The following is a 57671-nucleotide window of genomic DNA, read 5'->3' as shown; positions in this document are numbered from 1 at the left end:
GAGGGCTTAGCCTATCCCGTTCGTTTAGAGGCAGAACATGTGACGAATTTCAGTCTTCATCCAGACGAATCAAAAATGCTGATCAGCCGTCTTTCGCCTGTCTCGCCTAGTGAGCTGTATGAGCTGACTTTAGGGGAATCCTCACTCAAGCAAATCACGTTTGAGCATGATGACTTTCTAAAGGAACATGTCATATCCGAACCTGAACCAATTTCTTTCCAGTCAAAAGAAGGAGACGTTGTACATGGCTGGTTTATGAAGCCTGCTCATATGGAAGAGGGGAAGACATATCCACTAATCTTAGAAATTCATGGTGGGCCGCATGCGATGTACGGTCATACGTATTTTCATGAATTTCAAATGCTCGCCGCTGAAGGGTATGCGATTGTGTACATCAATCCTCATGGCAGTCATGGATACGGACAGATGTTTACAGACCGGGTAAGAGGCAGCTATGGTGACGTTGATTATGAGGATGTCATGCTGGCTGTTGATCATGTGCTCAAAGCCTATGACTTTCTTGATGAAACAAGGCTTGGCGTAACAGGCGGCAGCTATGGCGGTTTTATGACCAACTGGATCGTCGGACAGACAGACCGTTTCCGTGCAGCTGTTACACAGCGTTCTATTTCGAACTGGATTAGCTTTTATGGCATCAGTGATATCGGCTATTTCTTTACAAAATGGCAGATTGATGGGGATATTTATGACTCTGTTGATAAGCTATGGGATCGTTCGCCGCTAAAGTATGTAAAACAGGTGAATACACCACTTCTCATCCTGCACAGTGATGAAGACTACCGCTGCCCAGTCGATCAAGGAGAACAGCTTTTTGTGGCATTGAAGGAACTTGGAAAAGACACGAGATTAGTCAAGTTTCCCAAGGCTTCTCATGATTTATCGAGAAGCGGCCACCCTGGGCAGCGTATTCAAAGACTGACCTTTATTCAAGAATGGTTTAGAGAGAAGTTATCCTAATTAAAAAACGACCCTGATTGGGTCGTTTCAGCGTGTAGACAAACCCTCGCATTCGGTGTCAGTCCTGCGTTCCGGTGCTCACGAATGTCAAATTCGCTCTGCGCCAGTACTCGTCCTTCCTAGACTGCAAAGGTTTTCTATCACACTGAAAAGAAGACAAAGGGCTAAAATTAGCCCTTTGTCAACAATTAAAAAACGACCCAGTAAGGGTCGTTTTCATGTCATATATGAATTAGAAAACCTGTTCAACTTCTACAACGCCAGGTACTTCTTCTAATAATGCGCGCTCAATACCGGCTTTCAATGTAATGGTTGAACTTGGGCAGCTGCCGCATGCACCAAGAAGGCGTAATTTCACAATGCCATCTTCAATGTCTACAAGCTCACAGTCTCCACCATCACGTAATAGAAATGGACGAAGTTTGTCCAGTACTTCCTGTACTTGGTCTTTCATTTCGACTTCAGTCATTAGATATAATCGCTCCTTTCACAACATATCACCATTATATTCATCTGGACGATAAAAATCTATTGATTGGTTTCAAAGTTTCCTTCTCATTATAGCACAATCTCATCTTGAAACAAAAAGTGATTTTGACTTTTTTCATACAGAAAATTCAGCTAAAATAAAGAAAGAATAGGGGGCTTGTCAAATGAACAAAACCGTTGACCTTTATGTATATGGAAGAGATGTCCTGTGCGCTAGTTGCGTGAATCTGCCTTCTTCAAAAGATACATTTGAGTGGCTAGATGCAGCATTAAAACGAAAATATCCAAATCAGCCGTTTCGCATCACATATATCGATATTGAGCACCCGCCTGAAAACGAACGCCAAAAAGAATTGTCTGAACGAATTCTTGATGATGAATTCTTTTATCCGCTTGTCCTTGTTGAGGATCAAATTGTTGGAGAGGGCAATCCGAAATTAAAAGATATTTATCAAGAAATGGAGAAATACGGGTACGAAGAGAGCAGTGAATGAGCTGTTCTTTTTTTAGAAAAATAAATCGAACAAACGTTCCTTTTAGGTTGATTTAGAACGTTTGTTCGTATATAATGAGATGAAAGGAGCGTGAGCATCATGAATTATTTACTAAAACAATCTCTTCATCAACAAATACCGATTGATATGATTTATATGAAGAAAAATGGAGAGTGCTCGAAACGAAAAATCATTGTACATCGTCAAACTGAACAGTTCATACAAGCGTATTGTTTATCGAAGAAGACGATCAGAACGTTTCGTAAAGACTGCATCCTTGCGCTTGCTCCTATCAAAGTGAACCATCCATCGGCACATGCCGTTTCATAATAAAAGCTCCTTCATTAGAAGGAGCTTTGAGAAGAAATTCACATCATTTTATCCATTGTGGTGCTTGTACATCCAAAGAAGTCCAGATTTTAAGAGTCTTGGAACACGACCAACAAGCGGACGATCCGCCACTAAACCAAAGCCGGCTTTTTTCCCTAAAGAGCCAAGTACGCCTTTTAACTTAAACTGCGGGTAAGTCTCAGGAAGCGGCTCGTTCTTCCAGCGTTTCTGTAGAGATTGCACAATTTGCTCTGCCTGTGCCTCGGCAAGCTGTGCACTTGGTGCGTGCGGCAAGCTTGCGCAGTCACCTACGACATAGACATGCTCATCTCCAGGGAGATTGTGATGAGGAGTTAAGACGACACGGCCTTGGGCGTCTTTTTCAACATCCATATCTCGCACGACTTTACTTGGCTGAATTCCTGCTGTCCACACGATGACATCTGCTTCAATGGCATCGTCATGGTTGTACACAACTCCTTCTTCAACCTTCGTAATATTGGCGCAGTTAATGATCTTCACATCATTTTCTTCAAACCATTTTTGTACATATAAACTTAATCTTTTTGGGAAACTGGAAAGAATCAGTTCTCCGCGGTCAAAAAGAATGATGTTTAAATCAGAACGGCTTTCACGCAGTTCACTGGCCAGCTCTACCCCGCTAAGTCCAGCACCGACGATACCAACCGTTGCACCTGCACTCAAATTGTTTAATTTGTTATACGTATGTCTTGACTGATCAATGGTTTGAATGCTGTATGTATGTTCTTTCGCACCAGGGACATTGTGATACTTGTCCTCACAGCCGAGTCCGATTACCGTATCATCATATGGAAGCGGTTCACGGTCGCTAAATAAGATCTGTTTGTTTTCAATATCAATTTTTTCTACTTCCCCGTATTGAATATCCAGCTTCGGATGCTCTGGAAAAGATACTCGAATGTGATGATCAGAGATCGTTCCAGCAGCAAGTGCATAATATTCTGTTTTTAAACAGTGGTAAGGATTTCGATCAATTAATGTGATAGTAACATCATCAGGTAATTGATTTGGCAATAAGCGGTGGAGAACCCGCATATTCCCGTAACCTCCGCCGATCAAGACTAAATTTTTCATGACGATTCTCCTTTTCCCCCTAGACATTGAAAAACACTTATACTAAAAAACTTTAAGTTAAAATACCAAATAAAATTATATCGAATTTACTGTGAAACCACAATAATTGTTTCAAAATAACCTACATATTCATTACTTAGTCCTAAATAGTAAAACATTTTACGGGGAATAGGCGTAACGATTTATTGAAGCTCATGTTTTGACTAATAGAAGGAATTTCGGTAGGATAGTAAGGCAAATGTGAGGTGAAGCACAGTGTTTCCACTGATCGAATTTTGTGTAAGTAATCTTGCACAAGGGTCTCAAGAAGCAAAAGAGAAACTTGAAAAAGACCCAAACTTAGATGTAATGGAATACGGTTGTTTAAGCTACTGCGGCAAATGTATGGACTCCCCATTTGCCCTTGTGAATGGAGAATTTGTTTCTGGAGAAAATGCAGAGCAGCTAGTTGAGCGTATTTATGCTTTTATAGAGGAAAACGACATGTTTTAAATGCACCACATGGGTCATGAGGTGCATTTTTTCATATATTCAGTTTCCATTTTTCAGGAGAAAATGTAGAAAGCGCATCCAATATGTTATGCTAATAAAATATCATCAAAATGAAGCATCACACGAGAGAAAAAGAGGCATATGCATAATAAAAGCCCTTTGCCATGGCAGCAAAGAGCTTCTATGTATGAAAAACGGGGGATGATAAGATTGTCTCCTGAATCGACTCCTTTTATACTATAAAGAAACAACATTTTTGGAGGACGCTCATGACATCATTTCAATTCACAAAAATGCACGGACTAGGAAACAATTATATATATGTCAATCAGATGAAGGAACAGCTTCCAGAAGAGCAGCTGTCAGAGATAGCGATCCGCGTTTCTTCTGTTTATACAGGTATCGGTTCAGACGGAATGATCCTCATTTGCCCATCAGATGTTGCGCCTGTGAAGATGCGCATTTTCAACAATGATGGATCAGAGGGGAAAAACTGCGGTAACGGTCTGCGTTGTGTTGCAAAATATGTGTATGAGCATCAAATCGTAACGGACACAACGTTCCAGATTGAGACATTGTCAGGACTCGTTGAAGCGACCGTTCATGTGCAGGATGGTCACGTTCATTTAGTAACAGTAGATATGGGGAAACCTCGTTTTGAAAAAGAAGCGATGCCAATGCTTGGTGAACCGGCCAGTACAACGATTAATGAACCGCTTGATTTTGGCACGACGACCTTAAATGGAACAGCCGTTTCAATGGGGAATCCCCATATCGTTTTCTATTTAGAAGACATTGAACAGGCGCCGCTCGATTCGCTTGGGCCAATCATTGAAAAGCATGACATGTTTCCAGAAGGCGTCAATGTAGAATTTGTGGAACGTGTCAGTGAAACGGAACTGCATTTTCGCGTGTGGGAAAGAGGATCAGGGATTACGCAAGCGTGCGGAACAGGAGCATGTGCTGCGGCTGTATCAACGATTGTGAATGGACATGCGAAAAAAGAAACGGATATGACCGTTCATCTAGCTGGCGGAGACCTCATCATTCGCTGGAAAGACAATGACCATGTGCTGATGACAGGACCTGCTGAAACGATTTGTGACGGCACATTCTATCTCTAAACCATTTATTTGAGAAAAGGCAACATCACGTTTATAATTGAAAAGAAACATCCAGTCAAAAGGAGGGATGATCGTGAGTACACCAGTAACGATTACAGAAGCTGCTGCATTGCAGATTAAAGATATGATGAAAGAACATGAAGAAGAAAATGCGTTCCTGCGAGTGGGCGTAAAAGGCGGCGGCTGCAGCGGTCTTTCATACGGGATGGGCTTTGACCATGAAGTCTCAGAGAAAGACACGCAGTTCGAACAGCACGGCATCAAGGTTCTTGTCGACTCCGAAAGCCTTGACATCATGAACGGAACCATCATTGATTTCAAACAATCACTAATGGGCGGCGGTTTCACGATTGACAATCCGAACGCCATCGCGTCATGCGGATGCGGTTCTTCGTTCAGAACAGCCACGAATACCGGTACGCCGGAAGAGTGTTAGAATTTCAGTATCAATGAATTCTGTAAATCCATTTTGAATAAAAACCTCCTCAATTAGATTATAAATTTGAGGAGGTTTTTTTATGTTCTTTTTTAAAGGTGCTTAAAATTCTAACAAGGTTTTCAACAAGTCTATTTGAAATGATTAGATATAGCATGAGCATACAGTATGTTTCGTACGATAATTAGAATTCATTATTACACCGATTTGCTTTGAAATTCATTAAAATGTTTAGGTGAAAAATAATCCGCAATTTTTTAAAATTTCATTTGTATCAAGTACGGTTGCTTCTTCAATTCCTACATTATTCATTTTCATAAAAGATTGTACAGCTTGATAACCTACTGCATAGCCTGCAAAGGGTGATAATCCGACAGGTTGATATCCTTGTTCTTTTGCAATGTTATCACCAAACATATAACTACTGACCTCAGCAAACCCTTTCGTATATAAAGCGTCTTTAATCACTTCTTTTGAATATTCTAAGTCCTGTTGATCAAAAGAAGTGACCCAAGGTCCTAGCATCTTTTCACCATAAAGTTCTTTTGCAAATGATTCAGCTAAACCTTCTATAATTAAGTAATCTCCAACCGTTACATTTCCGTAATCCCATTCAAAATAGGAAAAACGAATATTATGATGGAATTCATGCGCAATTAGAGCGGGGATCCGTGGGATGTTATAAGAGTTCGGATATATTGAGCATTGGATAAATCCCGGAATTCCTCCAAAGCCACAATACCCTTTTTGTTGTTCTAGCTTTTTCGGATCAGCTATATATAGACCAAATCTCAATTCATCAGAATTTATATGAAGGTTGTGTTTTTTGATAAAATTCATACAATAGTTCAAGGTGGTATTTGCCATTTGAAGAGCTTGAATTTCTTGTAGTTTTTTTAACGCTTGTTTACCAGTTTGTGTTTGTGATACATCAAGATAGCCAAGCATATTGGTTGCCATGATGACATCATAGCCATTTTTTTGTGTAGCTTTTAACGGAACGTTTATCATATTCCACATCTTTTCAAAAGGTCTCATCATGTTGTATCGAAAAAAGTGTTCTTTATTTTCTTTCAGCGAAAACAATTTTTCGTATTGAGCGATTGTATCTTCAATGATGATGTTCATCGCTGGGACCTCTTTTCTGTTGATCAGCAAATACTTTCATGGCTTCACTCATGAATGAAGCCAAGCCCTCACCATATTGATCTATATTTTTTGTAAATCGTTCATCTTGAATATAAAGTTGACCTAATCCATAAAATGCCTCGAGGGAGTATTGAGTAAAGTGATGATTTAAAAATTCATACCATTCTCTGATGGCGGCTTGTACTTCTTTGGATTGAGGAGTGAGGTTGCGGAGGGATGCTAAGTTTTGAAAAACTCTATCCCATCTCAAAGATAAATCATGTTGTTCATCTTTCGACAATCGACTTAATTTGAAGTTCACGTTATCAATGGACTGATTCCCCCAGCGACAGCGAGCTTCTTCTTCATATTGGTTGAATTTCATGTTCATTCCCTTGAACCTCTCTTTATTTGTTAGGTGAATTTCTCCCGTTATATGTTTTAGCGTCTTGTCAATATTTTCAATCATTCTATCGAGTGTATTTCGTTTTTCCATCAACATTTTTCGTTGTAATATAAATGCTTCATGTTTATCAAATGACGGATTGTTTATGATTTCTTTTATTTCCTTTAAGTTAAATCCCAGTTCTCTGAAAAATAATATTTGCTGTAGTGTTTCAAGGTTTTCTTCTGAATAAAGCCGGTAACCAGCATCCGTGACTTCTTTTGGGGTCAACAAACCAATTTGATCATAATGATGAAGTGTACGAATACTAATATCAAACAATTTAGCGACTTCTTTTACTTTCATATTCAACACATCTCCTTATGATATTCACTATAAAGTATGACGTTACGTGAGGGTCAATAGAAAGGGATCAATGAAGGTGTAAAAATGAAAAAAAGACACTCATTCAGCGTCTCTTTCTCAAATTGGTTCTTCTATTTTCAAAAGTTCTTTATCCAAGACATCCACCAACTCTTGGGTGCTAAACATATAGATCACCACTTCTTTATTGCCATCTTCCACATGGACTTCAACCTCAATTTTTATCTTGGCTCGTTCTCCAAGATACACCACTTCAAAAGTGCCCATTCTTTTTGTTTCATTGTTTTTATTCATTTTTTGAACGTTGGTGAGTATCTGTTTGATTTCTCGATCACTTAAACCAGCATCTAAAATCGCAGTAGACACATGTGTTAAAAAAGGTTCTAGCTGATCAACATCCATATTCAATCCGGCAGCGAATTGAGCATAGTGTTTGTTATAGTCTTTTGCGAACACTTCTACTGAGCCGCCAATTATCAGTAACAAGCTCAAACTAATCATGAAACGCTTTATCATCTTTCCACCTATCCTTCATGACGATCTTCTCCTTCTTATATCGGTTGAACCAATCAAACCTTCATTGATTCCATTCCTTCTTAAACAATTTGTAAATCGCTCAATTTTGTTACAGCTTCTCCTCACAACTGGCTATTTCCCCTCGAAAAGAGTATCATGAGAACCAAACATAAACTGTCATCAGAAAAGAGGTTGCTGAGGTTTGAGTGAACAAATCAATTGCAGGAACTGTCATGAACTGATTCCGTATCGTTCAAAAACATGTCCATCTTGCGGGATAGACAAGCCGCTTCCGAAAAAGGAACGCGTGAAGGATCGGGTGATTTTGGTTGTGGCAGGAATTGTTGTGGTGTTACTTGCTGCAATGGTACTTGGAATGGCGAATGCCTATATTGGGATTTTTAAATAAACAAAAAAGGAGTTCCGCAGATGGAACTCCTTTTTTTGATCCGTTCTTATTTATTTTCAAATAAGCTTGTGGAATGAAGAGGCTGTACACGAGCTTTCGGGTCCATGTAAGCTTTCGCGTTGTTCACAGCAGTTGGTGCTTCACCAAATCCGCTTGCGATTAATTTGACTTTTCCTTCATACGTACAGATGTCTCCTGCCGCATAGAAGCCTTCGATGTTTGTTTCCATCGTGGATTTGACCACGATAGAGTTCTTTTCGATTTCAAGGCCCCATTGTTTGATTGGTCCAAGGGAGGAAACAAAACCGAAGTTGACGATCACGTCGTCCACATCTAGTACTTGTTTTTTATCGCCTTTCACTTCTTCAAGCACAATTTGTTCAATGCGGTCTTCCCCAATGAGCTCAGTTGGCACAAATGGTGTCAGCACATTGACTTTCGAGTTGTGCAAGTTTTCTACACTGTGCTCATGTGCACGGAATTTATCACGACGGTGAATAATCGATACTTCTTTTGCGATTGGCTCAAGCATCAGTGCCCAGTCAACCGCAGAGTCTCCGCCGCCAAGAACAGCAACACGTCTGCCAGCGAATTGGTTCAAGTCATTGATGAAGTAATGCAGGTTGCTTCCTTCAAATGATTCTGCTGTATCTAGCTCAAGCTTTCTCGGTTGGAATGCACCGTTACCAGCTGTAATGATGATCGTTTTTGAATAATGAACCTCTTGATTCGTAACGAGTTTGAAGATACCGTCTGCTTGTTTTTCAACCGTTTCCACAGCTTGCTCTAAGCAAATGGTTTGATCAAATTTATCCATTTGTTCCTTTAAATTATCAACTAATTCTTGTGCGCGGATTTTTGGGAAACCAGCCACATCATAAATGTATTTTTCAGGGTAAAGAGCGGATAGTTGACCGCCGAGCTGAGGAAGGCTTTCAATAATTTTCACACTTGCCTGTCTCATGCCTCCGTAAAACGCAGTAAACAATCCGACTGGGCCGCCCCCGATAACGGTAATGTCATATACCTTAGAATCTTCTTGCATTCCTTAATCCTCCCAAATGAAAATTGTTATCACTATATCATATCATACCACATATCGTCGTTTGACTTGTTTTGAAAAACTTGTCGTTTTTTGATGCCGATGCGGTGAAAAGGGGAAAAAAGAGAGAAAGACCGTTTATCCTAAGGATTTTCAGTTTAAAGCCTTGAAAAAAGGAGCAGAACTCGCTATTATTGTTAAGGGAACTAAATATTAATTTTTTATGAATTTTTGTCGGATACGGTCAAATGCTTTCGTTTTTTGTAGGTGAAAGTTCAGATTTTCACATACTTATTTTTTTGTTTAAATTTCATAAAATGCCGCAAAGCGGTTGAGAATAACGATATGTAATTCTTTATCCGTTTTACAGCAAATTTAAAAAAGGTGGATGTGATTCCAGTGAATAAACCGAAAATCGTTGTATTAGGTGCAGGTTATGGCGGATTAATGACTGTAACAAGATTAACAAAACAGCTTGGCACAAATGATGCGGACATTACTCTTGTGAACAAGCACAATTATCATTACGAAACAACATGGTTACATGAAGCAAGTGCAGGTACTCTTCATCATGACCGTTGTCGTTATCAAATCAAAGATGTGATTAACAGTTCCCGTGTCAACTTTGTACAAGCAACAGTTGAAAGCATTAATAAGGAAGAGAAGAAAGTTGTGACATCAGATGGCGAACTTTCTTATGACTACCTTGTTGTTGCGCTTGGTGCTGTTCCTGAAACATTTGGTATTGCAGGACTGAAAGAATATGCATTCTCAATCTCTAACATCAACTCTGCTCGTCAGCTTCGTGAGCATATTGAGCTTCAATTTGCGACTTATAATACAGATGCTGAAAAGCGTCCAGAGCGTCTGACAATCGTTGTCGGCGGTGCAGGCTTCACAGGTATTGAGTTCCTTGGTGAGCTTGGAAACCGTGTACCTGAGCTTTGCAAAGAGTATGATATTGATCAAAAAGACGTGCGTATTATCTGTGTAGAAGCTGCACCAACAGCTCTTCCAGGATTTGATCCTGAATTGATCGACTATGCGATGAACTACCTTCAAGGTAAAGGTGTTGAGTTCAAAATCGGTACAGCGATCAAAGAATGTACGCCTGAAGGCATCATTGTTGGAAAAGACGATGATACAGAAGAAATCAAAGCTGAAACTGTTGTATGGGCTGCTGGTGTACGTGGTAACCCAATCGTTGAAGAAGCTGGATTTGAAAACATGCGCGGCCGCGTAAAAGTGTCTCCAGATCTTCGTGTACCAGAAAATGAAGATGTATTCATCATCGGTGACTGCTCATTAATCATCAATGAAGAAATTAATCGTCCATATCCACCTACTGCACAAATTGCGATGCAGCAAGGTGAAACAGTAGCGAAAAACCTTGCAGCACTAGTAAAAGGTGGCACGCTTGAAAGCTTTAAGCCAGACATCAAAGGAACAGTTGCTTCTCTTGGTGAACACGACGCTGTAGGTGTTGCGTTTGGTAAAAAACTTCAAGGAACAAAAGCTTCTGCAATGAAAAAAATCATCGACAACCGTTCATTATTCATGGTTGGCGGACCAGGACTTGTTCTGAAAAAAGGAAAATTCAAGTTCTTCTAAACCGATATAGACAAAAACGTGTATCCCTGTGGTACACGTTTTTTCATGTTTGACGGAATATTTTCTCACTTGGTACTGGACAGAAAAATATGTTATGATGAATTATCAGAAAATTTAGATTAAGGAGTGAGCAATATGAATGCACAAACGAAAGAAAAAAAGTCAACTTGTCAGTATTGTTCAGGAAAAGGATACTTTCAGTTATTGCTCGGCGGATCAGAAACATGTGAGGAATGTAAAGGGACAGGAAAGAAGCATTAATCTTACGGCTTTTTCCATTGATTGACTTCATCTCTATTTCCAAGTTAAACTAATGATGGGATATTTGGGGGTGGAGATGAAGTGATCAGTTTACCAGTCGTTATCATTTCAGTTATTTTATTTTTCGTGTTATTCTTCGGCATTGGCTTTTTGCTGAATATGCTGCTGAGAATGTCATGGATTATGGCAATTTTATATCCAATTGTATGCCTTTTCATTATCAATAATCAAAAGATGATCGCTTATGTAAGAGAACCAGGCATTGCTTTTTCCGGGATAGGAGACCGCATCGTTTCTCTTGCTGCGGCAGATATCATCATTTTATTAAGCGGTCTGATTGGTGCCATTGCCTCTGGTTTTGTCATCAATGCCCTTCGTAAAAGAGGCTATCAAATGTTTTAACTCACTTGTCTACACGCAAGTGGGTTTTTTTGTTTCTCCTTTGCATAGTTTCCATTTTGTTTGGAAACAAATAGATGGGTAGAGGAGTGACAAATAGAAATGAAAACATGGATGAAACGATTGTTCATGACAGTTCTGTTTATGCTTGCCTTGATGACAAGCTTTACGGGCATATCTGGCGTAGAACCAAGTGATTTAGCTGCATGGGTGAAAGAGAACGATGCCGGTAAGCACGTATCTTCTTTTTTAAAGCATCCAAAAAGGCAGACGATGGCGGTGAAAAGTGACGATTTGCGTGCTGTTTCTCTCGAAGAAGCATTTAATTGGAACGATTATCCGAAGCAAAAGGTTGTCGCCACAGGTTATACAGCAGGAGTAGAATCAACAGGCAAGACGAAAGAACATCGTGCATATGGCATTACATATTCAGGCGTCAAAGTAAAACGTGACTTATATTCAACCGTGGCAGCGGACCCATCTGTCTTTCCGATTGGAACTGTCCTGTTTATCCCCAATTATGGCTATGGTGTAGTCGCAGATACTGGGAAAGCGATTAAAGGTCATAAGCTTGATTTATATTATGAAACGGTTGATGATGTGTATAGAGAATGGGGTAAAAAAGTGCTGGACGTTTATGTGATTAAAAAGGGTGAAGGAACGCTGACAGAAAAAGACTTAAATCAGTTGAATGAAGCAGAATCGATGCAAGTGTTCAGGCAGCAGTTTCAAGCCAATAAAGAATAAAAAAGCTTTGGATCTCAAAAGGTCCAAAGCTTTTTCGTTTCTACATGAAGTAATAATCTAAGATGAGTGTGAGCAAGATTCCTGTTAAGCCGCCGAAGAAGACTTCAATCGGCTTATGCCCAAGAAGCTCTTTCAATTTCTTTTGCTTCTCTTTTTCTTCCGCATTTGGGAAGTTCTTTGCCTCGGCAACAAACCGGTTAAAATCTGTGACCAGTTTGTTCAGGACAGTTGCCTGTTCTCCTGCCTGTCTGCGAACACCTGTCGCATCAAACATCGTAATAATGGCAAAGATGGCGGAAATGGCAAAAATAGATGTTCCTAGCCCGTGCTCTAAAGCAACTGCTGTTGAGAGTGCTGTTACTGCTGCGGAGTGTGAACTTGGCATTCCGCCTGTGCTTGTAATGAGCGACCAATCTAGTCGTCTAGAAATGATAAATTGAATCGGTACTTTTACAAATTGTGCAAAAAAGATGGCTGCAAGGCTGGCAAGCAGCGGAAAATTCGTCAGTACGCTCATGAACAAGAAACATCCTCTCTTTAAGAAAAAATAACGTGCGAAATGATAAAGTATTTACCCTAGTAAGATAAAAAAATGATGGCAGTAAGAACTGTTGCCAAGTCCATGTTCATTATAACATTAAAGAAAGTAGATGTGGAACGAGGAGACCATGGACAGGCTGCTATGGATCGCTGCCGCTTTTTCATGATGCCCTTCCGCATGCCAAAATATAAATGTTCTTCAAGGGAAGACAGGCTGGCAATGATCGTATCAGCACATAAATTTTGATATAATAGAAGTTCCAATGTGAAATATGGAGTTCATTGAAGGAGCGTGTGATAAATATGTTTTTCTCGACAAATGAGTTGCAACATAAAGATACACTGGCCATCGGACTTTTTCAAAAGAGCCAACTATCAGGAAAAGCAAAAGAAATGGATGAATTACATGGAGGAAGAATCACTGAATTACTAAAAGAAGGCGATATTTCATCTAAACGAAATCAGCTTTCGAAATTTTTCCCATCCCCTGAAACCGGCATTAAACGCATTTATTTTGTCGGGCTTGGGAAGGAGTCAGATTACACGTTTGAAGAGGCAAAGGAAGTGTTTGCGCATTTATTTAAAAAGCTTCATCAAGATAAAAAGCAAGCAGTTTCGGTTTTGCTTGATACATTTACAGGAAAGGATCTGCCTGTTCAAGATGCAGCCCATGCCCTTTCTGAAAGCTGCCTTTTAGCTACATATGAATTACAAGATTTTAAACATAAAACGAATGAACCGGATCGCTTTATCGAATTTGTTTATGCAACAACGGATCATGATGCTGCCGAAATTCAGGCAAGTCTGAAAGTGGGCGAAGTCTACGGACAATCGGTCAATTCGGCTCGTACACTTGTGAATATGCCGCCGAACATGCTCACGTCCTCTGATCTTGCATCCTATGCGGCAGAGCTTGCTTATAAATATGAATTCGAGATTGAAATTTTAGATAAAGAACAAATGGAAGAGCTCGGAATGGGCGGTATTCTAGCCGTTAATAGAGGCTCAACAGAACCACCGAAGCTGATTGTATTGAAATATCAAGGCAAGGAAGAATGGACAGACGTCATCGGCCTTGTCGGTAAAGGCATTACGTATGATACAGGTGGGTATTCCTTAAAGCCAAGAGCAAGTATGGTGGGGATGAAAACAGATATGGGCGGTTCAGCCTCTGTTTTAGGCGCAATGGAAATCATCGGTGAACTTCGTCCAGAGCAGAATGTCATTGCGGTCATCGCCTCAACAGATAATATGGTCTCAGCAGATGCGATGAAGCCAGATGACGTCATTGTCTCACTAAGCGGCAAAACAATCGAAGTGCTTAACACGGATGCAGAAGGTCGTCTTGTTTTAGCAGATGGTGTGACCTATGCGAAGCAGCATGGCGCCTCTGTGCTTGTGGATGTTGCGACATTAACAGGCGGTGTCATTGTGGCACTTGGGAATGAAACAACAGGCGTGATGACCAATAACGATGAACTGTATGCCCAGTTTAAAGAGGCATCAGAAGAATGCGGGGAAATGATTTGGCAGCTGCCAATCACCGAAAAAGATAAAAAACGAGTAAGAAACAGCAAAATGGCTGATCTGAATAACTCACCAGGTCGTGATGGTCATGCGATCATGGCAGGTGCATTCATTGGGGAATTCGCTGAAGACACCCCTTGGGTTCACTTAGATATTGCAGGAACAGCCACGACAGAAAAGCCTTCATGCTTTGGTCCAACAGGAGCAACAGGTGTGATGGTCAGATCATTAGCAACATTTGTGGAACGATTTGAATCGAAGAAATAACGACGGAAGCTCTGCCAACTGGCAGAGCTCAGCGTGTAGACAAACCCTCGCATTCGGTGTCAGTCCTGCGCTTCGGTGCTCACGAATGTCAAATTCGCTCCGCGCCGATGCTCGTCCTTCCTAGACTGCAAAGGTTTTCTATCACGCTGAAAAGAAGACAAAGGGCTAAAATAAAATTCATTTTAGCTTTTTGTCAACAATCTGAGCTCTGCCAACTGGCAGAGCTTTTTATGTAGGACATACGCCATTTGACGAAGTAAATTTTCTATGGTAACATACGTTGGTACTTTAATTATCTACTACATTAGTAAACTAAAGGATTTCGGAGGTTTCACCATGAATGCAGTTGTTTTAGCGGTTGTTTTAATGTTGATGTTAAGCTTGCTGCGGGTCAATGTCGTGATTGCGCTGGCACTTGGCGCTTTAGCGGGCGGACTTGCAGGTGGATTAGGTCTAGGGGGAACAGTTCAAGCGTTCACTGACGGTCTTGGCGGAAATGCGACAGTGGCGATTAGTTACGCACTATTAGGTGCATTCGCAGCCGCACTGACGAAAACGGGTCTTCCTGATGCCATGGTCGAAGGAGCTGTGAAGCTTCTTGGAAAAGAAGGCGATTCAAGAAGAAAAACATTATCAAAAGTGCTCATTATTCTGGTCATTTTGATCGTATCTTGTTTTTCTCAAAACGTTGTTCCTGTTCATATTGCCTTTATTCCGGTCTTAATCCCGCCATTATTAAAGGTGTTTAACGAGCTTCAAATTGACCGCAGACTACTAGCATGTGTGATGACTTTCGGACTTACTGCACCATATATTTTGCTTCCGGTCGGTTTTGGACAGATTTTTCACGGAATGCTTCGTGACAACATGAAAGATGCAGGTTTAACAGTGAATTTAGCAGACATTCCGTATGCGATGCTGATTCCTGTAGGCGGCATGGTTCTTGGCTTGATCGTTTCACTCTTTGTCTATCGTAAGCCAAAAACATATGAGAATCGTGACATTACGGATGTAGAAAAATCAGCATATACAAAAAAGAGCTTATTCTTTGCTGGACTTGCGATCCTTGTATCACTTATTGTTCAGTTATATCTCTCTCAAAGCCTTGGAGTCGAAGGGATGATCTTCGGTGCGCTTGCAGGCCTGCTTGTCTTGTTTGTAACGGGAATGATGAAACGCGATGAAGCAGATGCGCTGATTACATCTGGCATGAACATGATGGCATTTATCGGATTTGTCATGCTTGTTGCAGCTGGATTTGCCAATGTTTTAACGAAAACAGGAGATATTGAATCTCTCGTCAAGGCGTCTTCTCAATTTATCGGAAACAGCCAAAGCTTAGCGGCCATTTTAATGCTACTGGTGGGTCTGCTAGTGACAATGGGCATTGGCTCATCATTTGCAACGATTCCGATTATTACGACGATCTTTGTCCCGCTTTGTTTACACTTAGGATTCAGCCCGATGGCGACTATTGCGATTATTGGTTCAGCTGCGGCGGTAGGAGATGCAGGTTCACCTGCAAGCGACAGTACACTCGGACCAACATCTGGACTGAATATGGATGGACAGCATCACCACATTTGGGGTACATGTGTCCCAACATTCGCCTTTTATAATATCCCGCTCGTCTTGTTCGGCTGGCTTGCGGCAATTATTTTATAAAATGAAAAAAGGGTTCCTTACTCGTAGAGTAGAGGAACCTTTTCTGATATTAGGAAGCTGTTTGTTCTTTTCGAAAGGATGTAGCTTTTGAAACAGATCGATAAATTTTAGGTGCCAGCATCGCAAGGAGGATGGTCAGCGCATAGTCTTTTACCATAAACCAAATCATGAAGAACCATGTAGTTTGATAAGAGATTGGTGCGTTCAGCCATACATTTAATGCGATGTATGTATAAGTTGTCCCGATCACATACATCACGGTCGTTCCTGCAATGGCTGCAAATAAAAAGCGGCCAAAACCAGGGTTTTGTCTTTTTTCAAGAATGAATCCGGCAAGCCAAGCAGCAGGAATGTATGATAACACAAAGCCACCGCTTTTTCCTAAAATAACGCCGAGACCCGCCGAGAACTGTGCGAATACAGGTGCACCAGCGATCCCAACAAGAGCATAGACAATCATGGCCAATGCGCCAAGTCGTCTGCCCAACAAAAGACCAGCAAGCACACAAAAAAACGGCTGCATCGTAAGTGGGATTCCGCCGACCTGTAAAAATGGCACAATGGATGTGATATTGGCTCCGATAGCCATGAGTGCAGCAAACATCCCGACGAGCACAAAGTCAGCTGTTCTTGTCTTCTTTTGCATGATATTTCCCCCTGTCTTATCTGTACAAATAGATTAAGGGGAAGAGGTTTTTTTGTCAACTCATTTTTATTTTAGGTTAACAATAAAACCCGCCCCTGAAAAGGGCGGGCTAGATATTAAGCTTCGGTCATGGAAGAGGTTTCAAGGGCTTTACTAACAGGCACATAATCATAGCCGAGATCACGAGCGACAGCTTCATAGGTGATATGTCCGTTCATCACATTGACGCCTTCAGCAATCGCCTTGTTTTCTTTGATCGCTTTTGCAGCGCCTTTATTTGCAATCTGCAGTGCGTATGGGACCGTGACGTTTGTTAAAGCAACTGTCGATGTTCTCGGAACCGCTCCTGGCATATTGGCAACAGCATAATGTAAAATGCCGTGCTTTTCATAAGTAGGCTGATCATGTGTTGTGATATGATCGATTGTTTCCACAATCCCGCCTTGGTCAATGGCTACATCGACAATGACAGAACCAGGCTTCATTTGTTTCACCATTTCTTCTGTGACAAGGGTTGGAGCTTTGGCACCTGGGATGAGAACCGCACAAATGAGCAGGTCTGCCTCGCTCACTGAATCTGCAATGTTAACAGGATTAGACATTAACGTTTTCATTTGATGACCAAACTGATCGTCCAGCTGACGTAATCGTTCCGCATTTACATCAATAAGAGTGACATCTGCGCCAAGTCCGATCGCCATTTTCGCTGCATTTGTTCCAACGACACCGCCGCCAATAATGGTGACTTTCCCTCTCGATACTCCTGGCACGCCTGCGAGCAGAATGCCTTTTCCGCCTTTTGGCTTTTCTAAAAATTGAGCACCAATTTGAGCAGCCATTCTACCTGCAACTTCAGACATTGGCGTTAATAGAGGGAGTGATTTTCCGTCCGTTACCGTTTCATAAGCAATGGCTGTTACACCTTTTTGTTTTAATGCTTCAGCCAAGGAGGGCTCTGCTGCAAGGTGCAAGTACGTAAATAAGATCAGACCTTCTCTGAAATAAGCATATTCTTCTGGTAATGGTTCTTTTACCTTCATAATCATATCAGAAGATGCCCACACATCTTTCGCTTGATCAAGAATCTCTGCACCAACAGATACATAATCGTCATCAGTGAATCCGCTTCCAAAACCAGCGTTCGTTTCAATTAAAATCTGGTGTCCAGCTGAAAGCAATTGAGATGCTGCTCCTGGTGTTAATGCGACCCGGTTTTCATTGTTCTTAATCTCTTTCGGAATGCCGATGATCATATCAATTCCTCCTATGCTTATCTATTGATATTGTATGTCTAGTGTATCCTGAAAGTTTAGAAAATTCTTCGGTTGAATGAAAAAATTAAAAAACGCCTCTTTGTGAAATTTCACAAAGGGACGTTTTTTAGCTTCATATCAAGATAAATAGTCATTTTCTCATTCATGTTTTTTAAATCAATTTCTGCAATGTCCGTAATCCGCTTCAGTCTATAATTCAATGTGTTGATATGAATATTTAACTGCTTTGCGGCGATATTGGCGTTGCTGTCACAATCAATAAATCGTTCAAGGGTCTCGACAAGGTTGGAATGATGCCTGAGATCGTAATCCTCAAGCTTTGATAAAGAGTAACTGGAATAAGACGATCCCTTTCGTTTTTCAGCCAGCACATCTAAGTATTGATAAATTCCCAGTTCAGAAAAGCTGTTTAATCGTTCTGTTTCCACAGGAAAGCGTTCTTTTGTTTTTAAGACGGCCAGTGCTTCTTTATAGGATGGCTGAATATGAGTAATGTGATCGTAAATTCCACCAATGGCCGCTTGAACGTCATGGAGCTGATACCGATCAGACAACTGCTTTAGCATGCCGCTTGTGAATTGTTTAATATCTTGAAGCGGATGTTCTGTTTTTGGCGAGACAAGAATAATGAATTCGTTAAAATCAACAGTCGTTAACAGCACCTGCACTTGCTGCGTTGTTTCAAGCAGATAGGAGAGCTTCTTTTCCGTATCTTCTGTCAGTTCATCACGAAGGCGAAAAATAATAATCGCATACGTGTCTGGACACCTCATCCCAAGCCTCAAGAAGAGATCAAGCATCTCATCCTTTTCATGAATATGTCCTGTGAGCATCTTCCAAAATAGCTCCTGATTGCGTTCTTCTGTTTTCGTTTTTCGAATTTGTAAATTGAGTAATTTGTTTTTCACGGCATGTGCTGCCATCTTGAGAAGGTCCATTTCTTCATCTGAAAAAGGCTGCGTGGATTCAATTGCCCAGATAAAACCGAGCACCTCTTTGTCTTTCCATATGGAAATGGCAACCCTGCTGGATAGACCGACTTCTGCAATTTGAGGTACGCGAAGCGGTTCATCTGTTTTAAGGAGTGTAGGAATGATACCGTCTTTCCAAAGCCGATTAATGACTTTTTCCGGTACACGGCGGGAGATAATGGTTGAAGTTCTGGCGGGATCAGTGAAATCATTATGTGTGCTATAGGCTAATAATCGATGATGAGTATCTTCTATAGTAATAGGGCAATTGAGCACATCACTAATTTGGTCTGCCACATCCTCTAAACGATCAAGGCTATACTTAAATGGATCTGTCTTTTTTGTCATAAAAAACCCCTGCTTTTTCGAATATTTCACGTACTTACATTATGAAGAGAATCAGGTACGTAAATCAACAAGAAAATGCCATAATTATTAAAAAAACAAAAAGCTTGAGAAATGAGCACATTGGTCATGCGTTGATCACAAAAAGAAATAGTACAATAATAATGTAGTAAAAAATCAATAGGCGGAAAGATTCATCGAAGTGCACGCTCTTTTATTAAGAATATATGACCAAAAAATTGTTAAATACTAGATAAAGAGCGAAAAAACAGTAATTCTATAGACTCATTTTGTAAAATAAAAACAGATTTGTTTGACTGTGTATCATTTCTGTTTTTATAATAATAACGTCAAAAAATAAGTGGATTAGCCCATTATATGGCGGCTATGCACGGGAGGTAATGAGGAATATGTCAGGAATTATTCGCGTAACCCCAGAAGAACTAAGAGCGACCGCTAAGCAATATGGTGTTGAAAGTCAAGAAGTGTTAAACCAAGTTGATCGTCTAAATAGAATGATCTCTGACCTAAAAGGAATGTGGGAAGGTGCTTCTAGTGAAGCATTTGCTGATCAATACGAACAGCTTAAACCTTCATTCATCAAAATGTCTGATCTATTAACAGATGTCAGCAATCAGCTTGATCAAACTGCAAATACACTTGAAAGCACTGACCAAGACATCGCTAGCCAAATCCGCGGCTAATCAAAGGGATTTCCTTTCTAAGTGTGAAAAGCAGAAAAAGCGCCGAGTCTGTCAGTTGATGCCGGCGCTCTTTCTATTTTGTGAGGTGGAAATTTGTGTATATCGATATTACCATCGACTTAAAAAACTATGATGGCAGTGTGTTTGATTTGAGACTATCAAATTATTTACATATTAAACAAGTCATCCATATCGCCTGGCAGGCAAAACAAATCTCACTACCTAAACGAGATGGCGGATGGGTGCGTGTAGTCAATAAGAAAGCTGTGTTTTCAGGCGAATATAAGCTGTCAGACTGTGGAATCACCACAGGAGACAGGCTGGAAATACTATGAAAGGACTTTTGTAAATGGCAGATAAAAAGAGTTCCTATTTAGAAGAACAATTAGAAGCAGTCATGAAAAAAGAGGAAGGCACTTACACCTTCATTTTTCAAAGAGAGACAATTAAACTCTTAGACGGTTTAGAAGCGGCACCGATTAAAGACATCAATCCTTCATTTAAAAAAGAGATCCAATTAACCGAAGGTGAGGTCATCATTTCGATTCAACCGCCTCCTGCCTATCAGGAATTTCGTTTCATCCATGCAAAGGATGAAAAAAGCAAATGGATTTTTTCATACCAGCTTGTCGATGCAGTGTGCAAACACGACGTGAAGCGGCTGCATCCTATTGTTTCTCCTGAAAACATTGTTTTTCATCAAGGCTTAGCGCCTGCATTTTTGCATTACGGGGTCAAAGAAAGCATCCCGCCATATGAAACCGACCAACAACGTTTGTTAAAAGAGGTCAAAGCCGTCATTCTTCGAGTGGTGGACCATGAATATCAGTTTCAAGAATATTTGGCTTATCATGATACGTTGAAATTATCTGAGCAGGCAAAGGAAATAAGTGATACACAGTCGCTGGAAGAATTGTCTGCTTTGATTCAACAAAAAATAGAAGCCATCGAAGCAAAAGAAAAGACGCTCTTAACCATTCCAAAAAAGAAATGGAAGATCGAACGATACATTGGACTTGGTCTCCTTGTTCTTTTGATTCCTGCATTGGTGTATACCATTTACACGTTCTTTTTCGCCATGCCGAAACAAGAAGCGTATGTGGAAGCGAATAAATATTATCTCAACAAACAGTACAGCCAAGTGGTGGATACGCTCGAAAAATACAAAGCCGATCAAATGCCAGTCTCTCTTCAATATGAACTGGCCATTTCGTATGTGCAAACGAATCAAGGGAATCTATTGCTTGACCAGCACAAAAAAGAAATCACGGATACGTACACATTGCAGACAGACCCGCAATACTTCCTGTTCTGGATTCATATTGGACAAGGCAATAGCAAGGAAGCCCTGGATATTGCAAGGGTGCTCGGGGACGACCGATACATATTCACAGCGCTCGTCGCCTACCGCAATGAAATTCAAAATGACGACAGCCTATCTGCTGAAGAAAAACAAAAACAGCTAGATCCAATCATTAAGGAAATGGCGAAGTATGAAGAAAAAGAAACAACGGAGACGAGCACCAATGACTCCTCAGATGCAAGCCAAACAGATGAAACAGCTGAACAAAAAGAGCAGTCAAAAGCCGATCAGGAGAAAAAAGAGAAAGAATCTGATGCAAAAAAGAAAACCTCTCAGACGAAAAAAGATGAGAAAAAATAATTCTTTCGATACAACTGACAGTTGGTGCTGTCCGATGAGGAGGTGGAGCGTTTGAGTCTTCTATGGGTTTTTTATGAGGAAGATTATCAAACCGTCCGTTTAGATGAGCAGTTCAACCGGGAAGCTGTGATTGGACCTGAAATAGAGCATACAGTAACGATTCCTTCCCTTTCGTTTGATGAAGGATTGATTCGTTTATCTCCAGATGAAACGAATGACGGCTTTTCTCTTTATCAGGGCGAAAAAAAGAAAGGTCACTTACTTCCACATGAACCATATCAGGTTGGTTCACTCACACTCATGTTGATGGATTCACATCATGATCAAACCATTTATTACCTAGGAAATAGAGTCGAAGTGACTATTTCAAGTGAAGAAATAGATGAAGCGGATGTGTGGAAAGAAGAAGCCCATTCAATGTTTCAAGATGCCAAATCCTTCACGTTGGAAAAAATAGAAGGCACTTGGTATGTGATTCCCCAAGATGAAACGATCTATGTGAACGGGAAACAGCTGCACGGTCCACAGCAGCTTCTTGCTGGAGATGAGCTGTTTTGGAACTTTTTGACGCTGTCATTGAAAGATGATGATTTATTGCAAGTAACAGCATTTGAACCATTTCAAACACGTTTAGAAAAAACAAGGCCGCCGAGTACCGAAACGAAACAAAAATATCCTTTATACAGACGAACACCGCGTTTGATTTACGATCTGCCAGATGACCGGGTGTCTTTCAGCTTTCCTTCACAGGAGAGTGAAAATAACGGCAGAGGACTTTGGCTTGTAGTTCTCCCGCCGCTTGTCATGCTGATTGTCATGGGGATCGTGGCCCTTGTACAGCCGCGAGGCATCTTTATTGTCGTGTCGATGGCAATGTTTATTATGACGTTAATTACATCGTCCGTTCAATATTTTAAAGAGAAATCACAGCGCAAAAGACGAGAAGAGAAGCGGCAACGCGTTTACTCTCTTTACTTAGAAAATAAGCGGAAAGAGCTGCAAGAGCTGTATGACCGTCAACAATTTATTTTAACGTATCATTATCCATCATTTGAACAAATGAAATATTTGACGTCAGAAATTAGCGGGCGTATTTGGGAAAAGACACTTGTCAGTGATGATTTTTTACAGCTGCGTCTAGGGACAGGTGCAGTTCCTTCAAGTTATGAATTATCGACGAGCGGCGGCGATATGGCCAATCGTGACATCGATGATTTAATGGAACAAACCCAGCATATGCAAAACGTCTATCGCGAGGTAAAAGATGTACCGATTACGTTCGGTCTTGCGGACGGTCCAACCGGATTAATAGGAAAACCGGCAATTGTCAAAAATGAACTTCACCAGCTTGTCGGTCAGCTTGCTTTCTCGCACAGCTATCATGATTTGAGATTTGTTTTTATCTTTAATGAACAGGAGTATGAGAACTGGGAATGGATGAAATGGCTGCCGCACTTCCAACTTCCTCATACATACGGGAAAGGGTTTATATACAACGAACAAACACGTGATCAGCTTTTGTCTTCTATTTATGAAATTTTGCGAGAGCGTGATCTGGAAGAGGAAAAAGAGAAAAAAATCTTTACGCCTCACTTTGTGTTTATCGTGACAAACCATGAACTCATTGCGGAACATGTGATTTTAGAATACCTAGAAGGCAGCCGGACGGATTTAGGCATCTCAATTATCTTTGCGGCAGAAACAAAGGAAAGCTTGGCTGAAAATATTTCAACGCTTGTTCGTTACATTAACGAAGAAGAAGGAGATATTCTCATTCAGCATAAGAAGGCCGTACGAATTCCATTTCAGCTGGATGCACATGAGCGAGCGGACAATGAGCTGTTTGCCAGAACCTTAAGAACATTAGATCATCAAGTCGGGATGACCAACTCGATTCCAGAAACGGTCTCCTTCCTTGACCTGTTTCATGCCAAACAGGTAGATGACATTGGCATTCGTGAAAAATGGCTGACATCTGAAACAGCAAAGTCATTATCTGTGCCTATCGGCTATAAAGGAAAAAACGATATTGTCGATCTGAATCTGCATGAAAAAGCACATGGACCGCATGGTCTGTTAGCAGGAACAACGGGATCAGGAAAAAGTGAGTTTTTACAGACGTATATTTTATCCTTGGCTGTTCACTTTCACCCGCATGAAGTGGCGTTCCTGCTTATTGATTACAAAGGAGGCGGAATGGCGCAGCCGTTCCGAAATATTCCGCACTTACTTGGTACGATCACAAACATTGAAGGTAGCAAAAACTTTAGTGAAAGAGCGCTTGCCTCTATTAAAAGTGAACTGAAGAAAAGACAGCGCTTGTTTGATCAGTATCATGTGAATCATATCAATGACTATACGAAACTCTATAAAGAGAAAAAGGCGGAACAGGCGATGCCTCATTTGTTCTTAATCTCTGATGAGTTTGCTGAATTAAAAAGTGAAGAGCCAGATTTTATTAGAGAGCTTGTCAGTGCCGCACGGATTGGACGAAGTCTCGGTGTCCATCTCATTTTGGCGACACAAAAGCCCGGCGGGGTCATTGATGATCAAATTTGGAGTAACTCCCGCTTTAAAGTCGCATTAAAGGTACAAGATGCATCAGACAGTAAGGAAATTTTGAAAAATAGTGATGCAGCGTCGATTACCGTGACAGGTCGTGGATATTTACAAGTGGGGAACAATGAAATCTATGAATTATTCCAGTCGGCTTGGAGTGGTGCACCGTATATGGAAGATGGCTACGGATCAGAAGATGACATCGCCATTGTAACGGACACTGGACTGATCCCATTATCAGGGGTAAGTACAGAGCCAGCTGTGAAAAAAGAGACAGTGACGGAAATTTCCGCTGTTGTGGATGAAATTGAACGTATGCAGCAGGAGCTTGGAATTGAAAAGCTTCCGAGTCCATGGCTTCCACCGCTTGAAGAGCGGATTCCAAAAACACGTTATGCATCAAGTGAAGAGCACGTTTTCCATTTTGCTCTTGTCGATGAGCCAGATCAGCAAAGCCAGCATCCACTATCGTATCAAATGATGGAGGATGGAAATATTGGCATCTTCGGTTCATCCGGCTACGGCAAATCACTTGCTGCAACAACACTGCTCATGAGCTTCGCAGAAAGATATTCACCTGAAGAATGGCATGCGTATATTTATGACTTCGGTAACGGCACCTTGCTACCGCTTGCCAAACTTCCGCATACGGCTGATTATTTCTTAATGGATCAAATGAGGAAGATTCAAAAGTCGATGAAGCGTCTGCGTGAAGAGGTTGAATATCGCAAGCGTTTATTTAGACAGCAGGAAATGAGTCATATCAAAATGTATAATGCGTTGAATGAGAAAAAGCTTCCATTCATATTTATCGTGATTGACAACTTTGACATTGTGAAAGACGAAATGCATGAACTCGAATCTGAATTTATTCAGTTAAGCCGTGATGGACAATCATTGGGCATTTATTTCTTAATCACAGCGACTCGTGTCAACGCAGTACGCCAATCGCTTATGAACAACTTGAAAACAAAGATTGTCCATTATTTAATGGATCAAGGAGAGGCATACTCCATTATTGGCAGACCGAAATTCAGCTTAGAGCCAGTTCCAGGCAGAGTCATTATCAACAAAGAAGAGCTTTACTTTGCCCAAATGTTCCTGCCAGTTGAAGGAGAGAATGATCTCGAATTGTTTGAGCATTTAAAACAAGAGATCCAGCTTCTAGATGCTCGCTTTGAATCAGCTGAAAAACCAAAACCTGTACCAATGCTTCCTGATAAGCTGACCATTTGGGAGCTAGAGAGTCGCTTAGAAGAACAAAAACAGCCGTATGACATTCCAGTCGGACTAGATGAGGAATCTGTTGCACCTGTTTACTTTGACTTGAAGAAGAATAAACACTGCCTCATCATCGGTCAAACGCAGCGAGGGAAAACAAATGTGACCAAACTGATGCTTGATCAGCTATTAGTAGCAAAACCTGAGAAGCTGGCCGTCTTTGATTCGATTGATCGGGGGCTCTCTCATTATGCAAAAGAAGAGAACATTGATTACCTTGAAACAAAGGATGATATCACAGAATGGGCAGAGGAAATAGATCGTTTATTCAAGGTGCGTGAAGAGATGTACGTCGAAGCTGTGCGCCGTGGAGAGACTGATCAGTTGTCGTTCTCTCAAATTGTGCTTGTGATAGATGGCATTACGCGTTTTCAGCAGACAATCGACCCACGTCTTCAAGATCAATTGGCTGATTTCATGAAGTCATATGCACACTTAGGCTTTAGCCTGATCGCGTCAGGAAATCATACCGAATTCAGTAAAGGCTATGATGCACTCACAAACGAAATCAAACAAGTTCGTCATGCCATGTTACTGATGAAAAAATCAGAGCAAAACATCATACCGCTTCCGTATGCAAGACAAGAACCAGAGATTCAGCCAGGCTTCGGATATTTGGTTGAAAACGGGAAAGAGAAGAAAATCCAGGTTCCTTTATGTGCGGTAGAAAGGAAGAGTGTTCAATGACAGAGCAGCAAAAAAGCTCCATCAAAATCGTGTCTACCATGATACTGATTCTCGTCTTGCCGGTTCTATTTTTCCATCTCATTGGGGATGATCCGGCAAAACAGAAAAAGAATGCCACACGTAACATAGCCGTGGTCAATGAAGATATGGGGGCGAGCGAAAGTGAAAATACCGCTCGTTTTGGACAGGATGTGGTGGCGGCATTATCAGAGCGTCCAGATTACACATGGACAGTCGTCAATCGAAGTGCGGCAGAAAATGGCCTGAAAAATAGAAAGTACGATGCAGTTCTCTATATTCCATCTGACTTCTCTAAAAATGTGCTGAGCTATGATAAGGATCATCCAGAGAAGGCATCTATCCAATTCTCAATCCAAGATCAGCTCAATGCAGTGAATAAAGAAAAAGTACAAAGAGAGCTAGAAAATGCTCAAAAGAAAATGAATGAACAAATGTCGACTTTATATTGGAGTTTTGTATCACAGGAAATCGGCAATGTCAGAGAAGAGTTTGAGCATATTGTTGGCAAAGAGGTCGAATTCCAAAACACGATGTACAACTTCTATAAGCCAAATTCAAACAAACTATCTGATGCCGTCCAGCAGCAGAAGAAACAAATAGAAGAACTAAAAAATGCGATGGCCGATTCACAAAAACAGTATAAAGACGGTTTAAGTACAACAGAAGAAGCGAAAAGCCAGCTAAAGGATTTCGTAAAAGTAGTCGATCAATATCAGCAGTATCAAGACAAACAAAAGGATCTCTTGATCAAAGCGCAATCGACAAGTAAAAAACAAATCCAGCAAGGACTCAAACAGCTTGCGGAGATCCAAAACCAAAATGCCCGCAGCTTTAGCGATCAAATGGGCGGACTCAAAACCGACATCAATGGGGTCCAAAGTCAGCTCAAAACAACGGACAGCGCAATTCAATCTGTTCAAAAGGCAAGAGAAGACGCAATCCCTAAGCAATCGTCGGGATTAACGGACCTTGTGAAGGCGTCTCAAGAAGAACTGTTGAAGAATTATGAAGGTCAATACTTAGAGGCCTATAAAAGTAAGATCATCGCCTTGCAGAATAAGCTAGAAGCAAAAAGGCAAGAGCTAATCAACGCACCCGAGCAGCCAGCTGATCCTGATGATGACGGGCAATCAGATCAAGATAACGAGAACCCAGAAGAGATTGGCATTAACTTAGATGATGAAACAAATGAACTCTCGCAAATTTCATCGGAAATGAACGATCTAGCCGATCAATTAGAAGATCAGACTGCACCTCCTACTAATGAAGATGAGAAAGAGAGTGAAAATGGTCAGGATGCTGTTCAGCCAGATAACAGCGGCACGAATCAATCAAAAGATGACCTAAAAGCACTGTCTAATCGTTTAGAAGAAGTGAAAAAGAAGATTCAAGAAAAATCGGCCGCTCATAACGACCAATTGAAAGACAAAGTAAGTCAAATGAGTAAGGAGCTTGAAAGCCTCACGAAAAAAGTAGAGAAGCTTGAAAAGATGATTCTAAGGTTACAAGATCGATATAACGTCATTCCGAATGAAATCAAAAATCAGGAATCCTCTATTTTAAACAAAGTGCAAGAGCTGAAACGAGTAAACTCGCCGATTGGCAACACTGTGAATACGAAAATATTTGATCAAGAGTTTAAAACAAATTCAACAAGCACCAAAAAGTTAATGGAATACTCCAATCAACTGTCTCAGCTAGAGATGATGCTTGGGAATCTATATCAACCAACAAACAACTCATCTCTACTAGACACAAAAGGAGATGAAATCCAGTCCATCCTTTCCATCAAAAAAGAAGAAACGGAAAACTGGGATACACTCAAAAATCAAATGCTGACGTCAAATGATGATGTGTCTACCTTTATTGATGAGATGCAAAAATTCTCAGATGGCTACGCAGAATACATTTCGACTCAGCAGGCAAGCATGGAACAGGAGTTAAATGCCATTTCTGAAAGTGCGGACACAGTAGCTGAACAAATGGCTGATCAAGGAGATGCTGTGTATACGGCAGACCTTGCGGGCAGTTCGATTGTTGTGAGTGCACAGGATTCAATTGGTCAGGAAGTGCTTCGTCTTTCTGAAAATATGAGTTCGTTAACTGACCGCCAAAAAGGGGTGGCGGATTATACGAATAATATTGAAGAAAGTGTCACAACCGTTCAAGAAAAAGCAGATACGTTGAACGAAAACTGGAGTAAGAATGTCAATTCTACGAAGCTTGTTCAACAAGATTTAAAGGGTATTTTAGGCAACACTTTAGACGATCAAGGCAACAGCAACTATGTGTATAACCATTTAGCCAATCCGCTGAAAATTAGCGGCGATGTGCCAGAAGAAAAAACGCAGACTGTACCGCCAGTAGTCATTTTGGTTATTGTGATGATCAGCAGTTTGTTGATTGGCTTTTTTAGCTCGTACTATGCGTCAGCGCCAATGCTGGTCAAAGGTGCACTGTTTGGTATTTTAAATCTGCTAGTCGGGCTCATGATCAGTCTGTTTGGACTCAACATTTACAAACTAGCTGATGACCAAGCCATTCAATGGTCGATCTTTACGATTTTGCTGCTAGTGGCATGCTCTGCCTTTATTCGCACAGCTTTCCTTTTCGGTTCAATTGCCGGATGGATGGCAGCAACGGCGCTTATTTTCTTCTTTGTTGCACCGTTAATTGATTTGGTCATGCCAAACTTCCATTTTACAAATCCAGTGACAGACGTGTATCTGTCCATCCAATATGGAAATGGAGACAACTTCGGTATGGGCATCACAGGGCTACTGATTTTAACGATATTGTTCATGGTCATTCCACTAGTGAAGAAGCTATGGAAAGACAAAACAGAGGAACGTGATGTCACTCATGAGGCTTAATCTATTCGTCAAAGGGATGGCACTTGGTGTCATATCCCTTTTTCTCCTCAGTCCTGCTGCTTTTGCTGCTACAGGTGAAGATACGGATACGAATGTCAAGCCGAATGAATATCAAGAAAAGAACCTCAATATTAATTCGAGTATATTGAGGGATCAAACGAAATACGAACAAAGCAAAACAACATCTAAAGTCAAAACGGACATTCACTTTGCTGACCCGCCTAAGACCTCTGGTGGTCAACTTTCGCCGCAAATTTTTAGTGATCTGAAAGACAATCCGCCTAAAACGCCAGCTCGTATGATGAAAGAGATGAATATCTCTTTCAGCGATTCGGCTGTATCAACTCCTTCTGGCGATGATCATGAAAAGCAGAGATCGGCGCTTCTGCCAATCATTTTTGGCATCTTGATCGCCTTTGGCATCATTGTCATGATCATTCTGATTCCAAAGGTGAATGTGAAGACGGAAAAGAAATAGCCTGCCTTTTGAAAAGGGCAGGCTTTTCTTTATGCAGATTGCTTGATGTGATACCGATTCACTATTTAAAATAGTATTATTAAGGGAGGAGATTGTCATTCGAATTTCAATCGTCACAGGCGGATCAAAAGGATTTGGTTTAGCACTTGTCAAACAGCTACTTTCACGCGGGGATAACGTGTACACCGCTGCAAGAAGTGAGTCGCCAATATCCCATCCACACCTCACGCATTCACAGGTCGATCTCACTGATGAGGAATCGGCTGCAAAATGGCTTCAGAGCATCTTGTCCTCGCAAACTCTCGCAGACGCTGATGACGTCTTGCTTGTCAATAATGCAGGAATGGTCACTCCTATCAAACGTACAGGGCAAGGCGGAGAGGATACGCTTCATCAGCATTATACGCTGAACCTTATCATCCCTGTTTTGCTCAGTCATGTGTTTGTGAGGGAGACACAATCCTTTGAGGGGAAGAAAACCATCGTGCATCTTTCTTCTGGAGCAGCTAAAAATCCGTACAAAGGATGGAGTGCCTATTGCAGCTCAAAAGCAGGGCTTGATATGTTTATGAGGACTTTACATGAGGAACAGCAGGACGAAGCATATCCTGTCACCACGTTTTCCTTTTCACCCGGTACGATTGATACGGATATGCAGGGAGAGATTCGGAAATCCTCCAAACAGGACTTTGAACAAATTGAACGGTTTCAGCAATTACATGAAACAGGTACGCTAAAGAGCCCAGATGAAGTGGCCGGTATTTTACTCGACCTTCTAGCAGATGACCCAGCTGGCGGTTGTGTATACGATGCCCGTGAGTATGGAAAAAAGCAGTCATAACGGCTGCTTTTTTCGTATTGTACAAGCAAAGACAGCTTATCGAGCATAAGCTAAACTTGAGACTCATCGGAAATATGACAGAACATTTGAGTTTCTTTTCAGAATATGTTAGGATGCTAAAAATATAGATAAGGAGGGGTTTCCATGAGAAAGGTTACATTAATGGATGTTTACACCCATCCAGTCGCTCAAAAATATTTAAATCGTTCAGGAAAAGCCCACGCCATTGCTTGTGCTTATCACGCATTCAAACTGGCGATGCAGGCGGGGATTAACCCGGATCTTGCTGTGAAAGCAGCACTCTTGCATGACATCGGCCACTATGAATGGTATACAGCAGGCGGAGAATGGGATTACGAGACATATAGACGAAATGATATTCATGCCATTAAAGGGGCAGAGCGGGCACATAAACTGCTCATACGGCTCGGCGAGGAACCAAAAGCAGCCAAAGAGATTGCCCTTGCGATTCTGCTTCACACAGATTCATATTTGCCAGAGGGCGACCTGCATAAGGACACACTCCAGCAAATTGTGAAGAAAGCAGATGAAATGGACGAAGAGCCTGGTGGACACCATCATTACAGACAAATAGATGAATCACTTGCGCTCCAAAAAATTGCTGATTTGGATGAGAAGGTGCAGCAGGCGCTTCAGCCCATGAAACGCTCTGTTTAATATGGAATATCTCCATGAATCGTTCCGTGCTGATCCACATACAATGTGCGGATCACAGTACGGTTAAATGCCGACGTCCCTGACGCAGTGAGACCTGTGTAATGAACCGTGACGGAATAAGCACCTTCTTTTTTCAATTGAACGGCTGATGAAGAGCTCGTTTTCAGTGGATGATCCTTCTCGGCATCTTTAAAATAAGTGGTCTCTACAGTTTTGCTTAATCGTTTAATCAGCTTGCTCGAATGTGTCGATGCATCTCCTGATTTCGCTGCAGCGATTTTGATTTCTTCATTCAATGGTGAATCAAAGGATACAAGTAGCAAATAAGGATCCTTTTTTCCTGAATTTGATCGAATCGTCCATTTTCCTGGAACGGGTTTATTGATTTGCACATGGTGTGAATAGGCGCCTTCATATGGGAATGATGCTTCGGATGTCGTCAAATTGGTTAAAACATCTCCATTTGGCGCAACGATTTCCGGATTGGCTTCCTGTCTTTCATTTAACCACTGAATCGATAGGCCATTCGTTCCTTCCTCTACATAGAACGCTTCTGTTTTATCCTTTTCACTTTCTCCACCTTTCACATAAACGTTTGTATTTAGCTCCGAAGCGACTGGTTCTTGCTCTTGTTCGTCTTCGCTTTCAGCGCTTGCGGTACTTGCACGCAGCTGTGCCTGAAATACGGGGAACATGCTTGTGCCGTTTTTGATCGAAAAGTGATCCCACTTTCCTGTTAAAATATTGTTTGCATATGCTAGCTTTGTGCTGCTGACCGTCACAGCGCCATCGTTTGCACCAAAGCTTTTTAAATACATGCCGCCTAAATAAAGCACTCCGCCAAAGGTTCCCCAATCTGAACCAGAATAGGTTACATACTTATGAGGGAACGTCTCCAGCTGGTCGGTTTCACTTCGAAAAGCTGCCATCATCCCGGTTTGCAGAGAATAGAGCGCGTCGCTCTTTTGTCCAAGGATTTGCGCAAGCCAGCTTCCGCCTTTGCTATAGGCTAAATCCGCAAGCGGCGTCCCATAGTGTGGAGAGCCAAGTGTGATGACTTTCTCTACATATGGATGAGCGTTGTAATACACGAGGGCAGCCTGCGTATCCACTCCGCCTTTACTATGACCGATTACGATCAGTTTTCTGCCGAAAAATTCATAGATTTCTTTTAACTTTTCTGCTAATAGTTTCCCATTCTTTTTCATGTCCTGATCTGGATACAAATCTATGAACGCGCTTTCGTATCCGTTCAGAACAGCTTGTTTTGCCATATCGTTTCGATCAGACCATGTGGAGGAAGAACTGTTTATGCCATGAACAAAAACAAGTGGGGGTTTTGACAGGTCTTTTTGTACCGGTTCTTCTCCTTTAAACCACTTCCCTGGTGTACCAGGTGCATCTCCAATTGTGCCTGCGTGCGCATAACTTGCAGAGGATAGTAAGAGCATGACAGCAACGATACAGATTAATTTTTTCAAGATCATTCACCTCTTCAAATAATTTAAGATGTTGGCAGCACCAATCTATTATACTTCTAAAAATTGTAAAAAAATACGAAATGTAAAAATACGGTAATAATGTTGTGGGTTTGCTGAGTGACACTCACATGGGTCATTGCATACGCTGTGGGTAAATACACAAGTAAAGGGGCAGGTAGCATGGCACAACAAGGAAGTCCACAGCTTGTTTCATTAGTTGATCCATATGTTTATCAAACATTGCAGAAAGTAGTCGGTATGAGATTGATTGTTCAAACAGTGAAAGATACAGTACGTGGAAAGTTGAAGGAAGTGATGCCGGATCATATTGTGATTGAGGCGGGGGCAAAATCAGTGTTTTATGTGCGGATCCAGCAAATCGTGTCGGTGATGCCTGATCACAGTGAAAGAGTGTAGCAAGCAGACGCACAGGTGTCTGCTTTTTCAATGCTTACAGAATGTATATCTGGAAAAAGTGCATGATATACCAATTGTTCTTTTTTTTTCAAAAAATATGGTTCTAAAACAAGAAGCAGTTGACAGAAGGTGGGTTGAATAGTAGTTTTTTAATAAGGTCAATACGTAACAGGAGGAGCATCTTTGTTAAAATCTAAAGTTCATTTTTGGACATTCCAAATATTACTGGTTTTACTGATTGTGTACGTATCAACAAAAGTTTCGTTTTTATTTCAGCCGATCATTTTATTTGCTTCAACGTTGTTTGTTCCTATTTTACTGGCAGGTATTCTCTTTTTCATCTTTAATCCGATTGTACGATTTTTGTCGAAGAAGATACCTAGGACGCTCGCCATTCTGATTATTTATCTCCTATTCATCGGGCTTATCACGTTTGTTGTCAATGCTGCTGGACCTGTCATTGTCACGCAGGTGGGTGGACTTGTCAAAAGCTTCCCGGGGTATGTCACGGACATGCAGAAATTTATCAACGACTTCTCGCATTCTAAAACATTTACGTGGATGATGAACCAAGATTATGTGTCTGTTTCAAAGTTTGAACAGTCGATCGTTTCGACATTAAAAGATTTACCGGAAAATATTGCTTCCAGTATGTCGGCGGTGTTTGGCGTGATTGCGAATATTGCTCTCGCTGTCATTACCGTTCCATTCATTTTATTTTACATGCTAAAAGACGGGCATAAGTTTCCGGACAAGCTCGTTCAATTTTTGCCAATGCCTTACCGTAAGGAAGGATTGAAGATTTTTAAAGAATTAAACGATACGCTTGCTGCTTACATACAAGGGCAAATCGTTGTTTGTTTATTTGTCGGAGTTGCTTGTTTTATCGGATACTTATTAATTGGTGTGAAATATGCGCTCATTCTCGGCATCATTATTGCGGTGACAAACGTCATTCCATATCTTGGGCCATATCTTGGTGCGGCACCAGCTGTACTCATTGCTTTTCTTGATTCGCCTGGAAAAGCGGTTGTGACTGTTATTGTCATTCTTGTTGTTCAGCAGATCGATGGAAACGTCATTTCTCCATTGATCATTGGAAAACGTCTCAACACACATCCGTTAACAATTATCTTGTTATTAATTGGGGCAGGAAGTTTTGGCGGAATCCTTGGCATGATTTTTGCCGTCCCTGTCTATGCGCTGCTGAAAGCCATCACACTCAATATTGTCAGATTGGTTCAGCTGCGTCAGCGCTCTCGAAAAGAACAACATCTAAACGTTTAGGGCAGATGCACAACTTTTCCCTTTTTGCATAACATAACTCACATAAGCGAATAGGGAGGAGAAGGAAGATGCCTGCGATTGTTGGACCCATCCATATTGAGTCTTTAGGCGGAAACGGCTCGGCTACTTTTGGTGACGTTCTCGCCATTGCCCCTTTGGCTGTAGATCACTCGACCGGTGGAGCGGGAGCTTTTAATTCAGGTGATTATATGTCCCTGACAAGCGATCCGAATGCCACTATGCTTTGGGACTTTACACTGTTTGGCCAGCCTCAATCATTTAATGCATAAAAGACAGCTGATCATATGACATATCAGCTGTCTTTTTTATGTTGGATAGACACGTATTGTTCCGCTAGGCATATGATGAGGGTAGTAAAGGTGGTGGAAAGATGCCAGCAATTGTTGGACCCATTCATATTGACCGTGTCATAGGAAACGGTTCTGCACATTTCGGCGATGTGTTTGCTATTTCGCCAAAAAGTGTGGATCATTCCGCTGGTGGTTCAGGCACCTATAATGCAGGAGACTTTGTTCAATTCTTCAACAATCCGAACGTCACATTTGTTTGGGATTCAAACCTGATCAGCCAGCAAAAGAGCTTTAACGCATAGCCAGCTTTGAAAGGGTCTCCTTTTCAGAAGCTGTCTTTTTTTATGGTACAATGGATAGAAGAAGGAAGAAGAAAAAGGGGGGTAAAACACATCAAATGAAAATAAGAAAAGCGCATCTGACAAGCGGGCAACCAACAACCTACAATGTATATTTACATGAAAATAAAAAAGAATATAAAACGCTTGTCGCTGTACCTGACATAGAATGGAGTATTTCTATTGCGTATGAAGACGAAAAAACGCAGCTTGAGCAAGCACTAGAACAATCTTTAAACAAAAGAGTAGAAATAGACGAAGCCCGTGAACTTGCACAAAAAATTGTGCACTGGGTCACAGAAATGTAAATTCAGAAACCAGGAGTGAACACAGCAATGAAAGAAGAATCCGTAGACTTTTATTTGCAGCAAGGGATATTTGGACATGCTGAAACAAAACCCGATGAACGAAGAATGTTTCTCGGCTCATTAAGAGAACGTGCTCTTCTCGCTCTGACAAAAGGGCAAGTATCGAGACATAAATCGTATCAAGAGGTAGAGCAAGTATTGAAGGCAAACCGAGAGGCCACTGTTCTTTTAAATGGTGAATTGTCATATGCTTCTTATTCTCCATATGTCAAAATGGCAAATGCCGCTGGTTGTTCTTTTAAAGTGGTCAACCATCACGAGTCACATTCACCTTTTGGGCTTGTGATAGAAGTGCCGCATGCGATCAATCAAGAGCACATCTATGTAGAAGATGAGCTTTTTCAAAAAGCTTTTTCTCGTGAATCTGTTGAATAGGTTTCCCTAGTGAAATGAATAAGCTATAATGATTCAAAAGAGCATATGGGAGAGATGCGGATGGGCAAAGCATTGATTTGTATTGATTATACAGTTGATTTTGTTGCAGACGATGGAAAACTGACGTGCGGAAAGCCTGGACAGGCGATTGAGTCGAAGATCACAGAGATCACTTCCTCATTTATTGATGAAGGACACTTTGTTGTTTTTGCCGTCGATCATCATGAAGAGCAAGATCCATATCATCCAGAGACAAAGTTATTTCCGCCCCATAATATTCGCGGGACAGAAGGAATTGAACTTTACGGAAAACTAAGTTCACTATTTCACACGTCAACACATTTAAATCATGTCTATTATATGGAAAAAACAAGATACTCTGCTTTTGCAGGCACTCAATTAGAAATGAAACTGCGCGAGCGTGGCATCACTGAACTTCACCTAGCCGGAGTGTGTACCGATATTTGTGTACTTCATACAGCTGTTGATGCATACAATAAAGGCTTTGAACTTGTGATTCATGCGAATGCCGTAGCGAGTTTTAATGAAGCGGGGCACGAGTGGGCACTTTCTCACTTTGAGCATACGCTTGGTGCGAAAGTGGTTAAGTAAGGGAAGGAGAATGGAAGTTGGAGCATCGGTTTATTGACGACAGTTTATCACTACATACAGATCTTTATCAAATTAACATGGCAGAAACGTATTGGAGAGACGGCATTCATGAGAAGAAGGCAGTCTTCGAACTCTTCTTTAGAAAGCTTCCATTTGACAACGGCTTCGCTGTATTTGCTGGTTTAGAGAAAGCGATTGAATATTTATCGGACTTCTCCTTCACCGAGAGCGACCTTGCATATTTAAAAGATGAACTCGGTTATAAAAGCGATTTCATTGAATACTTAAGCGGATTGTCTTTTACAGGGACGCTTCATTCAATGCGAGAAGGAGAAATTGTCTTTGCGAATGAACCTATTATGCGCATCGAGGCAACACTTGTTGAAGCGCAGCTAATTGAAACGGCACTGCTCAACATCGTGAACTTCCAGACGCTAATTGCAACAAAGGCGGCTCGTATTAAAGGAATCATTGAAGATGAGACAGCATTAGAATTCGGAACAAGACGTGCGCATGAAATGGATGCAGCCATGTGGGGAGCAAGAGCAGCACTGATCGGCGGATTTCAGGCAACAAGTAATGTCCGTGCAGGGAAACGCTTCAATATTCCCGTATCAGGCACACATGCCCATGCCCTTGTACAAGCATATCGCGACGAATATACTGCATTTAGAAAATATGCCGAAACACATACAGACTGTGTCTTTTTAGTGGATACATATGATACGGTCAGATCAGGCATTCCAAATGCGATTAAGGTAGCGAAAGAATTCGGTGATAAAATCAACTTTATTGGGGTCAGACTTGATAGTGGAGACCTTGCCTACTTGTCTAAAAAGGCGAGAACGATGCTGGATGAAGCTGGATTCCATGACGCCAAAGTCATTGCATCAAGCGATCTTGATGAACACACCATTATGAACTTAAAAGCACAAGGTGCAAAAATTGATGTATGGGGTGTTGGAACGAAACTGATTACCGCATTCGATCAGCCAGCTCTTGGTGCTGTATATAAGCTTGTATCGATTGAAGAAAACGGTCAGATGAATGACACGATCAAAATTTCTTCTAACCCAGAGAAAGTGACAACACCAGGCCGTAAACGAGTGTATCGCATTATCAATCAATTGAATCATCACTCTGAGGGAGACTACATTGCCCTTGAAGAAGAAGATGTTCAAAGTGAAGATAAGCTGAAAATGTTCCATCCAGTTCATACATTTATCAGCAAATTTGTGACAAATTTTGTGGCAAAGGACCTTCATGTCCCAATTTTTGAACAAGGGAAGCTGGTGTATGATAATCCAGATATCCAAACGATTCAAGCATATGTGCAGGATAGTCTCGGACTCTTCTGGGAGGAATACAAACGAATCAGCAAACCAGAAGAATACCCAGTCGATTTGAGTCAAAAATGCTGGGATAATAAGATGCAGTTTATCCATGATGTGAAAAATAAAATCAAAAAAGAGCTTTATGAAAGCTGATTACCCCGGGAAAGGAGATCATCAAGCCAGATGGTCTCTTTTTTTTCATGTTGGACGATTCAAAATGAACCTTATGGGCAATCATTTGGTATACTGAAAGCACATCTTGTTTGTCATTGCATAAAGGAGGAATGGAGCAGTTGAGGGTGTTTGTTGCAAGGCAGCCTATTTTTAACAGAAAAGAACAAGTCGTATCATACGAGCTGCTTTATCGAGATAGTGAAACCAATACATATAGCGCTGAAGATGGTGATCAAGCGACAACGGACCTCATTATCAATAGTTTTTTAAACATTGGCATCGAAACACTGACAGAAGGAAAACGATGCTACATCAATTTCACCGAAAGCTTGCTTTCGTCTGATCTGCTCACTTATTTTGATCCACATCAGCTTGTGATCGAAATATTAGAAAATGTACCGATTACCCCGGCACTTATTATGAGATGTAAGCAATTAAAAAAGTGGGGATACACGATTGCGCTCGATGATTTCTTTCTGAGCGGAACACATTTTCATGACAAGTTACTCGATGAACTCCTCTATTGCATTGATATTTTAAAAATTGATTTTCTGAAAACAACATGTGAAGAACGAAGAGACATTTTACATACATATAAAAAGTATCGACTTCGATTCCTTGCTGAAAAGGTAGAAACGCGAAAAGAATATGAAGAAGCGTTAGAAGCTGGCTTCCATTTGTTTCAAGGATATTTCTTTAGTGAGCCGCACGTCATTTCGGGACGAGCCTTATCGACTAGCTTCCACGCATACCATCAGCTATTGAATGAGCTGAGCAAGGAGCAGCCGAATATTCAGACCGTGACGCACTTTATAGAAAGTGATCTTTCCCTTTCATATCAATTATTAAAAATGCTGAATTCTGGCGGCATGAGACGTCTTTATCAAATCAAGAGTATTCGTCAGGCGATTATCCTGCTTGGGTTTAATGAAATACGGCGATGGATCTTTATCCTCTCATTTAAAGAACTGAATGTCCAAGCCAACTCAAGCCAAAAGGAAATCATCAAAATGTCGTTCATTCGTGCCAAAACGTGTGAACTCATTGCTAGTCGGACTGAACGAGAGCATCCCGCTTCTTATATGCTAACAGGTATGTTTTCACTCATTGATACGCTTGTCAGGGCGGACATTACTGAACTTGTGAAAGAACTGCCTCTTTCGGATGAAGTAGGTGAGGCACTGCTTGGCTATGAAAATGACTATTTCCTTGTGTTAGACGTTGCCAAACGTATTGAACGAAATGAATGGGATGATGAAATGTTAGGTGGAAGTCTCCCTAAGCAGGAAGCCTACGGCTGTTATATAGAAGCCATTGAATGGTGTCATAAAATGTTTGAATCTTAAGAAAAGCCGCTCACACTAGAGCGGCTTCTTTCTTTGTTATCCCCACTGTAAAAGTAGAAAAAGCCTGCTTGAAGAGAGGGATAAGTAGATGCGAATGCCTTCTGGACTAAAGCGGATATCGATATTGCTTTTCACCCCAATCTGTTTCAGCATTCGAATTACACTTGCGGTGTCAGCTCGTTCAGCAGCTTCCATGATTCGCTGTCCAAACGAAAGCGAACCGGAAATCTGCTGTGTAATGAGGGATGCATCAGCAACGAGACGGGTTGATTCCTTTGCAGCCTTTTGAAACGCATGAGCATCTACTGGAGGAAAAGTCATAGGTGTTCGCAGGTATGCGTTCCCCATTGCGGGAACCTGCAAAGGAGGATAAGGAACATAGTAAAACACATGGTCACCTCTTCTCTCATTGAAGTGAATTTGGACGGATATCTGTTCTAAATGTATGAAGAAAATCCGAATAAAGAATCAAAATGATCTTTCTATCTTTGCATATTCATCATAAAAATAGGTACTTTTGCGGTCAATTTCGGTGAATGTCGCCAAAAAATTGCGGTGTCTACAGTAGAGCCTGTCGTCTGACCTATAACATGAAAAACCGAGGAAACAGAAGGGATCATACGTTCTGTTACACAAGAATTGTGACGAATGATGCCTGTTCATGTCGCAAAAATGACGTATTTCCTTTGAAATTGAGATAAAAGTATCATTTGAAAAGTCTGAAAATGATGAAAAAAGACCTATTGAATTTTGCGGTATCACGCACACATTTTGTGCATACTTTTCGGTGAAAAAATACTCAATAGCATTTACACTGTTAGTAACAGATCAAATACTTATGACCCAATCAACATACACAAATACATTGATCTTCCAAAAAAGGAGAGTGGAATCGATGGAAAAGTATGAAATCGAAGAACTTAAACAACTATTATGGAAACTTGAAAACGAAATTAGAGAAACAACGGCTTCTCTTCATAACATTAACAAAAGCATTGATCAATACGACAAATATGAATATGTGAAAATTTCTTAAAGACTTGATAACCATCAAGTCTTTTTTTTATCCAAATACATACAAAAAAAGGATATATTATTATATAATTGTTAAATAGTGATGTCAGTGGACATTTGCTTATTTCTTTTTAGTAAAATAAGAGGCGAGAGGGTGAGGATCAAGATCGAGTATGCTAAACTATCTAGAGAATACAAAAATCAAGCAGAAAATGTCTGATTTTATTCAACATGCAGTCAGGCAAAATGATTTACAAAAGCTGCTTCTCGAATTTACAGATATAAAGAATGAATTTCCTTTTGGGCAATTGGCTTACCAACATTATGAGGCATTTGGCGGACAAGACAAGCAAGCGATTACAAAACTGGCAGCAGGGATTGAACTTCTCATCTTATCTGCCGATATATTAGATGATATTGAAGATCAGGATAATGATTCGTATCCTTGGATGAACGTCAACCAAGGGGTGGCCGTGAATGCTTCTACGTATTTGTACACATCAAGCATTCAGTTCATTACATCTTTATATGAAAATAATTCTCAACTGATAGAGAAATTATTCCATCTTATCAAGATGTCAATGGAAGGACAGCATGAAGATTTACGTCATATGCATGGAACAGAAGATGAGTGTTTAGAGGTTTTAAGAAAGAAATCAGGATCATTAACAGCTCTTTCTAGTGTGCTGGGGGTTTATTTAGCGACAAGGGAAATCAACGAAATCGTCGAATCTTATTCAATATATTATGGTGTTGCTGAACAGATCAGTAACGATTTTTTTGCGTTATTTTCAAAAACAAACGGAGATTTGCAAAAAAAACAAACACTGGCGTTTAGTTATTTGCATAGAGAGTTTAATGATGCCAGTCAAGAGCTGCTTGCGTTCTTTTCTGGCCGTCTAGATGAGTCGGAGCTAAAGTCATTTCAGCTGAAGCAGAAATTACTTGAAGCTGGTTTGACTCAGTACATGGTATCTATGAGAGAGATTATGCTGTTAAAAATGAGGCAGGGAATGGAACAACTTGACTTACCTACAACAAAGAAGGAACAACTATATGTATTTATGACGAAGGAGGGCAATGATTGAACATTCAAAATATCATTGCATATTTAATGAAAAATCCAGGTGTGATTGATGAGTTGAAATCTGGAAATGCAAGCTTAATTCATGCTGATGCCCAAACCACTGCAGTTATTATAAAAAGTGTGAAAAAGGGATACATGAGTACGAGATACATCTGGGAATATTAATTTTAAGTTCAATATTGCATTATCATTTTACGATCTTTTCTTAAGGATGTTTTAAAAATGAAGCTTACCTATACAAAATGGTCCACAATTTTTGTGTTTTTGTCTTTTTTATTTGTGATCTATATTTCTTATATATATGTTTTTGATATTTTTAATGGAGCACGCGTAGAAAAGAATGGACACGGTCAAACGGAAGTAGTTAATGTTGAATATCTTTCTTTAGCTTATTCTTCAGGCTTAAAAGAGGGAGATATAATATTAAAGATAAACGGACAGTCTAATTTAATTCAAGACCATATGATCAATGGTAAGCTTAGAAATGTACAAAGGATTGATATTCAAAGAGGCAACCAAATCATTTCGCTTAAAAATAAGACGTTGATTGGCAGAGAAAGTTTGTTTGTCTATTTAATTCCTCTTCTTCTCTATTCAATATGCTTATTCTGTATCTTTTTTATTATTAAAATCAATAAGGAACCACAACGAAAATCTGCTTTTCTATTAATTTTGTTCCTATTATCAATTTGTGTCGGGTATTTGAGCGCAGGTACTTCAGGAATTGGAGATAAATTTAGCCATTATGTTCTTTTTTTGTGTTTATCTAGTGTGTCCATCTTATATATTCACTTTATCTATCAATATTTCAAGGAATTTGATGTTCACATAACGAATCTCAAATTAATTAAGTGCTTATACCTTATACCAATTTTTAATCTTCTCGTACATAGTGGGGTTTCTGTGTCATCTGAATGGAGAAAGTTTGTTCCAAGTATAAGTTTGTTGTTTTTTTTCGGAACGGTATTAACAGCACTTTTTTTAATAGTCAGAGGCATGAAGAGATATAAAGAAACAGAACATGGTTCCGTATTAAAGTTTTTTGCCATTATGAATATTCTATCGTTCTGTCCATTTATTTTCTTTTTTGTCATTCCCTATGTGTTTTTTGATAAGTATTTGATAGATCCTTTTATTCTGACATCTGTTGTTTTGTTAATTCCTTTTTCACTTGTTTATCAATTCGTGACAAACAAAATTTATAATATGAACTTCTTGATCAGCAGACTGAGGTACTATGGATTTCTCGCCATTACTCCGACTATTTTTGTCGTTGTGATATTTTATATTTTACAGAAACCAGAAGACCTGAAGTACACACTTAAGCTCGCAATAATCACCTACACTTTAATGCTAGGAGTCTTTTACTTCAAAGAAATCATCGATTTCCGTTTTCGCCTGAAGCGTTTTTCGGAAAAGCATAACTATCAGGACAGTGTGTTTAAATTTACACAGCTTATTCGTGAGGCGTCGTCACTTCATCAAGTGCTGTTTCATTTGAAGTACACCATTTTGGAAGTGCTTGTGGTGAATAAAGCCTTTGTGCTTGAAGTGAAGGCAGATGGACAAATAGAAGAGATTGATGAATCGACAGATGACAGCAGCCTGTGGAAAGAGTATGTCGATCAATTTCAAGACATTTTAGGCGAAGTAGGGAAAATTATCGAGCTTAATAAAGGGTTTATGATGAAAATTGGTGAGCGGGGCGGTCACTCGTTTGTGATTTGCTGTTTATCTAATTTACGGACACCTAAGCTGACCCGCGATGAAATTTCATGGCTGAAAACATTGGCATTTTACACAAGTGTCAGTTTAGAAAATGTCGTCAAGATTGAAGAATTGATGGAGCATCTTGAGGATTTGAAACAGCGGGAAGCCAATCCCGCCTGGCTGAAGAAAGTCATGTTCGCCATGGAAGAAAAGCAGCGCTCAGATTTAGCGAGGGATCTTCATGATTCTGTGCTGCAGGATTTGATTTCACTGAAGAGACAGTCCGAGATGTTCTTAACCAATTTCCAAAACAACCAATGCCCAACATCTATTGAAAATTCGCTGATCTCTTGGAATGAACAAATGTCTAAGGTGATTCAAACCACGAGAGAAACATGTCATGAACTTCGGCCGCAGCTCCTCTATGATTTGGGGTTAGTGAAGGCAATTTCGAAGCTGACTTCGCAAATTCAAGAGGAAGCGCCATTTCATATTAGGCTGAATACAACCCGCTTTGATAAAGAACTGGACATTGATATTGACTCACAGCTGAATATTTACCGGATTGTGCAGGAGCTGTTATCCAATGCGTTGAAGCATTCTAAGGCCAGCCAAGTCTTAGTGATGCTCATTTGTATTAAAGATCAAGTTGTTCTCCATTATGAGGACGATGGAGTCGGATTTGATGCAAGCCAGCTTGATCAGCACACGATGAGCATGGGTCTTTCTGGCATAAGGGAACGAGTCAAAGCTCTAAATGGAAAGCTTCAAATTCACACGGCACCTGAAAAAGGGCTCAAGGTGAAAATTGAAATGGAATTGTAACGATTTCTTAAGGAATAAGACTTGGCATCTGCCAAGTCTTTTATATAAAATGGAAGTGAGTGATTTAAAGGGAGGAAGACATGAAGAAGATATTGGTCATTGATGATCATCCGGCTGTCATGGAAGGGACAAAAAGCATATTAGAATCAGATCAGCAGCTATCAGTCGATTGTTTAAGTCCTGATGCAGAAGGCGCCTTTTTAAAGACGCATGACTTTTCCATCTATGATGTGATCTTGATGGATTTAAATCTCGGGGATATCAATGGAATGGACATTGCCAAACAAATTCTAGAAACGAATCAACAAGTGAAAATTATCATTTATACAGGATATGAAGTAGATGATTATTTCGAAGAGGCCATTCGAGCTGGATTGCATGGTGCAATAAGTAAAACAGAGACAAAAGACAAAATTATTGAATACATACACCGCACATTGCAAGGAGAAGTTGTCATTCAGCTATCCTATTTAAAGAAATTAATTTCACAGCAGCAAGAGAAGCCAGAACAGGCGCAGCAGACGGATCATGAGCTGTTAACAGAGCGTGAATGTTTAATCTTAAGAGAAGTGGAAAAAGGGTACACAAACCAAGAGATCGCCGATGTGCTTCATTTGAGCAAACGCTCGATTGAATACAGTTTGACCTCCATCTTTAATAAGCTGAATGTTGGATCTCGAACGGAAGCGGTGTTAATTGCAAAATCGGAAAGTGTCCTGTAAACGTGTGAAGGGAGAGGGCCTTGATGGATGTGAGTGGTTCAAATACACTGCTTGAGACACTGGGGATTGAGATTGTGGAATGCAATACGTCACGATGCGTGGCGACAATGCCAGTCGATCACCGAACAAAACAGCCATTTGGATTACTGCACGGAGGAGCATCAGCTGCTCTAGCAGAAACAGTGGCAAGCATGGGTGCTGCTGCTCATTTGGATTTAACGAAGCAGGTTTGTTCAGGTATTGAAATCAATGCCAATCATTTAAAATCTGTACGTGATGGAGTGGTGACAGCTACAGCTGTTCCTGTACATGTAGGACGGCGTACAATGGTATTCCAAATCGATATAAAAGATGATCGAGACCGTCATATCTGTACGTCAAGATGTACACTCGCTGTCATTGATCGCATATAAAAAAGCTCCCGGTGCAGCGGAAGCTTTTTTTAATACCTTTTATGAACATGCATGTAAAGTGAACAAGACCTGAATGTCAGGTTCTTCATTTATAAATAAGAGTCTTCTTTTCGTTTAATGACAAAGTTACGGAAACCGCCATAATCATCTTGGACACTTCGTTTGTCCATTTTCACACCAGTGTTGTAAGCGGCTCTTCCGATCAAATGAGCGCCGACTGGTGCGGTCAGAAAGATAAAGACAATCCCAAGCAGGATTTTCGCAGAGATGATCCCTGCAAGAAACCATTCATGAAAGAACACACCAACTAAAATGAGAACAACACCAAGTGTCGATGCTTTTGATGCAGCATGCATACGTGTGTAAACATCCGGCAGGCGAAGGACACCAATGGCTGAAATTAAACAGAGGATGGCGCCAAGCAGAATAAAGAAAATTACGATCGCTTTAGCGATGACGATCATTTTCAATCACTTCCCCTTTCTCAAGGAATTTGGAAAAAGCGACAGTGCCGATAAAGGCAAGAATACCGAGCAGTAAAATAATTTCAAAGAACGTCGTGGTTTTCAGTAAGATAGACACGATGGCTGTCATCCCAATTAAATTGATTCCTATCGCATCAAGCGCACTAACGCGATCAGGAATAGAAGGTCCTTTGATAACCCGTATGACAAAAAGCAAAGTAGACAGCGCAAGAATTCCAAGTGACATTTGCAAGATCAGTTCCATTACTTACCGCTCACCTCCTGAATCGCTTTTTCAAATGATACCCGAATATCGTGGATGGCTTTTTCAGCATCTTCAATATCCATCGCATGAATATATAAAATCGAACGATCATCCGAAATATCGATGACCAGTGTACCAGGTGTTAATGTAATCATATTGGCCAGTATGGTGATTTCCCAATCTGTTTTTAAATCTGTACGAAAGGCGAAAATACCAGGCTTGATCTTAAGCTTTGGAGATAACACCGTCTTGAGTACACTCAAATTGGCAAGAAGCAGCTCTCTGATAAAAATAATGACGAGCTTGATAATCGCATAAAGGGCATAGCCGTAAAAACGTTGCGGGAAGAATCGCCGTAGCATAAAAATGGCGATCATCCCTAGTGCAAAACCTGATACAAAGTCTGCAGCTCTGTATGTATCATTCATAAACATCCATGTAAAGGCGAGGAGAGCGTTTAATAATATTTGAAAGGCCATGTTCATCTACTCCTTCAGCACAGCTTGAATATATTTTTCTGGTGTTGAAAGCATTTCCGCAGCTTGATTGATATAAGGTGCAATGAATTCTGTGCCTAATCCAATCGCAAGCGATAAGACAACAAGCAGTACCCCAGGATACACCATTCCTCTAATGGATGGCTTTCTTCTTCGCATATCCTGTTCCTCTCCCCAAAACGCGAGCATGAAAATCCTCAAAACAGAATAAAGGACAAGAAGACTGGACAGTAAAACAAGGATAGAGAACGTCATGTACCCAGCAGAAAACCCACCTTCAACAATTTTCAGCTTGCCAACAAATCCACTTAGCGGAGGAATACCCGCAAGTGATAAAGCCGATATGAAGAACATCCAGCCGAGTAGAGGCTGGGATTGAATCAGCCCACCCATTTTTTTCAGATGGTTGGTTCCAGCATACACAAACAGTGCCCCTGCGAGCATAAATAGAGCTCCTTTGATCACCATATCGTGAATGAGGTAATAAATGGCGCCTTGAAGTGATGCCGGTGTATTGGCCGCAATCCCGAACAAAATGACACCAACAGCTGTGACAATGTTATAAATCACAATTTTTTGCACATCAGAATAGGCGATAGAGCCAATGACACCGAATATAACCGTTAGAGCGGCCAGCCAAGCCATAAGTGTATGTGTAAAACCTGTATCATGTATAAAGATAAGTGTGAAGACCCTGGCAATTGCATATAGGCCGACCTTTGTCAGCAGTGCACCAAACAAAGCTGAAATCGCTGCTGGCGGAGCATGATAAGACCCTGGCAACCAGAAATAAAGCGGGAAGACCCCAGCTTTTAAGCCAAATACAATCAGGAACAGAATGGCAATCACGGTGATTAACCCTGTTTGCCCAGATTCAGCTATTTTCACACTTAAATCAGCCATGTTCAGTGTGCCTGTGACTGCATATAAACACGCTACGCCAACAATAAATAATGCCGATGAGATAATATTAAACACAATATATTTCAGTGATTCACGAAGCTGAGGCTTTGAACCACCCAGAACAATGAGCATATAAGATGCCATCAGCAACAATTCAAAGAAGACAAACAGGTTGAAAATATCTCCCGTTAAAAAGGCACCACTGACGCCAGCTAACAAGAATTGGACACCAGAATAATAGAACAGCCGCTCTCTTTCTTTCCCAATCGTTTGAAAGGAAAAAAGAACTGTGACAAGTCCAACAATGGAAGCGGTCAGCACAAGAAGCGCAGCAAACTGATCGGCCACAAGGGCAATGCCAAACGGTGCTTTCCAGCCGCCCAAATAAAGGGTTTGTATGCCGTTTGTGAAAATCGTTTGGACCAAATAGACATTACAGATAATGGCTAAAAGAGATGCAAACACACTAAAGCCTCTCGACAGCATGGTGTTTTTATTCATAAAGATCAATAATGTAGCAGCTAGTAATGGAATTAATATAGGCAGGATCACGAGATTATTCATGCTGATCATTTCCTCTCATTTGATCCATGTCATCTGTTCTCAGCTCTTGGAAGGCACGGAAGGCCATCACGAGCAAAAAGGATGTTACACCAAAAGCAATGACAATGGCTGTTAAAATTAATGCTTGTGGCAATGGATCTACATAGGATGTGAGCCCCTCTTTCAAAATAGGAGGTGCTCCCTTTTTTAAGCCGCCCATTGTTAATAGAAGCAAATGGACGCCGTGACTTAAAACGGCAGTACCGACGATGACCCGTAGAAGGCTTTTTGAAAGCATTAAATAGGTCGCTGCCATAAAAATGATTCCGACGATAATAGACATTAGAAATTCCATTATTCCTTCTCTCCAATCGTTTGAATAATGGTCATGGTGACACCAACAACAACTAAATACACACCGATATCAAACAGGACCGCTGTCGCCAGTTCTGTTTTCCCTAGAAACGGCAGTTGGAAATAATCGAATGCATGGGATAGGAAAGGTGCTCCGAACAGAAAAGATCCCATACCTGTTAGGATGGCAACGAGCAAACCGACACCAGCCACATAAATAAAGTCAAATGGTAAAATGCGTCTGACTGTTTTAAGGTCGTAGGCTAAAAGCAGAAGAACGACAGCACCAGCGCTCATCAAACCGCCAATGAATCCTCCGCCAGGATTGTTATGTCCTGCAAGAAATAGGTGAAGTGAGAAAAGCAAGATGATGAATGCTGTAATTTTAGTTGTGACTTGTAAGAGCATATCATTCGTATCAATCTTTCTCATCGCCGTACGCCTCTCTTCCGTTTACCTTGTGCTTTTACCTTCAATAATCCATAAATACCGAGTGCCGCAATGGCCAGCACTGTAATCTCAAAGAGTGTATCAAAGCCCCTGAAATCGACAAGAATGACATTGACAATATTGTCTCCGCCAGCCAGTTTGTAGCTGTTTTCAATGAAGTACGTTGAAATTGTGTCAAGAGATTGCTGGCTTGTTGAAGCGAAAGCAAGACAGGTGACAACGACTCCAACACCTAATGAGATGATCAAATTTGTTAATTTAAATCTTCGTGTTTTTTGCTTCAGGCTCAGCTTTGGCAAATGATAGAAGCAAAGTAAAAACAGCGCGACAGAAATGGTTTCAATAATGAGCTGTGTCAGCGCAAGGTCAGGTGCTCTGAAAATCACGAAGAACAATGACAGCGTGTAGCCCATAACACCTAGCGCAATAATAGCTGTTAAGCGTGAACGAGCAAATACAGTCGTGACTGTCGCTGCGACCATCACAAGTGAAAGGATGACTTCGTACGTGCCGATTGAAGCAGCATGCTCAGTTTGAAATGAGAAGGCTTGCTTGTAGAACATCACGCTGCCAAGCACGATAATCATAAACCCAAATACATAGACAAGATAGTCACGAAGGAATCCTGTCATATAGCTGTTTGTTAGGCGGTAAGCCCCTTTTTCTACACCTATAAGCGAGCGATCATACAAAGCGTTAAATGACCATTTTTCCTTAAATATGTTGTACATTGGGCGCCATTTTGACAGCGTTAAATAGCCAATGGTACCGAGCGCAACTACACCAATTGTCATGTAAAGCTCTGGCTGGAATCCATGCCACGCTTCAATTTTTACGGCAAAGCGGCTTCCTGTTTGAATGGCTTCTGGAATGATCGCTTGAATGGCAGGTTCAATGACAGAATAGGCAAGAATATTAGGGAAAAAGAAGAACGTGACCACAAGTGCAGCTAAAATAATTGGCGGGATCAGCATACCAATCGGTGCTTCATGCGGTTTTTTCTCCAATTGATCGACTTTCAGACGGCCTCTAAATGTTTTGAAGACGATCATCATACTGTAGATGAACGTGAACACACTAGCGAGCCAAGCGATAGCAGGGAAGACAGCCCCCCATGTTGAAACATCCGTAAAGCTGATGTCAGAAATCCGGATCATACTTGTGAAAAATAGCTCTTTACTTAAAAATCCATTAAATGGTGGGAGTCCAGCCATCGAGAATGTACCAATTAACGTAATTGTAAAGGTAATTGGCATGATGGTCATTAATCCACCTAATTTGCGAATATCACGTGTACCTGTTTCGTGATCGATAATCCCTGCTGCCATAAAGAGACTACCTTTAAAGGTCGCGTGGTTAATGAGATGAAAAATAGCAGCAAGAACGGCTGCGCCAAAAAAGGCAGGGTTGTTTTCATGAATGGCAGCTGCGCCTACTCCTAGCATGAGCATAATCATACCGAGTTGACTCACTGTCGAGAAGGCCAGAATGGCTTTCAAATCATTTTGCCGAACGGCGTGGAAAGATCCCCAGAATAGTGTGATAAGTCCGACAATCGAAATGGTCCAAAACCACACCTCTGATATAGCAAAAATCGGACTAAAGCGGGCAACCAGATAAATACCGGCTTTGACCATAGTAGCAGAATGCAGATAACTGCTTACAGGGGTTGGTGCTTCCATGGCATCAGGCAGCCAAATATAAAATGGGAACTGCGCTGATTTCGTGAAGGCCCCTAGTAAAATGAGAACCATCGCAGGGATGAAATAAGGTGATGCCATAATGAGCTGAAGCTGATTGACTGCTTCGCGAATACTGAATGAATCAGTGATCAGGTAAATGAGGATGAAGCCGCCAAGCATAGCTAATCCGCCAAACACAGTAATAAGAAGTGATTTGGTTGCTCCGTAACGAGAACGCTCACGCTTATACCAATACCCAATTAAGAGGAAGGAAGAGATACTCGTTAGCTCCCAGAACAAATAAAGTACGACCATGTTGTCAGAGAGGACAACACCAAGCATAGCGGTCATAAACATTAATAAATACGTATAGAAAGAGCCAAGCTGTTCTTTTTCCTTTGATAAGTAGAAAATACTGTACAGTACCACAAGTGCACCAATACCTGTGATGAGTAAAGCAAATAACAGGCTGAGACCATCTACATACACAGTGAAATTCATCCCTAGAGAGGGAATCCATTCAGCTTGTGAGAACAACGTTCGTCCATTCGAGGTGATCTGGAGCATTTGGATGAAATAGGTAAATAAAAGAATAGGCAAGATGAGAACAAACCATCCTGTATGTATACGCCTTACGTACTTAAAGAGAAAAGGGACGACAAAGGCAAGTAAAAAAGGTGATAGGATGGCGAAGTGAATAAGCTGCAAGAAAATGAACCTCCTTTGATCAATATAAATTCACGTTCTAAAGAACTGGTAACTAAAATTATAGCGTAAATACAGACATAGTGCATTGGTTTGAACTGATTTACGGCAAATCGAAATTGTTTTGAGTTCTTTTGACCACAAAAAATATTTTATCAAAAATGAAACTCGTTGTATATTGTTTTGTATTTCGTACATGCTTTTCTTAAAGGAGCTGATCAAATGAAACGAAAGATCGCCATCAGCTTAAGCATATTCTGCACGATTTTAGGAGGAGCATTCTTGATTGAACGAAATGATCAAAAAAGGTGGCAGGCCGGGAGTGAATGGCCGCTATTTTCTGAACAACTCCTCCATATGACCTATCCGCAGGCGAAACAGTATCCTTTTCAGCCTCGGGAGTATATACGAATTGTATTAGCTGATGAATGAGGATGTATGGGAGAAAAGAAATATAAAAAAAGCATGTCCCTTACGAAAAGGACATGCTCAGCGTGTAGACAAACCCTCGCATTCTTTGTCAGTCCTGCGCTCCGGTGCTCACGAATGTCAAATTCGCTCTGCTCCGGTGCTCGTCCTTCCTAGACTGCAAAGGTTTTCTATCACGCTGAAAAGAAGACAAAGGGCTAAAATGAAGTACATTTTAGCCCTTTGTCAATTATCTGAGCATGTCCCTTATGAAAAGGACATGCTTTTTGTTTCTTTTTTAAGTAAACATTCTGAGTAAGATTGTTGCGCAAATAACGGTTGCTGCTCCGCCAAGACGTGTAGAGACTTGAGCGAAAGGCATAAGGCCCATTCTTCCAGAAGCTGAAAGAATCGCAACGTCACCAGTACCGCCTAATCCACTGTGACAGCCCGTCACAATGGCAGATTCAACTGGATACATGTTCATGAATTTACCAACAAAGTAACCAGAACCAACCATGCCTAGAACAACAGCAATACATACACATACGAAAGGAATCGAAATAACAGTGGCCACATCATCAAGTGGAATGTATAGAATTCCTAAACCAACCATTAGAGGCCATGTAAAGCTTTTCGATACAAACTTGTAGAACTGTTGTGAGCCGTTTTGCAAATGCTGAGGCATCACGTTTAAGTATTTGATTAATGCAGCAAGAACAATCATTAAGATTGGACCTGGAATATGAACAAAACTTTCTAATAAGCCGCCAAAGATAAAAGTTGTACATGCAACAAGTACACCTGCACCCATTAAGCTGAAGTCAACTTTAGTATCCATTTCAGGCTGTTCAAAGATTTCATTTGCTTCTTTTGATTTAACAAGTCGTCCATTCCCGTTTAGTTCAGGACGTTTTTCACCAAGCTTTTTCATTGCGCCAGCACAAATGATGGCAATGACGTTCCCAATAACAGCAGCCGGAATCAATTGAGAAATTAATGACTCTGCTGATACACCAAGAATTTGTGAATAAGCAATTGATAATGGCAATATTCCTTCACCGACACCACCGGCAATAATCGGTACAATGATAAAGAAGAACGAATGATGCGGTGTGTAACCAACTAGAAGACCCACTAGAATTCCAGCAGCCACAGCTGTAATTGTACCTGCAACAAGAGGAACAAACATACGAATAAGGCCTTGTACTAAAACAGTTCGTTGCATCCCAAGAATACTACCTACTACAAGAGCAGATATATAGAAGTATAGGAAGTTCGACGTTTTCATCAGAGACGTAACCGCTTCCAACGAGTTTGGATTCAGAACATGAAAAAAGACCAGGAACGATGGTACGAATAAAGAAAGAATCGCCGGTCCACCAATATCTTTTAAGATTGGAATACGTTGTCCTACATCTCCTAGGAAAATCCCCAAAATCATAATAACAGCGAAACCACCAAGCATATTTGCTGGAATTTTATTAAAATAAGCGGCAGTTAAAATAATCGCTGCAAGTACTATATACACAGGTAGATCAATAACACCAATTTTCCAAGAAAGAATTTTTCGGAAAACGCTTTTATTATTGTCAGAATCGTTTGTAATCGATTTCAATTGTTGTGTATTAGCCACATAAACACCCCCAAATGCTATTTGTCTCAATTGTAGAAGATTCTGTGACACTCATCTATTTATTAAACTAAATTAAGTGTAATAAAAGTAAAATAAACGGGGGTTTTGTCGTTTTTATCATACAAAAATCCCCTGAAGATAGTTTGTCCTTCAGGGGATTGATCATACATGGTATTTATTTATCGTTTTCCTTTTAAATAAGGGGTACCAAGTGCTTTTGGTGCGTCTGCTCGTCCAATGAAGCCAGTAAGAGCTAGGATCGTCAGCACATATGGTGCAATGAGCATGTACACGTTCGGGATATCTTGAAACAGCGGAAGCAGAGAGCCAATGATGCTTAAGCTTTGTGCAAATCCAAAGAATAAAGCAGCGCCCATAGCGCCAAATGGGTGCCATTTCCCGAAAACAAGGGCGGCTAACGCAATGAAGCCTTGTCCTGTAATGGTGGCGTGTGAGAAGTCAAGAGCGATGGTCGATGCATACACAGCACCGCCAAGACCGCCAAATAGACCACTAATGAAGACGCCGATATAGCGCATCCGGTATACCTTGATTCCCATTGTATCAGCTGCCATTGGATGCTCTCCGACTGCACGAAGTCGCAAGCCAAACGGCATTTTAAATAAAACAAACCAAGCGACAACCGCAAGAACTAATGCGAGAATGGACGTATAATACACATCTTTAAAGAAAATATCACCAATGATCGGAATGTCACTTAAAAGGGGAATATCTCCTTTATAGAAAGGTTCTGTGATTTTATCCGTTTGTGCTTTGCCATAAATCAGTTTGACAACAAACAGCGTAGCACCAAGGGCAAGCATGTTAATCGCAACACCACTGACCGTTTGATCTGCTCTGAACGTAATAGTGGCCACAGCGTGAATGAGTGAGAACACGCCGCCAATGGCCATACCAACAAGTAGACCGAGCCACGGGGTCAAGGCACCAAACGTATCAGCAAACATTAAGTTAAAGATAATACTAGAAAATGCTCCGACGACCATCAAACCTTCAAGACCGATATTGACGACACCTGATCTTTCTGAAAAGACGCCTCCAAGAGCGGTTAAAATAAGTGGTGCAGCATAAACGAGTGTAGCCGGGACGATGATTTCAAGAATTTGCAGAAATCCCACTTATTTTCCCCCCTTTTTCTTCAATTGTTGAATGACAAGACGGATGATATAGCTTGAGGCAACGAAAAGAATAATGATCGCAATCACAATATCAACGACCTCAGTCGGTACGCCAGATTCAAGCGGCATGTTTAAAGCACCGACTTTCAATCCACCAAGCAATAATGCCGCTAAGACGACACCAACAGCTGTATTTCCGCCTAATAAGGCAACAGCGATTCCGTCAAAACCAACGCCAGTGAATGATCCTTTAATCGAAGCATATTCAAATGTTCCGAGTCCTTCCATCGCACCTGCAAGACCTGCAAAGGCACCAGAAATGAGCATCGCATAAATGATGTTGCGTCGAACGTTCATTCCAGCATAATGAGAGGCCTGCTGGTTCATCCCAACTGCGCGTAATTCAAACCCTTTAGAGGTTTTCTGGATAATAACCCACATGACAACAGCCGCAATAATGGCAACAAAAATCCCATTATGCATTCTTGAGAAATCAGTGATCTGCTCAAAAAAACCAGATCGAAGGGAAGCTGTTGCATCAATTTTTTCTGTTTTATCTTTATTGTTTGTTAAGACATTTGAAATCAAATAATTTGTGACATGAAGGGCAATGTAGTTCATCATGATGGTGACAATGACTTCATGTACGTAAAAACGAGCTTTTAAAAATCCGGGAATAAAGCCCCATAATGCACCAGCAACTGCTGCTGTGATCAGTGCAAGAGGCAGATGGATATACATAGGTGCATGGACAGTTGTGCCGATCCATACAGCAGCTACCCAGCCAATCAGCATTTGACCTTCTACCCCGATATTAAAGAGGCCTGTCCGAAATGCAAAGGCAACAGCAAGTCCTGATAAAATATAAGGCGTGACTTGTCGGATGGTTTCTCCCATATAATAGGTTTCACCGAAGACGCCATTCCAAAGGGCGCTATAACCTTCGATGACACTATAACCGCTTGCCAGCATAATGATGGCCCCAACGAAAAGACCAAGTACAATGGCTATAAGCGGAATCAGCAGATTTGTTAAGCGATTAGACATTTGCTTCTTTCCCCACTTCCTGTTGCGTACTTCCAGCCATTAACAGACCAAGTTCTTGCTCTGTTGTTTCTTTTGGATCAACAATGGCAATAATGCTGCCTTCGAAAATAACAGCAATCTTATCACTGACATTGATAATTTCATCAAGCTCAAAGGAGATGAGCAGAACAGCTTTGCCTGAATCCCTTTGTTCAATCAGACGTTTATGAACAAACTCAATGGCTCCGACATCAAGTCCACGTGTCGGCTGTGCGGCAATTAATAAATCAGGATTTCGGTCCACTTCACGGCCAATAATGGCTTTTTGCTGGTTACCGCCTGAGAGCGCACGTGCTTCTGTATATTCACTAGGCGTCCGTACGTCGTATTCAGCAATGATTTGTTTTGCTTTTTGATAAATATTTTTCATATTCATCAAGCCAAACTTCGAATATGGACGCTGATAATACGTTTGTAAGGAAATATTTTCTCCAATTGAAAAATCAAGGACAAGTCCGTGCTTATGACGGTCTTGAGGAATGTGTCCGATACCAGATTCTGTGACCTTACGAGGCGGGAGATTTTGAATGGCTTTCCCGTTTAGCATGATCGTGCCAGATTCGGATTTTTTCAGACCTGTAATGGCTTCAATTAATTCAGATTGACCATTTCCGTCTACACCCGCAATTCCGACAATCTCACCAGCTTTCACTGATAAATTGAGTTGTTTCACAGCTTCAATTCCTCGCGCATCTTTGACAGTGAGATCTTGAATTTGCAAGACTTCTTCAGCAGGGGAGGCTGCTTTTTTGTCTGTTTTAAATGAGACTTCGCGGCCGACCATTAAGCTGGCAAGCTCGTCTTTGTTTGTGTGTTCCACATCAAGTGTACGAATACCTTGCCCTTTTCGGATAATGGTCACGCGATGACAGGCATCCATAATTTCTTTTAGCTTGTGGGTAATTAAAATAATGGATTTGCCTTCATTGATTAAGTTTTTCATAATTTGTATGAGTTCTTTTATTTCTTGAGGTGTTAAGACGGCTGTTGGTTCGTCGAAGATCAAGATGTCAGCGCCGCGGTATAGTGTTTTTAAGATTTCTGCTCGCTGCTGCATACCGACTGAGATGTCAGATACTTTAGCGGCAGGGTCTATTTTCAGTCCATAACGGTCAGAAAGTTCCTGCACTTGCTGAATGGCTTGTTCTTTGTCAATCTTTCCAAATTTCTTTGGCTCTTTTCCTAAAATGATGTTTTCAGCCACAGTAAATGTATCAACTAGCATAAAATGCTGATGGACCATTCCAATGCCTAAATCACTTGCATCATTTGGACTTGAGATTGTAACCGGTTTTCCGTGTACCTTGATTTCACCTTTTTCAGGCTGATACAGTCCGAAAAGCACGTTCATGAGCGTTGATTTTCCAGCGCCGTTTTCACCAAGCAGCGCATGAATTTCGCCCTTTTTTAGCTGTAGCGTAATGTTATCATTTGCTACAATCCCAGGGAATTCTTTGCGTATATTCAACATTTCAATGACATAATCCACAGGTTTAACCGCTCCTTTTTTAGGGTGCTGATGAAGATAAAAACTAGCAAAAGAAAAGCTGCAAAACAAGGCTGCAGCTTTTCTTTTACCACCTTTTACGAATAAAGAGGAGGTAAAGGAGAGGCAAGGGGATAAGGCGCTCTTATCCCGATGCACAAATTAAGCTTTAAAATCTTTTAGTTCATCACGTGTTGCAGGGATTTTCACTTCACCCTTGATGATTTTTTGTTTCCATTCTTCGACTTTCTTCAATACATCTTTATCAAGATTCTCTTGAGATGGAGAGATGTCAACGCCGCCTTCTTTCAGACCGTACGTGATGACTTCGCCACCAGGGAATTTACCTTCTTTTGCTTTTGTTGTTAAGTCTTGTACCGCTGTGTCTACTTTCTTAATCATAGAAGTAAGAGTGACACTTTGTTTTGTTCCAGGTACTTTACCTTCGTCATACTGGTCTTTATCGACACCAATGACCCACACTTTGCGGTCAGGATCAGCTTTTTTCAGGTTTTTCGCTTCTGTGAAGACACCAGTTCCAGTTCCGCCTGCTGCGTGGTAAATGACGTCAACACCAGATTTGTACATACTTTCAGCTGTTGCTTTACCGATGTCTGCTTTATCGAATGCACCAGCATATTTCACTTCAACTTTTGCTTTTGGATTAGCTGCTTCAACGCCTGCACGGAAACCAACTTCGAATTTTCTGATTAATTCAGAATCAACGCCGCCAACAAAACCAATTTTGTTTGATTTTGTAGAAAGAGCCGCTGCAACACCTACAAGGAATGAACCTTCGTTTTCGTTAAATGTAATGCTTGCTACGTTGTCTTTTTTTACAACTGCATCAACGATGGCAAAGTGGTTTTTCTTACGTT

At 40.9% G+C, this 57671-nt stretch carries 60 protein-coding genes and 1 pseudogene (2 of these 61 cut by a window edge); 37 read left to right on the top strand and 24 right to left on the bottom strand.

The annotated features are described in order from the left end of the window. Positions 1-978, top strand: the 3' end of a protein-coding gene (locus ACTJKA_RS11830; RefSeq protein WP_265786136.1) for a S9 family peptidase. Its footprint begins 993 nt before the window's first position; the window shows 978 of its 1971 coding nt (coding positions 994-1971); its start codon lies beyond the left edge, outside the window; its stop codon occupies positions 976-978. A gap of 232 nt (positions 979-1210) precedes the next feature. Here the strand turns inward: ACTJKA_RS11830 and ACTJKA_RS11825 are convergent. Beyond that, positions 1211-1510: pseudogene (locus ACTJKA_RS11825) on the bottom strand (NifU family protein). A 121-nt stretch (positions 1511-1631) separates the two neighbouring features. Between ACTJKA_RS11825 and ACTJKA_RS11820 the strand changes: the two are divergent. Then, positions 1632-1961: a YuzD family protein gene (locus ACTJKA_RS11820; RefSeq protein WP_008346819.1), complete on the top strand. Its 330-nt coding sequence runs from the start codon at positions 1632-1634 to the stop codon at positions 1959-1961. Positions 1962-2060: 99 nt separating this feature from the next. Continuing rightward, positions 2061-2291 carry a hypothetical protein gene (locus tag ACTJKA_RS11815; RefSeq protein WP_008346816.1) on the top strand — a complete coding sequence of 77 codons (231 nt, stop codon included), beginning with the start codon at positions 2061-2063 and terminating at the stop codon, positions 2289-2291. 48 nt (positions 2292-2339) lie between these two features. Here ACTJKA_RS11815 and ACTJKA_RS11810 read toward each other — a convergent pair whose 3' ends face one another. After that, positions 2340-3407: an NAD(P)/FAD-dependent oxidoreductase gene (locus ACTJKA_RS11810; protein ID WP_058213651.1), complete on the bottom strand. Its 1068-nt coding sequence runs from the start codon at positions 3405-3407 to the stop codon at positions 2340-2342. Between the two features lie 255 nt (positions 3408-3662). Here ACTJKA_RS11810 and ACTJKA_RS11805 point away from each other — a divergent pair, with 255 nt between their 5' ends. The 3 genes from ACTJKA_RS11805 (at position 3663) to erpA (ending at position 5459) form a co-directional block, all read left to right on the top strand. Continuing rightward, positions 3663-3899, top strand: coding sequence for a YuzB family protein (locus ACTJKA_RS11805; protein WP_008346813.1), 237 nt, complete (start codon positions 3663-3665; stop codon positions 3897-3899). A gap of 269 nt (positions 3900-4168) precedes the next feature. Next, positions 4169-5023: a diaminopimelate epimerase gene (gene dapF, locus ACTJKA_RS11800; RefSeq protein WP_057079129.1), complete on the top strand. Its 855-nt coding sequence runs from the start codon at positions 4169-4171 to the stop codon at positions 5021-5023. A 73-nt stretch (positions 5024-5096) separates the two neighbouring features. Continuing rightward, a complete protein-coding gene (erpA, locus tag ACTJKA_RS11795; RefSeq protein WP_008357254.1) occupies positions 5097-5459 on the top strand; it encodes an iron-sulfur cluster insertion protein ErpA in 363 nt (120 codons plus the stop codon). A 231-nt stretch (positions 5460-5690) separates the two neighbouring features. Here the strand turns inward: erpA and ACTJKA_RS11790 are convergent, their stop codons facing one another. The 3 genes from ACTJKA_RS11790 to ACTJKA_RS11780 form a co-directional block, all read right to left on the bottom strand. Next, entirely contained in the window at positions 5691-6587 is an 897-nt protein-coding gene (locus tag ACTJKA_RS11790; RefSeq protein WP_017367976.1) for a DUF2268 domain-containing protein, read from the bottom strand. Then, a complete protein-coding gene (locus tag ACTJKA_RS11785; RefSeq protein WP_017367975.1) occupies positions 6571-7338 on the bottom strand; it encodes a MerR family transcriptional regulator in 768 nt (255 codons plus the stop codon). The genes ACTJKA_RS11790 and ACTJKA_RS11785 overlap by 17 nt, the downstream gene beginning before the upstream one ends. 117 nt (positions 7339-7455) lie before the next feature. Further along, positions 7456-7872: a hypothetical protein gene (locus ACTJKA_RS11780; protein ID WP_345911080.1), complete on the bottom strand. Its 417-nt coding sequence runs from the start codon at positions 7870-7872 to the stop codon at positions 7456-7458. Positions 7873-8074: 202 nt separating this feature from the next. Here ACTJKA_RS11780 and ACTJKA_RS11775 point away from each other — a divergent pair, with 202 nt between their 5' ends. Beyond that, complete coding sequence (locus ACTJKA_RS11775; protein WP_008346803.1) at positions 8075-8281, top strand: hypothetical protein; 207 nt, start codon at positions 8075-8077, stop codon at positions 8279-8281. Positions 8282-8327: 46 nt separating this feature from the next. Here ACTJKA_RS11775 and yumC read toward each other — a convergent pair whose 3' ends face one another. After that, on the bottom strand, positions 8328-9326 hold the full coding sequence (gene yumC, locus ACTJKA_RS11770; RefSeq protein WP_039181175.1) for a ferredoxin--NADP reductase 2: 999 nt from the start codon (positions 9324-9326) through the stop codon (positions 8328-8330). A gap of 390 nt (positions 9327-9716) precedes the next feature. Between yumC and ACTJKA_RS11765 the strand changes: the two genes are divergently transcribed. The 4 genes from ACTJKA_RS11765 (at position 9717) to ACTJKA_RS11750 (ending at position 12341) form a co-directional block, all read left to right on the top strand. After that, a complete protein-coding gene (locus ACTJKA_RS11765) occupies positions 9717-10934 on the top strand; it encodes an NAD(P)/FAD-dependent oxidoreductase (RefSeq protein ID WP_162149727.1) in 1218 nt (405 codons plus the stop codon). Between the two features lie 135 nt (positions 10935-11069). Continuing rightward, positions 11070-11195: a YuiA family protein gene (locus ACTJKA_RS11760; protein WP_008346797.1), complete on the top strand. Its 126-nt coding sequence runs from the start codon at positions 11070-11072 to the stop codon at positions 11193-11195. Between the two features lie 81 nt (positions 11196-11276). Next, positions 11277-11597, top strand: coding sequence for a YuiB family protein (locus ACTJKA_RS11755; RefSeq protein WP_003212933.1), 321 nt, complete (start codon positions 11277-11279; stop codon positions 11595-11597). A gap of 99 nt (positions 11598-11696) precedes the next feature. Beyond that, complete coding sequence (locus ACTJKA_RS11750) at positions 11697-12341, top strand: 3D domain-containing protein (RefSeq protein WP_046526543.1); 645 nt, start codon at positions 11697-11699, stop codon at positions 12339-12341. 40 nt (positions 12342-12381) lie between these two features. Here the strand turns inward: ACTJKA_RS11750 and ACTJKA_RS11745 are convergent, their stop codons facing one another. Continuing rightward, positions 12382-12858 carry a divergent PAP2 family protein gene (locus tag ACTJKA_RS11745; RefSeq protein WP_008346791.1) on the bottom strand — a complete coding sequence of 159 codons (477 nt, stop codon included), beginning with the start codon at positions 12856-12858 and terminating at the stop codon, positions 12382-12384. A gap of 326 nt (positions 12859-13184) precedes the next feature. Between ACTJKA_RS11745 and ACTJKA_RS11740 the strand changes: the two genes are divergently transcribed. Together ACTJKA_RS11740 and ACTJKA_RS11735 are read left to right on the top strand one after the other, a co-directional pair. Then, a complete protein-coding gene (locus tag ACTJKA_RS11740) occupies positions 13185-14675 on the top strand; it encodes a leucyl aminopeptidase (RefSeq protein WP_048002194.1) in 1491 nt (496 codons plus the stop codon). A 336-nt stretch (positions 14676-15011) separates the two neighbouring features. Further along, complete coding sequence (locus tag ACTJKA_RS11735; RefSeq protein ID WP_345911079.1) at positions 15012-16340, top strand: Na+/H+ antiporter family protein; 1329 nt, start codon at positions 15012-15014, stop codon at positions 16338-16340. A gap of 49 nt (positions 16341-16389) precedes the next feature. Here ACTJKA_RS11735 and ACTJKA_RS11730 read toward each other — a convergent pair whose 3' ends face one another. The 3 genes from ACTJKA_RS11730 to ACTJKA_RS11720 all read right to left on the bottom strand — a co-directional run bounded on the left by ACTJKA_RS11730 (position 16390) and on the right by ACTJKA_RS11720 (position 19579). Continuing rightward, positions 16390-16986 (bottom strand): biotin transporter BioY, encoded by a 597-nt coding sequence (locus ACTJKA_RS11730; RefSeq protein WP_008345905.1) that lies wholly within the window; start codon positions 16984-16986, stop codon positions 16390-16392. Positions 16987-17102: 116 nt separating this feature from the next. After that, positions 17103-18239 carry an alanine dehydrogenase gene (ald, locus tag ACTJKA_RS11725; protein WP_017358929.1) on the bottom strand — a complete coding sequence of 379 codons (1137 nt, stop codon included), beginning with the start codon at positions 18237-18239 and terminating at the stop codon, positions 17103-17105. A 110-nt stretch (positions 18240-18349) separates the two neighbouring features. After that, entirely contained in the window at positions 18350-19579 is a 1230-nt protein-coding gene (locus tag ACTJKA_RS11720) for a PucR family transcriptional regulator (RefSeq protein WP_007500450.1), read from the bottom strand. 407 nt (positions 19580-19986) lie between these two features. Between ACTJKA_RS11720 and ACTJKA_RS11715 the strand changes: the two genes are divergently transcribed. From ACTJKA_RS11715 to ACTJKA_RS11680, 8 genes are all read left to right on the top strand, one after another. Then, positions 19987-20280, top strand: a complete 294-nt coding sequence (locus ACTJKA_RS11715; RefSeq protein ID WP_003213769.1) for a WXG100 family type VII secretion target — start codon at positions 19987-19989, stop codon at positions 20278-20280. Between the two features lie 95 nt (positions 20281-20375). After that, positions 20376-20615, top strand: coding sequence for an EsaB/YukD family protein (locus tag ACTJKA_RS11710; protein WP_008345897.1), 240 nt, complete (start codon positions 20376-20378; stop codon positions 20613-20615). 14 nt (positions 20616-20629) lie between these two features. Continuing rightward, positions 20630-21943 carry a type VII secretion protein EssB gene (gene essB / locus ACTJKA_RS11705; protein WP_007500453.1) on the top strand — a complete coding sequence of 438 codons (1314 nt, stop codon included), beginning with the start codon at positions 20630-20632 and terminating at the stop codon, positions 21941-21943. A gap of 51 nt (positions 21944-21994) precedes the next feature. Further along, entirely contained in the window at positions 21995-26470 is a 4476-nt protein-coding gene (gene essC / locus ACTJKA_RS11700; protein WP_206115699.1) for a type VII secretion protein EssC, read from the top strand. Then, positions 26467-29364 carry a type VII secretion protein EsaA gene (gene esaA / locus ACTJKA_RS11695; RefSeq protein WP_440607768.1) on the top strand — a complete coding sequence of 966 codons (2898 nt, stop codon included), beginning with the start codon at positions 26467-26469 and terminating at the stop codon, positions 29362-29364. Before essC ends, esaA begins: the two co-directional genes overlap by 4 nt. Further along, a complete protein-coding gene (essA, locus tag ACTJKA_RS11690; RefSeq protein ID WP_017358933.1) occupies positions 29345-29842 on the top strand; it encodes a type VII secretion protein EssA in 498 nt (165 codons plus the stop codon). Before esaA ends, essA begins: the two co-directional genes overlap by 20 nt. Positions 29843-29939: 97 nt before the next feature. Next, a complete protein-coding gene (locus tag ACTJKA_RS11685; RefSeq protein WP_052320642.1) occupies positions 29940-30683 on the top strand; it encodes a (S)-benzoin forming benzil reductase in 744 nt (247 codons plus the stop codon). Between the two features lie 144 nt (positions 30684-30827). Continuing rightward, on the top strand, positions 30828-31361 hold the full coding sequence (locus ACTJKA_RS11680; RefSeq protein WP_017358935.1) for an HD domain-containing protein: 534 nt from the start codon (positions 30828-30830) through the stop codon (positions 31359-31361). Here ACTJKA_RS11680 and ACTJKA_RS11675 read toward each other — a convergent pair. Next, the gene (locus tag ACTJKA_RS11675) at positions 31358-32842 is read right to left on the bottom strand and encodes an esterase/lipase family protein (protein WP_017358936.1); all 1485 of its coding nucleotides are present in this window, start codon (positions 32840-32842) and stop codon (positions 31358-31360) included. The two genes, ACTJKA_RS11680 and ACTJKA_RS11675, sit on opposite strands and share 4 nt — an antisense overlap. Before the next feature lie 180 nt (positions 32843-33022). Here ACTJKA_RS11675 and ACTJKA_RS11670 point away from each other — a divergent pair, with 180 nt between their 5' ends. The 9 genes from ACTJKA_RS11670 to ACTJKA_RS11630 all read left to right on the top strand — a co-directional run bounded on the left by ACTJKA_RS11670 (position 33023) and on the right by ACTJKA_RS11630 (position 39404). Further along, complete coding sequence (locus tag ACTJKA_RS11670) at positions 33023-33259, top strand: YuzF family protein (RefSeq protein ID WP_003213721.1); 237 nt, start codon at positions 33023-33025, stop codon at positions 33257-33259. A 183-nt stretch (positions 33260-33442) separates the two neighbouring features. Then, positions 33443-34546: an AI-2E family transporter gene (locus tag ACTJKA_RS11665; RefSeq protein WP_008345881.1), complete on the top strand. Its 1104-nt coding sequence runs from the start codon at positions 33443-33445 to the stop codon at positions 34544-34546. 68 nt (positions 34547-34614) lie between these two features. Continuing rightward, positions 34615-34836, top strand: coding sequence for a spore germination protein (locus tag ACTJKA_RS11660; RefSeq protein ID WP_008345880.1), 222 nt, complete (start codon positions 34615-34617; stop codon positions 34834-34836). A 101-nt stretch (positions 34837-34937) separates the two neighbouring features. Continuing rightward, positions 34938-35159, top strand: coding sequence for a spore germination protein (locus tag ACTJKA_RS11655; protein WP_008345878.1), 222 nt, complete (start codon positions 34938-34940; stop codon positions 35157-35159). A gap of 95 nt (positions 35160-35254) precedes the next feature. Then, the gene (locus ACTJKA_RS11650) at positions 35255-35503 is read left to right on the top strand and encodes a YueH family protein (RefSeq protein WP_024719734.1); all 249 of its coding nucleotides are present in this window, start codon (positions 35255-35257) and stop codon (positions 35501-35503) included. A gap of 27 nt (positions 35504-35530) precedes the next feature. After that, the gene (locus ACTJKA_RS11645) at positions 35531-35938 is read left to right on the top strand and encodes a YueI family protein (protein ID WP_041091828.1); all 408 of its coding nucleotides are present in this window, start codon (positions 35531-35533) and stop codon (positions 35936-35938) included. Positions 35939-35998: 60 nt separating this feature from the next. Next, on the top strand, positions 35999-36550 hold the full coding sequence (locus ACTJKA_RS11640) for a cysteine hydrolase family protein (protein WP_046526549.1): 552 nt from the start codon (positions 35999-36001) through the stop codon (positions 36548-36550). A gap of 17 nt (positions 36551-36567) precedes the next feature. After that, entirely contained in the window at positions 36568-38037 is a 1470-nt protein-coding gene (locus tag ACTJKA_RS11635) for a nicotinate phosphoribosyltransferase (protein WP_007500472.1), read from the top strand. A gap of 140 nt (positions 38038-38177) precedes the next feature. Then, positions 38178-39404: an EAL and HDOD domain-containing protein gene (locus ACTJKA_RS11630; protein WP_035701209.1), complete on the top strand. Its 1227-nt coding sequence runs from the start codon at positions 38178-38180 to the stop codon at positions 39402-39404. A 36-nt stretch (positions 39405-39440) separates the two neighbouring features. Here ACTJKA_RS11630 and ACTJKA_RS11625 read toward each other — a convergent pair whose 3' ends face one another. Next, positions 39441-39794, bottom strand: coding sequence for a hypothetical protein (locus ACTJKA_RS11625; RefSeq protein ID WP_017358939.1), 354 nt, complete (start codon positions 39792-39794; stop codon positions 39441-39443). 505 nt (positions 39795-40299) lie between these two features. On the opposite strand from ACTJKA_RS11625, the gene degQ reads away from it, so the two are divergent. The 6 genes from degQ (at position 40300) to ACTJKA_RS11595 (ending at position 45175) form a co-directional block, all read left to right on the top strand. Then, the gene (gene degQ, locus ACTJKA_RS11620) at positions 40300-40440 is read left to right on the top strand and encodes a degradation enzyme regulation protein DegQ (protein WP_003213123.1); all 141 of its coding nucleotides are present in this window, start codon (positions 40300-40302) and stop codon (positions 40438-40440) included. Between the two features lie 151 nt (positions 40441-40591). Further along, on the top strand, positions 40592-41506 hold the full coding sequence (locus tag ACTJKA_RS11615) for a polyprenyl synthetase family protein (protein ID WP_113747034.1): 915 nt from the start codon (positions 40592-40594) through the stop codon (positions 41504-41506). Next, entirely contained in the window at positions 41503-41670 is a 168-nt protein-coding gene (comX, locus tag ACTJKA_RS11610) for a competence pheromone ComX (RefSeq protein ID WP_108611760.1), read from the top strand. Before ACTJKA_RS11615 ends, comX begins: the two co-directional genes overlap by 4 nt. 57 nt (positions 41671-41727) lie before the next feature. Beyond that, the gene (locus ACTJKA_RS11605) at positions 41728-44040 is read left to right on the top strand and encodes an ATP-binding protein (protein ID WP_171465713.1); all 2313 of its coding nucleotides are present in this window, start codon (positions 41728-41730) and stop codon (positions 44038-44040) included. Positions 44041-44120: 80 nt separating this feature from the next. Next, entirely contained in the window at positions 44121-44762 is a 642-nt protein-coding gene (locus ACTJKA_RS11600; RefSeq protein ID WP_007500477.1) for a response regulator transcription factor, read from the top strand. A 23-nt stretch (positions 44763-44785) separates the two neighbouring features. After that, positions 44786-45175 (top strand): hotdog fold thioesterase, encoded by a 390-nt coding sequence (locus tag ACTJKA_RS11595; RefSeq protein WP_025207905.1) that lies wholly within the window; start codon positions 44786-44788, stop codon positions 45173-45175. An 89-nt stretch (positions 45176-45264) separates the two neighbouring features. Here the strand turns inward: ACTJKA_RS11595 and mnhG are convergent, their stop codons facing one another. The 7 genes from mnhG to ACTJKA_RS11560 are packed head-to-tail and all read right to left on the bottom strand — an operon-like array spanning position 45265 to position 51041. Further along, on the bottom strand, positions 45265-45639 hold the full coding sequence (mnhG, locus tag ACTJKA_RS11590; RefSeq protein ID WP_003213369.1) for a monovalent cation/H(+) antiporter subunit G: 375 nt from the start codon (positions 45637-45639) through the stop codon (positions 45265-45267). Beyond that, positions 45623-45904: a Na(+)/H(+) antiporter subunit F1 gene (locus ACTJKA_RS11585; RefSeq protein WP_008345849.1), complete on the bottom strand. Its 282-nt coding sequence runs from the start codon at positions 45902-45904 to the stop codon at positions 45623-45625. Before ACTJKA_RS11585 ends, mnhG begins: the two co-directional genes overlap by 17 nt. Continuing rightward, positions 45904-46383, bottom strand: coding sequence for a Na+/H+ antiporter subunit E (locus ACTJKA_RS11580; protein ID WP_017358944.1), 480 nt, complete (start codon positions 46381-46383; stop codon positions 45904-45906). The genes ACTJKA_RS11585 and ACTJKA_RS11580 overlap by 1 nt, the downstream gene beginning before the upstream one ends. A gap of 6 nt (positions 46384-46389) precedes the next feature. Then, on the bottom strand, positions 46390-47868 hold the full coding sequence (locus tag ACTJKA_RS11575) for a Na+/H+ antiporter subunit D (protein WP_125589732.1): 1479 nt from the start codon (positions 47866-47868) through the stop codon (positions 46390-46392). Next, positions 47861-48202, bottom strand: coding sequence for a Na(+)/H(+) antiporter subunit C (locus ACTJKA_RS11570; protein WP_003213576.1), 342 nt, complete (start codon positions 48200-48202; stop codon positions 47861-47863). Before ACTJKA_RS11570 ends, ACTJKA_RS11575 begins: the two co-directional genes overlap by 8 nt. Then, positions 48202-48633 (bottom strand): Na(+)/H(+) antiporter subunit B, encoded by a 432-nt coding sequence (locus ACTJKA_RS11565; RefSeq protein WP_008345843.1) that lies wholly within the window; start codon positions 48631-48633, stop codon positions 48202-48204. Before ACTJKA_RS11565 ends, ACTJKA_RS11570 begins: the two co-directional genes overlap by 1 nt. Continuing rightward, on the bottom strand, positions 48630-51041 hold the full coding sequence (locus ACTJKA_RS11560) for a Na+/H+ antiporter subunit A (protein ID WP_008345841.1): 2412 nt from the start codon (positions 51039-51041) through the stop codon (positions 48630-48632). The genes ACTJKA_RS11565 and ACTJKA_RS11560 overlap by 4 nt, the downstream gene beginning before the upstream one ends. 219 nt (positions 51042-51260) lie before the next feature. Between ACTJKA_RS11560 and ACTJKA_RS11555 the strand changes: the two genes are divergently transcribed. Further along, positions 51261-51470: a hypothetical protein gene (locus ACTJKA_RS11555; protein WP_019744044.1), complete on the top strand. Its 210-nt coding sequence runs from the start codon at positions 51261-51263 to the stop codon at positions 51468-51470. Between the two features lie 274 nt (positions 51471-51744). On the opposite strand, the gene ACTJKA_RS11550 is transcribed toward ACTJKA_RS11555, so the two are convergent. The 5 genes from ACTJKA_RS11550 to ACTJKA_RS11530 form a co-directional block, all read right to left on the bottom strand. Then, positions 51745-53082 (bottom strand): 2-hydroxycarboxylate transporter family protein, encoded by a 1338-nt coding sequence (locus ACTJKA_RS11550; RefSeq protein ID WP_008345838.1) that lies wholly within the window; start codon positions 53080-53082, stop codon positions 51745-51747. A 179-nt stretch (positions 53083-53261) separates the two neighbouring features. Further along, a complete protein-coding gene (locus tag ACTJKA_RS11545; protein ID WP_008345835.1) occupies positions 53262-54221 on the bottom strand; it encodes an ABC transporter permease in 960 nt (319 codons plus the stop codon). Further along, complete coding sequence (locus ACTJKA_RS11540) at positions 54222-55268, bottom strand: ABC transporter permease (protein ID WP_046344379.1); 1047 nt, start codon at positions 55266-55268, stop codon at positions 54222-54224. Further along, positions 55261-56796: an ABC transporter ATP-binding protein gene (locus ACTJKA_RS11535; protein ID WP_024719725.1), complete on the bottom strand. Its 1536-nt coding sequence runs from the start codon at positions 56794-56796 to the stop codon at positions 55261-55263. Before ACTJKA_RS11535 ends, ACTJKA_RS11540 begins: the two co-directional genes overlap by 8 nt. Positions 56797-56955: 159 nt before the next feature. Further along, positions 56956-57671: the 3' portion of a BMP family lipoprotein gene (locus tag ACTJKA_RS11530; RefSeq protein ID WP_008345828.1), read on the bottom strand. Its footprint extends 367 nt past the window's final position; 716 of the gene's 1083 nt are visible here — the last part of the coding sequence; its start codon lies beyond the right edge, outside the window — the gene reads right to left on this strand; its stop codon occupies positions 56956-56958.

The organism is Bacillus sp. 22190, from assembly GCF_052045575.1.
GTDB lineage: Bacteria > Bacillota > Bacilli > Bacillales > Bacillaceae > Bacillus > Bacillus altitudinis.
The sequence above is the reverse complement of the archived record's forward strand: the minus strand, read 5'-3'. Positions and strand labels throughout refer to the sequence as shown.

Coding starts and splice junctions, on each gene's coding strand:
- ACTJKA_RS11820 (WP_008346819.1), top strand. CDS start 1,632: ATGAACAAAACCGTTGACCTTTATGTATATGGAAGAGATGTCCTGTGC.
- ACTJKA_RS11815 (WP_008346816.1), top strand. CDS start 2,061: ATGAATTATTTACTAAAACAATCTCTTCATCAACAAATACCGATTGAT.
- ACTJKA_RS11810 (WP_058213651.1), bottom strand. CDS start 3,407: ATGAAAAATTTAGTCTTGATCGGCGGAGGTTACGGGAATATGCGGGTT.
- dapF (WP_057079129.1), top strand. CDS start 4,169: ATGACATCATTTCAATTCACAAAAATGCACGGACTAGGAAACAATTAT.
- ACTJKA_RS11790 (WP_017367976.1), bottom strand. CDS start 6,587: ATGAACATCATCATTGAAGATACAATCGCTCAATACGAAAAATTGTTT.
- ACTJKA_RS11785 (WP_017367975.1), bottom strand. CDS start 7,338: ATGAAAGTAAAAGAAGTCGCTAAATTGTTTGATATTAGTATTCGTACA.
- ACTJKA_RS11780 (WP_345911080.1), bottom strand. CDS start 7,872: ATGATAAAGCGTTTCATGATTAGTTTGAGCTTGTTACTGATAATTGGC.
- yumC (WP_039181175.1), bottom strand. CDS start 9,326: ATGCAAGAAGATTCTAAGGTATATGACATTACCGTTATCGGGGGCGGC.
- ACTJKA_RS11760 (WP_008346797.1), top strand. CDS start 11,070: ATGAATGCACAAACGAAAGAAAAAAAGTCAACTTGTCAGTATTGTTCA.
- ACTJKA_RS11750 (WP_046526543.1), top strand. CDS start 11,697: ATGAAAACATGGATGAAACGATTGTTCATGACAGTTCTGTTTATGCTT.
- ACTJKA_RS11745 (WP_008346791.1), bottom strand. CDS start 12,858: ATGAGCGTACTGACGAATTTTCCGCTGCTTGCCAGCCTTGCAGCCATC.
- ACTJKA_RS11740 (WP_048002194.1), top strand. CDS start 13,185: ATGTTTTTCTCGACAAATGAGTTGCAACATAAAGATACACTGGCCATC.
- ACTJKA_RS11735 (WP_345911079.1), top strand. CDS start 15,012: ATGAATGCAGTTGTTTTAGCGGTTGTTTTAATGTTGATGTTAAGCTTG.
- ACTJKA_RS11730 (WP_008345905.1), bottom strand. CDS start 16,986: ATGCAAAAGAAGACAAGAACAGCTGACTTTGTGCTCGTCGGGATGTTT.
- ald (WP_017358929.1), bottom strand. CDS start 18,239: ATGATCATCGGCATTCCGAAAGAGATTAAGAACAATGAAAACCGGGTC.
- ACTJKA_RS11720 (WP_007500450.1), bottom strand. CDS start 19,579: ATGACAAAAAAGACAGATCCATTTAAGTATAGCCTTGATCGTTTAGAG.
- ACTJKA_RS11715 (WP_003213769.1), top strand. CDS start 19,987: ATGTCAGGAATTATTCGCGTAACCCCAGAAGAACTAAGAGCGACCGCT.
- essB (WP_007500453.1), top strand. CDS start 20,630: ATGGCAGATAAAAAGAGTTCCTATTTAGAAGAACAATTAGAAGCAGTC.
- esaA (WP_440607768.1), top strand. CDS start 26,467: ATGACAGAGCAGCAAAAAAGCTCCATCAAAATCGTGTCTACCATGATA.
- essA (WP_017358933.1), top strand. CDS start 29,345: ATGTCACTCATGAGGCTTAATCTATTCGTCAAAGGGATGGCACTTGGT.
- ACTJKA_RS11680 (WP_017358935.1), top strand. CDS start 30,828: ATGAGAAAGGTTACATTAATGGATGTTTACACCCATCCAGTCGCTCAA.
- ACTJKA_RS11670 (WP_003213721.1), top strand. CDS start 33,023: ATGGCACAACAAGGAAGTCCACAGCTTGTTTCATTAGTTGATCCATAT.
- ACTJKA_RS11660 (WP_008345880.1), top strand. CDS start 34,615: ATGCCTGCGATTGTTGGACCCATCCATATTGAGTCTTTAGGCGGAAAC.
- ACTJKA_RS11655 (WP_008345878.1), top strand. CDS start 34,938: ATGCCAGCAATTGTTGGACCCATTCATATTGACCGTGTCATAGGAAAC.
- ACTJKA_RS11650 (WP_024719734.1), top strand. CDS start 35,255: ATGAAAATAAGAAAAGCGCATCTGACAAGCGGGCAACCAACAACCTAC.
- ACTJKA_RS11645 (WP_041091828.1), top strand. CDS start 35,531: ATGAAAGAAGAATCCGTAGACTTTTATTTGCAGCAAGGGATATTTGGA.
- ACTJKA_RS11640 (WP_046526549.1), top strand. CDS start 35,999: ATGGGCAAAGCATTGATTTGTATTGATTATACAGTTGATTTTGTTGCA.
- degQ (WP_003213123.1), top strand. CDS start 40,300: ATGGAAAAGTATGAAATCGAAGAACTTAAACAACTATTATGGAAACTT.
- ACTJKA_RS11615 (WP_113747034.1), top strand. CDS start 40,592: ATGCTAAACTATCTAGAGAATACAAAAATCAAGCAGAAAATGTCTGAT.
- ACTJKA_RS11605 (WP_171465713.1), top strand. CDS start 41,728: ATGAAGCTTACCTATACAAAATGGTCCACAATTTTTGTGTTTTTGTCT.
- ACTJKA_RS11600 (WP_007500477.1), top strand. CDS start 44,121: ATGAAGAAGATATTGGTCATTGATGATCATCCGGCTGTCATGGAAGGG.
- ACTJKA_RS11595 (WP_025207905.1), top strand. CDS start 44,786: ATGGATGTGAGTGGTTCAAATACACTGCTTGAGACACTGGGGATTGAG.
- mnhG (WP_003213369.1), bottom strand. CDS start 45,639: ATGATCGTCATCGCTAAAGCGATCGTAATTTTCTTTATTCTGCTTGGC.
- ACTJKA_RS11585 (WP_008345849.1), bottom strand. CDS start 45,904: ATGGAACTGATCTTGCAAATGTCACTTGGAATTCTTGCGCTGTCTACT.
- ACTJKA_RS11580 (WP_017358944.1), bottom strand. CDS start 46,383: ATGGCCTTTCAAATATTATTAAACGCTCTCCTCGCCTTTACATGGATG.
- ACTJKA_RS11575 (WP_125589732.1), bottom strand. CDS start 47,868: ATGAATAATCTCGTGATCCTGCCTATATTAATTCCATTACTAGCTGCT.
- ACTJKA_RS11570 (WP_003213576.1), bottom strand. CDS start 48,202: ATGGAATTTCTAATGTCTATTATCGTCGGAATCATTTTTATGGCAGCG.
- ACTJKA_RS11565 (WP_008345843.1), bottom strand. CDS start 48,633: ATGAGAAAGATTGATACGAATGATATGCTCTTACAAGTCACAACTAAA.
- ACTJKA_RS11555 (WP_019744044.1), top strand. CDS start 51,261: ATGAAACGAAAGATCGCCATCAGCTTAAGCATATTCTGCACGATTTTA.
- ACTJKA_RS11540 (WP_046344379.1), bottom strand. CDS start 55,268: ATGTCTAATCGCTTAACAAATCTGCTGATTCCGCTTATAGCCATTGTA.